54 protein-coding genes, 1 pseudogene and 1 riboswitch (2 of these 56 cut by a window edge) are annotated in these 57,671 nt (G+C 51.1%); of the genes and pseudogenes, 14 read left to right on the forward strand and 41 right to left on the reverse strand.

Annotated elements, in window-relative coordinates; translation table 11 throughout:
• A protein-coding gene (locus DCC85_RS18700; protein ID WP_108466921.1) for a cytochrome d ubiquinol oxidase subunit II crosses the window boundary here: on the reverse strand, positions 1-23 show its 5' end (the start). 1,012 nt of this gene lie to the left of the window's left edge; 23 of the gene's 1,035 nt are visible here — the first part of the coding sequence; its start codon is at positions 21-23; its stop codon lies off the left edge, out of view.
• Positions 20-1,375, reverse strand: coding sequence for a cytochrome ubiquinol oxidase subunit I (locus DCC85_RS18705; RefSeq protein ID WP_108466922.1), 1,356 nt, complete (start codon positions 1,373-1,375; stop codon positions 20-22). Before DCC85_RS18705 ends, DCC85_RS18700 begins: the two co-directional genes overlap by 4 nt.
• Positions 1,376-1,563: 188 nt before the next feature.
• On the opposite strand from DCC85_RS18705, the gene DCC85_RS18710 reads away from it, so the two are divergent.
• The 3 genes and pseudogenes from DCC85_RS18710 (at position 1,564) to DCC85_RS18720 (ending at position 5,332) form a co-directional block, all read left to right on the forward strand.
• Positions 1,564-2,700, forward strand: coding sequence for a conserved virulence factor C family protein (locus DCC85_RS18710; protein WP_108466923.1), 1,137 nt, complete (start codon positions 1,564-1,566; stop codon positions 2,698-2,700).
• Between the two features lie 148 nt (positions 2,701-2,848).
• A riboswitch (Lysine riboswitch) is annotated at positions 2,849-3,049 on the forward strand.
• A gap of 123 nt (positions 3,050-3,172) precedes the next feature.
• The gene (locus DCC85_RS18715; protein WP_108466924.1) at positions 3,173-4,639 is read left to right on the forward strand and encodes an amino acid permease; all 1,467 of its coding nucleotides are present in this window, start codon (positions 3,173-3,175) and stop codon (positions 4,637-4,639) included.
• Between the two features lie 164 nt (positions 4,640-4,803).
• Positions 4,804-5,332: pseudogene (locus tag DCC85_RS18720) on the forward strand (nucleotidyltransferase family protein).
• A gap of 122 nt (positions 5,333-5,454) precedes the next feature.
• Here the strand turns inward: DCC85_RS18720 and DCC85_RS18725 are convergent.
• From DCC85_RS18725 to DCC85_RS18780, 12 genes are all read right to left on the reverse strand, one after another.
• Positions 5,455-6,579, reverse strand: coding sequence for a transglutaminase domain-containing protein (locus DCC85_RS18725; RefSeq protein ID WP_108466925.1), 1,125 nt, complete (start codon positions 6,577-6,579; stop codon positions 5,455-5,457).
• Between the two features lie 226 nt (positions 6,580-6,805).
• Positions 6,806-7,042 carry a glutaredoxin family protein gene (locus tag DCC85_RS18730; RefSeq protein ID WP_108466926.1) on the reverse strand — a complete coding sequence of 79 codons (237 nt, stop codon included), beginning with the start codon at positions 7,040-7,042 and terminating at the stop codon, positions 6,806-6,808.
• Between the two features lie 50 nt (positions 7,043-7,092).
• Positions 7,093-8,034: a thioredoxin-disulfide reductase gene (gene trxB / locus DCC85_RS18735; RefSeq protein WP_108466927.1), complete on the reverse strand. Its 942-nt coding sequence runs from the start codon at positions 8,032-8,034 to the stop codon at positions 7,093-7,095.
• Positions 8,035-8,247: 213 nt separating this feature from the next.
• Positions 8,248-10,200, reverse strand: a complete 1,953-nt coding sequence (locus DCC85_RS18740) for a heavy metal translocating P-type ATPase (RefSeq protein WP_108466928.1) — start codon at positions 10,198-10,200, stop codon at positions 8,248-8,250.
• 279 nt (positions 10,201-10,479) lie between these two features.
• Positions 10,480-11,775: a homocysteine synthase gene (locus DCC85_RS18745; protein WP_108466929.1), complete on the reverse strand. Its 1,296-nt coding sequence runs from the start codon at positions 11,773-11,775 to the stop codon at positions 10,480-10,482.
• 174 nt (positions 11,776-11,949) lie between these two features.
• The gene (locus DCC85_RS18750; protein ID WP_108466930.1) at positions 11,950-12,813 is read right to left on the reverse strand and encodes an ATP-binding cassette domain-containing protein; all 864 of its coding nucleotides are present in this window, start codon (positions 12,811-12,813) and stop codon (positions 11,950-11,952) included.
• Positions 12,800-13,660: a hypothetical protein gene (locus tag DCC85_RS18755; RefSeq protein ID WP_108466931.1), complete on the reverse strand. Its 861-nt coding sequence runs from the start codon at positions 13,658-13,660 to the stop codon at positions 12,800-12,802. The genes DCC85_RS18750 and DCC85_RS18755 overlap by 14 nt, the downstream gene beginning before the upstream one ends.
• Positions 13,641-14,273, reverse strand: a complete 633-nt coding sequence (locus DCC85_RS18760; RefSeq protein ID WP_108466932.1) for an RNA polymerase sigma factor — start codon at positions 14,271-14,273, stop codon at positions 13,641-13,643. The genes DCC85_RS18755 and DCC85_RS18760 overlap by 20 nt, the downstream gene beginning before the upstream one ends.
• 73 nt (positions 14,274-14,346) lie before the next feature.
• Positions 14,347-15,066 (reverse strand): hypothetical protein, encoded by a 720-nt coding sequence (locus tag DCC85_RS18765; RefSeq protein WP_108466933.1) that lies wholly within the window; start codon positions 15,064-15,066, stop codon positions 14,347-14,349.
• Positions 15,059-17,245 carry an ABC transporter permease gene (locus DCC85_RS18770; protein WP_108466934.1) on the reverse strand — a complete coding sequence of 729 codons (2,187 nt, stop codon included), beginning with the start codon at positions 17,243-17,245 and terminating at the stop codon, positions 15,059-15,061. The genes DCC85_RS18765 and DCC85_RS18770 overlap by 8 nt, the downstream gene beginning before the upstream one ends.
• A complete protein-coding gene (locus tag DCC85_RS18775) occupies positions 17,238-18,128 on the reverse strand; it encodes an ABC transporter ATP-binding protein (RefSeq protein WP_108466935.1) in 891 nt (296 codons plus the stop codon). The genes DCC85_RS18770 and DCC85_RS18775 overlap by 8 nt, the downstream gene beginning before the upstream one ends.
• 234 nt (positions 18,129-18,362) lie before the next feature.
• The gene (locus tag DCC85_RS18780; protein ID WP_108466936.1) at positions 18,363-19,871 is read right to left on the reverse strand and encodes an ArnT family glycosyltransferase; all 1,509 of its coding nucleotides are present in this window, start codon (positions 19,869-19,871) and stop codon (positions 18,363-18,365) included.
• 234 nt (positions 19,872-20,105) lie between these two features.
• On the opposite strand from DCC85_RS18780, the gene DCC85_RS18785 reads away from it, so the two are divergent.
• Genes DCC85_RS18785 through DCC85_RS18800 form a run of 4 tightly spaced genes read left to right on the forward strand, consistent with a single transcriptional unit; the run spans position 20,106 to position 23,490 of the window.
• Positions 20,106-21,002, forward strand: coding sequence for an ABC transporter ATP-binding protein (locus DCC85_RS18785; protein ID WP_108466937.1), 897 nt, complete (start codon positions 20,106-20,108; stop codon positions 21,000-21,002).
• Positions 20,999-21,742, forward strand: coding sequence for an ABC transporter permease (locus DCC85_RS18790; RefSeq protein ID WP_108466938.1), 744 nt, complete (start codon positions 20,999-21,001; stop codon positions 21,740-21,742). Before DCC85_RS18785 ends, DCC85_RS18790 begins: the two co-directional genes overlap by 4 nt.
• A gap of 60 nt (positions 21,743-21,802) precedes the next feature.
• Complete coding sequence (locus DCC85_RS18795; RefSeq protein ID WP_234414486.1) at positions 21,803-22,885, forward strand: sensor histidine kinase; 1,083 nt, start codon at positions 21,803-21,805, stop codon at positions 22,883-22,885.
• A gap of 2 nt (positions 22,886-22,887) precedes the next feature.
• Positions 22,888-23,490 (forward strand): response regulator transcription factor, encoded by a 603-nt coding sequence (locus DCC85_RS18800; protein WP_108466940.1) that lies wholly within the window; start codon positions 22,888-22,890, stop codon positions 23,488-23,490.
• A gap of 91 nt (positions 23,491-23,581) precedes the next feature.
• On the opposite strand, the gene def is transcribed toward DCC85_RS18800, so the two are convergent.
• The gene (gene def, locus DCC85_RS18805; protein WP_108466941.1) at positions 23,582-24,163 is read right to left on the reverse strand and encodes a peptide deformylase; all 582 of its coding nucleotides are present in this window, start codon (positions 24,161-24,163) and stop codon (positions 23,582-23,584) included.
• 219 nt (positions 24,164-24,382) lie between these two features.
• On the opposite strand from def, the gene DCC85_RS18810 reads away from it, so the two are divergent.
• Entirely contained in the window at positions 24,383-25,006 is a 624-nt protein-coding gene (locus DCC85_RS18810) for a LysE family transporter (RefSeq protein WP_108467959.1), read from the forward strand.
• On the opposite strand, the gene DCC85_RS18815 is transcribed toward DCC85_RS18810, so the two are convergent.
• The gene (locus tag DCC85_RS18815) at positions 25,003-26,415 is read right to left on the reverse strand and encodes an amino acid permease (protein ID WP_108466942.1); all 1,413 of its coding nucleotides are present in this window, start codon (positions 26,413-26,415) and stop codon (positions 25,003-25,005) included. The two genes, DCC85_RS18810 and DCC85_RS18815, sit on opposite strands and share 4 nt — an antisense overlap.
• A 305-nt stretch (positions 26,416-26,720) precedes the next feature.
• On the opposite strand from DCC85_RS18815, the gene DCC85_RS18820 reads away from it, so the two are divergent.
• On the forward strand, positions 26,721-27,281 hold the full coding sequence (locus DCC85_RS18820; RefSeq protein WP_108466943.1) for a type II toxin-antitoxin system PemK/MazF family toxin: 561 nt from the start codon (positions 26,721-26,723) through the stop codon (positions 27,279-27,281).
• 453 nt (positions 27,282-27,734) lie between these two features.
• Here the strand turns inward: DCC85_RS18820 and DCC85_RS18825 are convergent, their stop codons facing one another.
• The 13 genes from DCC85_RS18825 to DCC85_RS18885 form a co-directional block, all read right to left on the reverse strand.
• Positions 27,735-28,319 carry a TetR/AcrR family transcriptional regulator gene (locus DCC85_RS18825; protein WP_108466944.1) on the reverse strand — a complete coding sequence of 195 codons (585 nt, stop codon included), beginning with the start codon at positions 28,317-28,319 and terminating at the stop codon, positions 27,735-27,737.
• Positions 28,312-29,052: an MBL fold metallo-hydrolase gene (locus DCC85_RS18830; RefSeq protein WP_108466945.1), complete on the reverse strand. Its 741-nt coding sequence runs from the start codon at positions 29,050-29,052 to the stop codon at positions 28,312-28,314. Before DCC85_RS18830 ends, DCC85_RS18825 begins: the two co-directional genes overlap by 8 nt.
• A gap of 81 nt (positions 29,053-29,133) precedes the next feature.
• Positions 29,134-30,138 (reverse strand): GGDEF domain-containing protein, encoded by a 1,005-nt coding sequence (locus DCC85_RS18835; RefSeq protein ID WP_108466946.1) that lies wholly within the window; start codon positions 30,136-30,138, stop codon positions 29,134-29,136.
• A 230-nt stretch (positions 30,139-30,368) separates the two neighbouring features.
• A complete protein-coding gene (locus tag DCC85_RS18840) occupies positions 30,369-31,004 on the reverse strand; it encodes an NAD(P)-dependent oxidoreductase (protein ID WP_108466947.1) in 636 nt (211 codons plus the stop codon).
• A gap of 95 nt (positions 31,005-31,099) precedes the next feature.
• Positions 31,100-31,855, reverse strand: a complete 756-nt coding sequence (locus tag DCC85_RS18845; protein WP_108466948.1) for a MerR family transcriptional regulator — start codon at positions 31,853-31,855, stop codon at positions 31,100-31,102.
• Between the two features lie 149 nt (positions 31,856-32,004).
• Positions 32,005-32,262: a YqkE family protein gene (locus DCC85_RS18850; RefSeq protein WP_108466949.1), complete on the reverse strand. Its 258-nt coding sequence runs from the start codon at positions 32,260-32,262 to the stop codon at positions 32,005-32,007.
• A 26-nt stretch (positions 32,263-32,288) separates the two neighbouring features.
• The gene (locus tag DCC85_RS18855; RefSeq protein ID WP_108466950.1) at positions 32,289-33,527 is read right to left on the reverse strand and encodes an MFS transporter; all 1,239 of its coding nucleotides are present in this window, start codon (positions 33,525-33,527) and stop codon (positions 32,289-32,291) included.
• Positions 33,528-33,744: 217 nt separating this feature from the next.
• Entirely contained in the window at positions 33,745-34,977 is a 1,233-nt protein-coding gene (locus DCC85_RS18860; RefSeq protein ID WP_234414236.1) for an MFS transporter, read from the reverse strand.
• On the reverse strand, positions 34,974-35,423 hold the full coding sequence (locus tag DCC85_RS18865) for a MarR family winged helix-turn-helix transcriptional regulator (protein ID WP_234414237.1): 450 nt from the start codon (positions 35,421-35,423) through the stop codon (positions 34,974-34,976). The genes DCC85_RS18860 and DCC85_RS18865 overlap by 4 nt, the downstream gene beginning before the upstream one ends.
• A gap of 122 nt (positions 35,424-35,545) precedes the next feature.
• Positions 35,546-37,780 (reverse strand): PAS domain S-box protein, encoded by a 2,235-nt coding sequence (locus DCC85_RS18870; RefSeq protein ID WP_108466952.1) that lies wholly within the window; start codon positions 37,778-37,780, stop codon positions 35,546-35,548.
• Between the two features lie 167 nt (positions 37,781-37,947).
• Positions 37,948-38,880 carry a manganese-dependent inorganic pyrophosphatase gene (locus DCC85_RS18875; RefSeq protein ID WP_108466953.1) on the reverse strand — a complete coding sequence of 311 codons (933 nt, stop codon included), beginning with the start codon at positions 38,878-38,880 and terminating at the stop codon, positions 37,948-37,950.
• 111 nt (positions 38,881-38,991) lie between these two features.
• Entirely contained in the window at positions 38,992-39,387 is a 396-nt protein-coding gene (locus DCC85_RS18880) for a DoxX family protein (RefSeq protein ID WP_199909941.1), read from the reverse strand.
• 8 nt (positions 39,388-39,395) lie between these two features.
• On the reverse strand, positions 39,396-40,241 hold the full coding sequence (locus DCC85_RS18885; protein ID WP_108467961.1) for a VOC family protein: 846 nt from the start codon (positions 40,239-40,241) through the stop codon (positions 39,396-39,398).
• Between the two features lie 166 nt (positions 40,242-40,407).
• Between DCC85_RS18885 and DCC85_RS18890 the strand changes: the two genes are divergently transcribed.
• From DCC85_RS18890 to DCC85_RS18900, 3 genes are all read left to right on the forward strand, one after another.
• A complete protein-coding gene (locus tag DCC85_RS18890; RefSeq protein ID WP_108466955.1) occupies positions 40,408-40,728 on the forward strand; it encodes a winged helix-turn-helix transcriptional regulator in 321 nt (106 codons plus the stop codon).
• 168 nt (positions 40,729-40,896) lie between these two features.
• Positions 40,897-41,811, forward strand: a complete 915-nt coding sequence (locus DCC85_RS18895; RefSeq protein ID WP_108466956.1) for an NAD-dependent epimerase/dehydratase family protein — start codon at positions 40,897-40,899, stop codon at positions 41,809-41,811.
• Positions 41,812-41,905: 94 nt separating this feature from the next.
• Complete coding sequence (locus tag DCC85_RS18900) at positions 41,906-42,580, forward strand: class I SAM-dependent methyltransferase (protein ID WP_108466957.1); 675 nt, start codon at positions 41,906-41,908, stop codon at positions 42,578-42,580.
• Positions 42,581-42,641: 61 nt separating this feature from the next.
• Here DCC85_RS18900 and DCC85_RS18905 read toward each other — a convergent pair whose 3' ends face one another.
• From DCC85_RS18905 to DCC85_RS18925, 5 genes are all read right to left on the reverse strand, one after another.
• On the reverse strand, positions 42,642-43,298 hold the full coding sequence (locus DCC85_RS18905; protein ID WP_108466958.1) for a response regulator transcription factor: 657 nt from the start codon (positions 43,296-43,298) through the stop codon (positions 42,642-42,644).
• Positions 43,273-45,330 (reverse strand): sensor histidine kinase, encoded by a 2,058-nt coding sequence (locus DCC85_RS18910; RefSeq protein ID WP_108466959.1) that lies wholly within the window; start codon positions 45,328-45,330, stop codon positions 43,273-43,275. The genes DCC85_RS18905 and DCC85_RS18910 overlap by 26 nt, the downstream gene beginning before the upstream one ends.
• A gap of 99 nt (positions 45,331-45,429) precedes the next feature.
• Entirely contained in the window at positions 45,430-46,359 is a 930-nt protein-coding gene (locus DCC85_RS18915; RefSeq protein ID WP_108466960.1) for a sensor domain-containing diguanylate cyclase, read from the reverse strand.
• 76 nt (positions 46,360-46,435) lie between these two features.
• A complete protein-coding gene (locus tag DCC85_RS18920; RefSeq protein WP_159081927.1) occupies positions 46,436-47,563 on the reverse strand; it encodes an EAL domain-containing protein in 1,128 nt (375 codons plus the stop codon).
• A gap of 287 nt (positions 47,564-47,850) precedes the next feature.
• Positions 47,851-48,807 (reverse strand): DUF4261 domain-containing protein, encoded by a 957-nt coding sequence (locus DCC85_RS18925; RefSeq protein ID WP_234414238.1) that lies wholly within the window; start codon positions 48,805-48,807, stop codon positions 47,851-47,853.
• 159 nt (positions 48,808-48,966) lie between these two features.
• Here DCC85_RS18925 and lspA point away from each other — a divergent pair, with 159 nt between their 5' ends.
• Positions 48,967-49,434 (forward strand): signal peptidase II, encoded by a 468-nt coding sequence (gene lspA / locus DCC85_RS18930; RefSeq protein WP_234414239.1) that lies wholly within the window; start codon positions 48,967-48,969, stop codon positions 49,432-49,434.
• Positions 49,435-49,466: 32 nt separating this feature from the next.
• Here lspA and DCC85_RS18935 read toward each other — a convergent pair whose 3' ends face one another.
• From DCC85_RS18935 to DCC85_RS18950, 4 genes are all read right to left on the reverse strand, one after another.
• A complete protein-coding gene (locus DCC85_RS18935) occupies positions 49,467-49,667 on the reverse strand; it encodes a hypothetical protein (protein WP_108466963.1) in 201 nt (66 codons plus the stop codon).
• On the reverse strand, positions 49,664-50,671 hold the full coding sequence (locus DCC85_RS18940) for a TIR domain-containing protein (protein ID WP_108466964.1): 1,008 nt from the start codon (positions 50,669-50,671) through the stop codon (positions 49,664-49,666). The genes DCC85_RS18935 and DCC85_RS18940 overlap by 4 nt, the downstream gene beginning before the upstream one ends.
• A gap of 105 nt (positions 50,672-50,776) precedes the next feature.
• Positions 50,777-52,831, reverse strand: a complete 2,055-nt coding sequence (locus DCC85_RS18945) for a methyl-accepting chemotaxis protein (RefSeq protein WP_108466965.1) — start codon at positions 52,829-52,831, stop codon at positions 50,777-50,779.
• A gap of 171 nt (positions 52,832-53,002) precedes the next feature.
• Positions 53,003-53,371 carry a winged helix-turn-helix transcriptional regulator gene (locus DCC85_RS18950; protein ID WP_199909943.1) on the reverse strand — a complete coding sequence of 123 codons (369 nt, stop codon included), beginning with the start codon at positions 53,369-53,371 and terminating at the stop codon, positions 53,003-53,005.
• A gap of 136 nt (positions 53,372-53,507) precedes the next feature.
• Between DCC85_RS18950 and DCC85_RS18955 the strand changes: the two genes are divergently transcribed.
• A complete protein-coding gene (locus DCC85_RS18955; RefSeq protein ID WP_108466966.1) occupies positions 53,508-54,695 on the forward strand; it encodes an MFS transporter in 1,188 nt (395 codons plus the stop codon).
• 72 nt (positions 54,696-54,767) lie between these two features.
• Here DCC85_RS18955 and DCC85_RS18960 read toward each other — a convergent pair whose 3' ends face one another.
• The 3 genes in view from DCC85_RS18960 to DCC85_RS18970 are tightly spaced (at most 60 nt apart) and all read right to left on the reverse strand, a layout consistent with a single transcriptional unit that may run on beyond the window.
• Positions 54,768-56,060, reverse strand: a complete 1,293-nt coding sequence (locus DCC85_RS18960) for an ABC transporter substrate-binding protein (RefSeq protein WP_108467964.1) — start codon at positions 56,058-56,060, stop codon at positions 54,768-54,770.
• Between the two features lie 60 nt (positions 56,061-56,120).
• Positions 56,121-56,954, reverse strand: coding sequence for a carbohydrate ABC transporter permease (locus tag DCC85_RS18965; protein ID WP_108466967.1), 834 nt, complete (start codon positions 56,952-56,954; stop codon positions 56,121-56,123).
• Positions 56,954-57,671, reverse strand: the 3' portion of a protein-coding gene (locus tag DCC85_RS18970) for a carbohydrate ABC transporter permease (RefSeq protein ID WP_108466968.1). It continues 164 nt past the right edge of the window; 718 of the gene's 882 nt are visible here — the last part of the coding sequence; its start codon lies off the right edge, out of view — the gene reads right to left on this strand; it ends in the stop codon at positions 56,954-56,956. The genes DCC85_RS18965 and DCC85_RS18970 overlap by 1 nt, the downstream gene beginning before the upstream one ends.

Raw genomic sequence — 57,671 nt, forward strand, 5'->3', positions numbered from 1 at the left:
ATTCCAATCACCTGATAGCTCATCTCCATCCCCCTTCCGCAGCTGCCATCTCTTGCAGCTCTTCCTCCGCACTCTTATTCTTAAACATCTTGTGCAGCACTCTTAGACAGGAATAACAGAGCACGAGGTACAAAATTACGAATAGCACCAGCATCCAGCCAACACTATGTGAGGTCGTTGCCGCCTCCGATACTCTCATATAGCCGCGGACAATCCACGGCTGTCTACCGACCTCTGCAAAGAACCAGCCTAGCTCTATGGCAACGAAGGCTAGCGGAACCAAGGCTACGATGGCGACGAGAAGCCATTTGGGCAGCCCCTTGATCTTAAATCGTCCGGGCAGCCTCCCCCGCACAAGGTATAGGAAAGGAATCAGCACGAGCAGCACCCCGTTGGTGACCTTCAGATCAAACATATAGTGAATGCTGAGGGGTGGTACATTCTCTTTAGGGATCTCATCCAGCCCCATCACCTTTGCATTCGGATTGCTTCCGGCCAGGATACTAAGCGCATAAGGGATGCGAATTGCGTACTTCACCTGGTTATTCTCATCCAGAATCCCGCCATAGATCAGCGGGGCCCGCTCCATCGTCTCAAAATGCCACTCCGCTGCAGCCAGCTTCTCCGGCTGATACCGTGCCAGATATTTACCGGAGAAGTCGCCGATAATCGCCGTGGACACGGCAAATACAAAGGCAGCAGTCACCGTAAGCTTCAGCGCCTTTTTGTAATAATCATGCTTCCGGCCCCGGAGCAGACTGAAGGCTGCGATGCCCGCCAGAAGCCCGGCGCTTGCCGTATAAGAAGCTGCCAGCACATGAGACACCTTCGTGGGTGTCGCAGGATTGAACATGGCGGACCAAGGATCCACATCCGTAAAGACACCGTTCTTCAGGGTAAAGCCTTGTGGGTTGTTCATAAAGGCATTCATAGACGTAATGAAGAACGTAGAAGCCGTCGCCCCGATCGCGATGGGGATTAGCAGCAGCAGATGATAGTACCGATTCTTGAAGCGGTCCCAGGTATACAGATATAGTCCCATGAAGATCGCTTCAATGAAGAAGGCAAAGGTCTCCATGAACATCGGCAAAGCCACAGCCTGTCCTGCAACCCGGATAAATGTCGGCCACAGCAGGCTGAGCTGCAAACTGATGGCCGTCCCTGTTACAACGCCTACGGCGACAGAAATAACGAATCCCCTTGCCCAGCGACGAGCCATCAGAATATATTGAAGATCATTGCGCCGGACCCCTCTCCATTCGGCGAGGGCGATCATCAGCGGCACACCTACCCCGATAGTTGCAAAATTGACATGTACAAACAAGGTCAGCCCTGTCAGGAGCCGGCTCATCAGCACGGGATCAAGGTTAGACACGTCATGGTTCAGCTCCTTTGGCCATAAGGCCCTATAGTCTAGGTCAGCACTCTCATTGCTACATTTTCCCTCCGAATTCTCCTTTTTATTCCTTTATATTCCGAGAAATGTAGACATCCGCTTAGTTCAGTTTGGGAAAGGGAATGCAATTGTTGTAAAATAGACACGAAAGGAGCTGTGCATGATCCATGAAAATTGTCTTTATTGAACCGACGCCGAGCCCGAACACCATGAAGCTCCATTTGGATGAGTCGCTGGCTCCTGGCGTCCGCAGAACATATACTACCGAGAATGAACGGTCAGCCCCGGAATGGATTGCGAAGATGCTTCACATTCCGGGAGTGAAGAGCGTGTTCCATACGGCCGACTTTGTCGCTCTGGACCGCAAGGGAAATGCCGATTGGTCGGCCGTCCTCTCCGCCGTGCAGGAGCAATTCGGACAGGAGCAGGTTGCCTCCTCCTGGAGTCCCGAAGACCAAAGCGCTGCCGGCCATTTCGGCGAAGCTCAGGTCTTCGTACAGTTCTTCCGCGGCATTCCGATGCAAATCCGCGTGAAGGCAGGCGGTCAGGAGGAACGCATCTCCCTCTCCGACCGGTTCGTGAACGCCGTAACTGAAGTGGCGAGCGCCACCCTGATCAAGGAGCGCAAGCTTACGGATTACGGCGTCAGATATGGTGAGCTGCCGGAGATCGCACGCGAAGTCGAGCAGGAGCTCGAAGCGGCCTATCCGGCAGACCGGCTGGCCAGCATCGTAAGTCAGGCCATCGCCCATGGCCGAAGCGAGCAGGAGTTCACCGAGGAGCGCCGGACCTATCGTCCGGAAGAGGTGCGGGAACTCCTGAAGAGCGAGGACTGGCGCACGCGCTATGCCGCGCTGGAAGGGCTGCCGCCGGAGCAAGCGGATATTCCGCTGCTTGCCGAAGCTCTGCGCGATCCTCAGATGCAGGTCCGCCGCCTGGCCGTCGTCTATCTCGGCGACATCCGTACGCCGGAGGCCATGGACCTGCTCTATGCCGCGCTGAAGGACAGCTCGGCCGCCGTGCGCCGCACCGCCGGCGATACCTTGTCCGACATCGGCGATCCGGCAGCCACCGGGCCGATGATCGAAGCGCTGCGCGACCGCAGCAAGCTCGTTCGCTGGCGCGCGGCCCGCTTCCTCTATGAAGTCGGCGGCGAAGAAGCCAAGGATGCGCTGCAGGAAGCGGCCGAGGACCCGGAATTCGAAGTTGGCCTGCAGGCCCGTATGGCTCTGGAGCGGATCGAATCCGGAGAAGAAGCTGCCGGCACGGTATGGCAGCAGATGGCCAAACGCAACGAAGGCTAGAAGCGCCAGCGGCCGAACCTTAGGGCGCATGAAGATTTGATGAGAATTCTCCGGCTAACATAAAATACCGTTGCCGGATACGTTTATATGTTTTATACTTTGATAGTTGTTTTTACCCGAACAATTGAATAGCAGCCTCATCACAGATAGATGAGGTAGAGGTCGCGGTTATGAAGAGTATACCGGAGGAGGCGCATGGAAGCCGCCAATGAACCCGGTAGAAAGGCATCGCCGCCGAAGTGCGAATCCTATGCTTCCCTTTCAAGGATTCGTGCTGGGACTGTATCCGAAAGGAGCAGGACTGTCACGGTCATTCATCATGGAATGATCGTGTTGAGCTATCTTCATGTTAATATGATGCGGCGGCACAGACGTATATACGTACAGACCGCTGAAGGATTCAGCGGTCTTTTTGCGCATCTTTTCGCATGATATGGGACATGATCAAGAACGATAAGGAGTGTGCTTATTCATGAGTAAGACCCAACAAAACAGCGCCACGCTGAAGCAAGGCCTAAAGGCCCGGCACATGACGATGATCGCGCTCGGCGGCTCGATTGGGACCGGGCTCTTCCTGGCCAGCGGCGGTGCAATTTCGGCAGCCGGACCTGGGGGGGCGATCCTCGCCTATGCGGCAGTTGGTATTATGGTTTACTTCCTGATGACCAGCTTGGGAGAGCTGGCAACCTACATGCCGGACTCAGGCTCATTTGGAACCTATGCCACCCGATTTGTAGATCCGGCCCTGGGCTTTGCGCTCGGCTGGAACTTCTGGTACAACTGGGCGGTTACCATTGCCGCCGAGCTTTCGGCAGCAACCTTGATTATTAAATACTGGTTCCCGGACAGCTCATCTTTCTTATGGAGCTTCCTGTTCCTGGCGGTCATTGTAGCCCTGAACATCTTGTCCGTTAAAGGATACGGAGAATCGGAATACTGGTTCGCTATTATTAAAGTCGCTACGGTTATTATTTTCCTGGTAGTAGGCGTGCTGATGATCTTTGGTATTCTGGGCGGCGAGGCGGTAGGCTTCAAGAATCTCACGGTCGGAGATGCTCCATTCCATGGCGGATTCTTCGCTGTGCTTGGTGTATTCATGGCCGCCGGCTTCTCCTTCCAAGGAACCGAACTGATCGGCGTAGCTGCCGGAGAGAGCAAGGATCCGCGGAAGAGCGTGCCGCGGGCCATTCGCCAGGTGTTCTGGCGGATTCTGATCTTCTATATTTTAGCTATTCTCGTTATCGGCCTCCTGATTCCTTATACGAATCCGAACCTGCTGAAAGGCGATCTGGAGAACATCGGCGTCAGCCCGTTCACACTTGTCTTTGAGAAGGCTGGCCTGGCCTTTGCGGCCTCTGTAATGAATGCCGTCATCCTCTCCTCCGTACTGTCCGCCGGCAACTCCGGCATGTACGCTTCTTCCCGGGTGCTGTACGGTCTGGCCAAGGAGGGCAAAGCCCCTAAATTCCTGGCTAAAGTCAACCACCGCGGGATTCCGATGAACGCGCTGCTGCTGACGACGGTCGTAGGCATGCTGGCGTTCCTGGCCTCCACCTTTGGAGACGGCGTGGTGTATAACTGGCTGCTGAATGCCTCAGGTATGTGCGGATTTATTACCTGGCTCGGAATTGCCGTCTGCCATTACCGGTTCCGTAAAGCCTACTTGGCACAAGGTAAGGATCTGAAGGCACTTCCTTTCAAGGCGCGCTGGTTCCCGTTCGGACCGATCTTCGCTTTCGTGCTTTGTTTCATCGTAATCGTCGGGCAAAGCTCCTCAGCTATCTCCGATGGGCACATTGACTGGATGGGACTCGTAGCTTCCTACTTAAGCGTTCCGCTGGTGCTGCTGCTCTGGCTCGGATACAAATGGATCAAGCGTACCAAGGTTGTCCCTTTGAAGGAATGTGATCTGGAGACCGGGACGCATCCCGAAGTGTAAAAGTTATAGCTTAAAGAATCCTAGGAACCCTTTGCAGGGTTCCTTTTTGTTAGGGCCAAGCTTTATAGTTACTGTATAGCCTCAAAAGACTGGGTCGAAAAAGGAGCGATTATGTGATAAACAACGAACAGGACCTTATCGAGCTTGTGAAGCAAGACTCTTATATGATGGATATTCTCCTTACCGCAAGGTCGCTGAACCTGCCGGACTCATGGGTCTGTGCCGGCTTCGTCCGCTCAAAAATATGGGATACTCTTCACGGCTTCACGGAAAGAACGCCTCTGCCGGACATTGACGTCATTTATTTTGATGAAGATCGTGCTGACGAGAGGACAGAGAAAGAACTGGAACAGAAGCTTAAGATGATGTCCCCCGGCATTCCCTGGTCGGTCAAGAACCAGGCGAGGATGCATGTGGTCAATAACCTGCCTCCCTATAAGTCAGCGGAAGATGCCGTATCCAGGTTCCCGCAAGACGGCAACCGCCCTAGGGCTCAGATTGGATGAGCATCAGCAGCTTGTGCTCCTTGCGCCTTGGGGCATTGAAGACGCCGTCCGGCTGACGGTAAGACCGACTCTATATTTTGCAGCAGACCCGAACCTATCCCTCATTTACGAGAAGCGTATTCTACAGAAGAATTGGAAGAGCATATGGCCGAAAATTGAGATTATACATACGCATATCCGAGGATAACTGGATTTGAAGGAAGCCTGCCCCTCCACTCCCGGTTTGTCTCCAAATACGAAGAAGCCAGCAATAATCTGCTGGCTTCCCGCATATAAAATGAAATATATCATTCCCAGAAACTTAATTTCCTACTTCCACTCAATCCTCACCTTAATATCATTCGTGTTATCAAGGGTTTCCGTATAATACATAATATCATCAATATCGAGATCATAAAGACTGGTTAAGTCCTCCACCAAAGCACGATCCGTCCCGTTATAGCGCACTGTTACGCTCTGACTGCCTGCTTTAATAGCCTGCTTAACCTTATTCTGAAGGCCGGCTGCGCTGTGAACCACCTGATCCGACTGATAGAGATCATACCCGACTTCCTGTTCCAATTGATTGTAGAAAGCCAATCTTGAGGTATCGGATTTCTTCAGCGCGGCCACCGTATTGCGGTAAGACGTGCTGGCTGCTGGATAGCTCTTGGTCCAGAAATGATCCCGGCCAATCTGGCTGTCCGTCAACAAGTAATAGGAATAGCTGACTTGTCCGGCTTGATCGGGAACCGGATCATCCCAGGTCGTGTCCAGATGGTACCATCGCCCATCCAGCTTGACCAGATTCCAGGCGTGCAGCACATCCCCTGCGGTTCCCTCCACAATCTTGTTATTGATCCCAGCCCCCTGGAGCAGCTTATACGTGAGAAGCGCATAGCCCTGACAGACGGCTTCTCCTGTAGTTAATCCTTCATAAGCGGTATATTTCTTAAGACGAGTATCATACTTCAAATCTAGAACGACCCAATCGTGAATAGCTTTGACCTTCTGGTGGTCATTCATGCTGGGCTTAATAATCTTCTTCAAAATTTGCTTTACGTGTGAATTTACGTAAGCCGTCTGGGATGGCGTCTCCCTATATTTGAAGGTTACCGTTACCTGCACCGCTGACGAGGTTCCCCGCCACTTATACGTATAGCGGTCAATAATATAGCGAATATACGGGTCACTGTCCAGTGCGGCGAGCACCGCCTGATCTAGCATGGATTCAAGCCGGCTCACATTCCCTTTATATTTAAAGGTCACGCTACCCGCCTGTCCCTTAACGGCGCTGGTCAGCCTCTGCTGCACCTGATAGATCGAGGTTAAGGAGGCTTCCGCCTTCGCTGCTATCGTATTCGCTTGATCTCCTACCGCTCCTGCCGTAGTTGCACCGAGCAGCATTGAACTCGCGAGTGCAACCTGAACGGCTGCAAACCGGAGACGCTTCATCGTATCTCCTCCTCTGTGGTATGTCCGTGTAGGCCATTCACTGGCTCATCCTTGCTGGAAATCTGTTAATAAGATTGTAACACAGCTTCTCCCCTGCCGGTTGTTCTAGTTTTGTCGAGCAGAGGCGAATCCCAAGGTTGATTTCATCTTATAGCAAAAAAGGAGGAACAGCCCTCACCTAAAGGTCCGTTCCTCCCTCCCGCTTTTTTTGCGACTTCCACTTTATTTAGGCCTGCGCTGTCAGAACCTTCTCGAATTGCGTCTTATTCATCCCTAAGATGTGATGCTCACCGATCAATGTGAGAGGTACGGCACGGACGCCCATCTCCCATACTTGTTCTGCATAGGCTTCATTCTGTTCAATGTTGCGCTCTTCGTAAGCAACGCCTTTCTCGGACAGATAACTCTTCACTTGACGGCAATGTGGACAGTTCGTGCTGGTGTAAACAATGACATTCTCCATGAATAAATCTCTCCTTAAATGGTGTTGGGACAGCTATAGCTTCATACCATTTACTTCAAAACCGCAGCATGCTCCAAGCTCTCCATGTACTTCTCACAATCAATCGCTGCCATGCAGCCGCTGCCTGCAGCCGTGATCGCTTGACGGTAACGGGTATCCTGTACGTCTCCACAAGCGAAGACACCTGGAATATTGGTCTCGGAAGTGCCTGGGTTCACTACAATATAACCATTCTCATCGGTTGTAATCTGACCCTTCAAGAAGCCCGTGTTCGGATGATGGCCAATAGCGACAAATACACCGCTTGCTTCAATGACTTCTTCCTCACCCGTCGCATTGTTAAGGACTTTGATTCCCGTAACTCCAACTTCGTTCGTAACCACTTCCAGCGGGGTACGATTCAGGGCAAACTCTACCTTATCATTGGTCCGGGCGCGATCCTGCATGATCTTCGAGGCCCGAAGTTCCTGACGACGATGTACCAGAGTCACCTTGGAAGCAAAGCGAGTCAGGAAGTTTGCTTCCTCAAGGGCGGAATCTCCGCCACCAACCACAACAATTTCCTTACCGCGGAAGAAAAATCCGTCGCAGGTTGCGCAGGTGCTAACCCCGCGGCCAACATTATCCTGCTCGCCCGGAATGCCAAGATATTTAGCCGTAGCACCCGTGGACAGAATCAGAGTTTCGGTAACCAGCTCGCCGAGCCCCTCTACCTGCAGCTTGAACGGGCGGTTGCTAAGATCTACACTATTCACCCAGCCGGTACGGAATTCTGCGCCAAAGCGCTCTGCCTGCTGACGCATATTATCCATCAATTCAGGCCCCATAATTCCCTCTGGGAAGCCCGGAAAGTTCTCAACCTCTGTCGTAGTCGTCAGCTGCCCGCCTGGCTGTGGCCCCTCAATCACCAAGGGATTCATATTCGCACGTGCCAAATAGATCGCTGCCGTTAGTCCGGCAGGTCCTGTTCCAATAATAATTGATTTATACATCCATCATTCCCCCTATAATCTAACGGTTCTAGCGTTTTACTGAACGTAAATGCTAGAAGCCCGCTCTCATCCAAATCCCATGTAAGTGTTCTTGTATTCATTATGTTTCAGCTCCCAAATTCAGTCAATATACCTACCGGGAGTATAAGATGAAGGTTAAATGAAGGAATGATGAAGATACTTGGAATCTAATAAATGCACAACATCAAGGCTTTAGTAACCTGGCCGCAGAAGGCGCAGACCATTCAATATGACAAGGATCGTGCTTCCTTCATGGCCAATAACCCCGAGTGGCAGCGGAATGCTAAGGCCAAAATTCCCGGCAACCAGCAGGGTGATCACAGAGACGGCGAAGATGATGTTCTGCTTGACAATGCGCTGTCCGCGCCGGGCGAGAGCGATCGCGCCGGCAATGCGCTCAATATTGTCATTCATCAGCACAACATCTGCGACTTCCAGCGCTGTGGCGCTTCCCGCGCTGCCCATGGCGATGCCTACGCTGGCTCCTGCAAGAGCAGGCGCATCGTTCACACCATCGCCGACCATGACGACGCTGCCGAACTGCTCGCGCAGCGCCTTCACATGGGTGACCTTATCCTGCGGCAGCAGATCGCTGAACACAAGATCAACGCCTGCCTCACGCGCAATCGCCTGTGCCGTTGCCTCATGGTCACCCGTCAGCATCGCCGCCTTGACGCCCAGCTTATGCAGGCGTTCAATGGCTGCCTTCGCCTGCGGCCGGATCTCGTCTCTAAGACCGATCAGGCCGACCGGCTTTCCTTCCCGGATCACGAGCGAGACGGTCTTGCCCTCCATCTCCAGCTTCTGAACGCCTTCCTCAGCCCACTTCTGAAGCTCCCCGGATGGGCGCTTGGCCTTGCCGATGCTCCAGCTGCTGCCGTCAATCTCTGCTTCAATCCCCAATCCGGCTGTCGCCTTCATATGAGAGGCTTCCTTAAGCTGGAGTCCGCGGTTCTGAGCCTCCGTTACAATAGCGCGGGCCAGCGGGTGGCTTGACAGCTGCTCTGCAGAAGCGGCCATTCGCAGAATCTCATCCGCTTGCTCATCTTCAGAAACCAAGAGATCCGTCACCTTAGGACTTCCGGCTGTCAAGGTTCCTGTCTTGTCAAAAGCCACTACCGCCGCAGCGGCCAGGTTCTCCATATGAACGCTACCCTTGAACAGCAATCCGCGGCGGGCACTGCTTGACATCGCTGACAGCATAGCTGGCATGATGGAAGAGACGAGCGCACACGGAGAAGCAACCACCAGGAACACCATGGCTTTATAGAAGGAAGTTCCCCAGGACCAGCCGAATACGACCGGTGAGAGAACAATCAGCAGCAGGGTTAGTCCGACCACCCCCCGCGCGTAAAGACCTTCAAACCGCTGGATGAACCGCTGCGAGGCAGGAACCTCTGATTGGGCCTGTTCCACGAGCATGATAATCTTGGAGAACAGCGAGCTCTCCGCTTGGCTGGTAACCTCTACATACAGGGCACCCTCGCCATTCAAGGTTCCCGCATACACCTCATCTCCTGTAAGTTTGTCAACCGGGATGGACTCACCTGTGATGGATGCCTGGTTGACGGCCGAGCTTCCGCTCTCTACTCTCCCGTCTGCCGGGATGATTTCACCCGGCTTAACAAGCAGCAGGTCTCCGACCTTCAGCTCTTCCACCGCGACCAGCTGCACGCCGTCCTTCTCCAGCCGAAGAGCTGTCTCCGGCTTCAGTGCAGCCAGGGACGAGATATCCTTCCGGCTGCGCTCACTTGCGAACGATTCCAGCGCCCCGCTCATTGCGAAGATAAAGATCAGCAGAGCTCCTTCATTCCAGTATCCGATGGAGGCTGCCCCCATGGCTGCTGCGATCATCAGCAGGTTCACGTCGAGATCGCGCTCCTTAATCAAGGTTTCAACGCCTTCCTTAGCCTTATTCCAGCCGCCCACAGCATAAGCAGCAACATACAGAATGACCGATAATACATGCGACCAGCTGCCCGCCCCCCAGCCTGCCAGCATCAAGGCTCCGCTGCCCAGTGCCTGAAGCATCTCCCCGTGCCGGAGCAGGGCTTGCAGAGAAGATTTACGTTTACGGTGCGGCTGCTTGCCGCTGGCGCCCGCCGCCTGGCTCGCTGGCAGCAAAGTTTTTGTAGAAGTTTGCATATGATTCACGTTCCTTTCTCGGATTGATATCGATTAATGAGAATGAGAAGCATTGTTAATCCCCTGAAAATGGCACATGCTGCATCGGGATAATCCCGATGCAGCATGTGAATGAGAATGATAATCATTTTTGTACTGGTACAATAATATTGGTTTAATGCAACTTTTCTACAATTATTATATACCCCCTAATTCAGCTTGTAAACGGTATGGACATAAAAAAACGCTCCCTCCTATACAGGAAAGAACGTTCGCGTATAACCATATGAGAGCACGCTTTTATAAGCGGCTGGCCTGAATAGCAGATTCCAGATCATTCAGAATATCCGTAACGGACTCTGTCCCAATAGACAGGCGAATAAGCCCCGGTGTTACTCCTGCTGCCAACTGTTCTTGCTCAGATAACTGCTGATGTGTCGTACTGGCCGGATGAATAATCAGCGATTTCGAATCCCCTACGTTGGCCAAATGCGAGAAGAGCTTGACCTTCTCGATCAAACGCCGTCCGCGCTCGATACCGCCCTTGATTTCAAAAGTCAGGATAGCTCCCTGCCCCTTCGGCAAATACTTCTTAGCCAGTTCAAAGGACTCATGGCTTGGCAGCCCCGCATAGCTGACCCACTCCACTTCATTATGCGCCTCCAGATACTTAGCCACATAGAGAGCGTTCTCACTGTGCCGCTCCATCCGCAGATGTAGTGTCTCCAAGCCTTGAAGAAGCAGCCAGGCATTAAACGGCGACAACGGAGCCCCAAGATCACGCTGAAGCTGTACCCTTGCTTTGATAATATAAGCGATAGGTCCAACAGCCTCTGTATACACCACGCCATGATAACTCGGGTCCGGCTCGGTAAGTCCCGGGAATTTGCCGCTTGAAGTCCAGTCGAATTTGCCGCTGTCCACAATCACGCCCCCAATCGAGGTGCCGTGCCCTCCGATGAACTTCGTCGCCGAATGAACAACAATATCGGCGCCGAATTCAATCGGGCGCAGCAGATATGGGCTTGGGAACGTATTATCCACAATAAGCGGAATGCCATTCTCATGCGCAATAGCCGCCACAGCTTCAATATCCAGAATATCTCCCTTTGGGTTCCCCAGTGTCTCGGCATAAATTGCCTTCGTCTTCTCTGTGATCGCAGCACGAAAGTTCTCTGGATTGGATGCGTCGACAAATCGGACATGGATCCCCAGCTTAGGTAGCATCGTGGAGAACAGATTATAAGTCCCGCCGTACAGTGTAGATGATGAGACGATCTCATCCCCGGCTCCGGCAATATTCAGCAGGGAGAACGTAATGGCCGCTTGTCCGGACGCAGTGGCGAGCGCTCCTGCGCCGCCTTCCAGTGCAGCGATCCGCTGTTCAAAAACATCCGTTGTCGGATTCATCAAGCGAGTATAAATGTTGCCGAACTCTTTCAAACCGAACAAGTTCGCTGCATGCTCAGTATCTCTAAAACCATAGGAAGTCGTCTGGTATAACGGAACTGCTCTGGATAAAGTCGCAGGATCAAGCTCCTGCCCGGCATGCACGGCTAATGTCTCAAAAGCCCACTGACGCGTATTCTCTGACATGATGAACCCTCCCATAAATTTAAATTTTCAATATTCTCTCATAAAATCTGCCATTTGAATAGTATATTCCGATAAATTTAATGAGAAATAAAAAATGACAGCAAAAAAGCCCGCATACCACCCTCAGGGGGAGGTAAGCAGGCCTTTCTCGTCTATGTCCTACGTTCGCTGCAATTAATTACCCGCTAACATCTGGCCATGTACCCGCCGGATAAAGTAAGCGTCCTCCATAGTCGGCGATGCCTCCAGCATGCCGGGAACAGGCGGCGTATCCGCTACAATTCTGACATAGAATCCGTCTTCTTCCGCCCGAAAATGAATGAGCTGACTGGGCGGAATTGATTCGAACTGGCTCCTGCCGGCCTGCCCTTCCCACACCGATAAAGGCAAGTTGCTCCTCCAGGAAGATCCGCTGCCCAAGAAGCGAATTCTCCCCTGCTCGATCCAGAGCACCTGGTCGCAGACGCCCTCCCATTCATTCAGCTCATGCACACAGGCGGCTATGACTCTTCCGGGTGCATAGCTTACCAGCCTTGCGATAATTCGCTTGCGCTCCTCTGTGTCGAGCCCGTTCAGCGGCTCATCCAGAAACAAGAAGCGCGGGAAAGCCAGCATCGACTGGGCAACAGCTACACGGCGCTGCTGGCCCTGAGACAAGCGCTTAATCTTAGTTCTGCGCAGCGGAGCAAGCTGAAATTCCGCAATGACCCTCTGTACATTTGCGGGGTCGATGACCCCTTTGAGCTCAGCCAAATAAGACAGCAGCTTATAGATGCTCATCTCGCCATAGAGCTCAATCTCGGAAGGGACATAGCCGATCTGGCTGCGAATCAGTGGAAGATGATCTGCTGTGCTCATCTGCTGATAAAGAATCTGCCCCTTGCGCGGCAGCCGAACCGTGGAAAGCAGCTCTAGCAAGGTGGTCTTGCCTGCTCCGTTGGCACCCACGATCAAGGTTATGCCGGGCAGAAGCTCCGCACTGGGAACACAGAGAGAGAAATCCCCCAAATGCTGCTCCAACTGATTAATACGAATCATGGTTCTCTCCTTGTACGAATGCCTGTAAATGCAAAATCTTGATGTAAGAGACCAGGATGAGAGCACTTCCCAAGATCAGCAGACTTAAGTCTACGCCGCCACGAGCCTCCAAAGTGATCCGTCCCGGCATATAATTCTGATAGCAGAGCCATCCGACAAACAACAGGGTGGAGCAAGCGGCGGCCAGCTTCATACCCTTATGAAATAGGATAAACATGACTACGCCCCCGGTAAATAGGGTAATACCCAGCCATTCTGCCAGAAAAAGCAGAAACTCACTCATGCTTAAAGTATGATCTGCCGCATAATTCACACCAATGACCGCCGAGCTGATTCCCGCCCAGCCGATCACCACTGCCATAACGATCAGCATCCGGCTATACAGCACTAAAGCTGGCGGATATGGGGTGACGCCTTCCACCGCCCGCATGCCCGCATCCCAGGTGCGGCTGCCGAACAATAGCGAGGCGATCAGCAGCAGCGGGGTGATTAGCGGGAACATGATGTCTGGTGACAGCGAGAACTGTCCCGTGAATGAGAACACATTCATCTCATTCATGAACAGAATAAGCATGATGAACACGGCTGCCGCTGAGAAGAACAGCGCCTTATGATTAAGGCGGAACTGGCTGCGCAGCAGCCTCCGCAGAGACGGCGGATCGACCTGCGGGTTAAAGCCCAGCGGTACGAACCCGTCCCCCTTGCGCAGGTGATCGAATTCTCCCTGCAGCGCACGGATCAGTTCTGCCGTCTCTTCAGGTGTCGGAGGCGGCTGAACGGATTCCGCGAGAGGCCCCCTTAGCTCCTGTTCCAAACGGCGGAGCTCATTATCGATGGAATGACTCATGGAGCTTCACCTCGCTCTCCTTGTCTAGTGATTTTCGGCCGTTTCTCTCACGTACCTTGGGGTGAGCATCCGGCCCATGCGGCTGTACAATCTTCTTCAGCTTGCGCAGCCCCCCATACAGGTGGGACTTTACCGTGCTTAGGGGAAGGACAAGCAGATCCGCGATCTCCTGGAGCTTCAGATCGTGGAAAAACCGCAGACGGATAATATCTCCTTGCGGCTCCGGCAGAGCCTCAAGGCTGGCAGCGAGCTCCCCCGCCGTCTCCCAGCGCTCAAGCTCCGCTTCGGTACTCAAGGATGGATCGGCCTGCTCCGGAAGCTCGCCGCCGGCCATTGTCTCCGCCCGGAATGCTGCGCTGCGCCAATAATCGCGGCACAGATTGAGAATAACCCGGTACAGCCAAGGACGAACATGCTCAAGACCTCCCTGCTGCCGCAAATGCCTGAGGAGACGGATGAAGGTCTCCTGAACGATATCCTTGGCCTTCTCCCGATCCCCCAGGCGCTGTGCGGCATAGCTGAGCAAGGGACCGTGATAGCGGGTTACCAGCATCTCGAAGGCTTCCTGGTCCCCTTCTGCCATTCGCCTTATCAATTCATCATCCGTGATCATGCCGTCCCCCCTTTCACCCGCTTTTAGTAAAGTTCATTAGTTGCAATCCATGGCAAGCCACTTCTTGATAAGACTATTCTTCCTCTTCTTTGGATAGCCAGCGGGACCTTCTTCCAGCCAGTACCACTGCTATGACAAGCAGAAAGATACAGCCAACCATCAGGCCTACACGATTGGCCGTATAAGAAGCCCTAGGCGGCAGATAGGTAGCATAGAGCGTCCATCGAGCCATGATCAATCCGCTGGTCAGCGTCTCAAGTATCCAGATGCCGAAGGAGATCAGCAGCCCGACATACACACGATGCACCAACAGAATACAGCAGGTGGTGAGCGCCATCAGAAACAGATAAGCCGGTGTAATCTGCTGCAGCAGCTGCAGCGGACTCACTAGGCTGACAGAAGGCTCGCCTCCGCTCCAAGAATACAGCTTGGCACGGATCCCACCATACTTCCAGAGATAGGTCCCCATCCAACCGACGTGGGCCAGCAGCACGAGCATGACAGAAAGCAGCCATTTGCGCAAAGTCATAAGCCCCAGAGAAACCGGATAGCTAGCGAGCACCTCCGTCCCGCCTGAGAGCTCCCGCTGAAAGAGCGCTCCCGTAATAATGATGGACAGCGGGAACATACCGAGCTCGGAGTAATAATAAACCGTTCGTGGCTTATCCGGATCACCAGAGAGAATGCTAAGAAGATAAGCAGCATAGATGGCAAGGCAGAGCCATACCGCAGGCTGCTTATATATTTTAAGATCGATAACCATCTTGGAAACTGTCAGCTTCAGCCTATTCATCTCCCATCACCCGTTTCCACTCTATCTGCCAATCTTCATAAGAGATAGGGCGCGAGACGGCCGAAGGATACTTGCTGGTATTAGGAATTTCTATGCCGCGCTTGTACAACGCAGCCAGCACTTCCTTGACCTGCTGCGCCTTGCCCTGATCCAGTGCCTCATCGACCTGTTTCTTCAGCTTTTGCCCAATATTCGGTGCACCCTCCTTACCGCGGTACAGTTCACCCAGCATCAGCACGCTCCGCTGGGTCTGTTCTACCTTAGCCGGGCTCAAGCCCTCTCCATCACGGTAATATACATACCAGAACAATGCCCTTAATGGCAGGCGAATGTCCTTGCGAGTATCTGTAATCATGTAACTCCCGCTTCGCGTCCCGAGCAGCAGTTCATTCATCCAGAATTCAGCCCGCCAGGAATTGTCCAGATCGCTACTGGAAATTAAGCCCAGATCAATATAAGACTCCGAATTCATCTCATCCTCGCGATAGCTCAAATAATCCCCGTTATACTTAAAATCAATAATCTGCTTCACACGATGCTTCAAATCCGGCAGCCAGGATGCAAAATAAGCATATCGCTGCTCCAGAGCCTTAAGCAGCTCCTGGTCCTCTTTCTTATTATAGTAAGAAGTAACGATGGTGAGCGGCAGCTTGGAACTCTTGATCTCTGTCAATTCTCCCCCGAACAGACTCAGTTCGGTAACCTGGTCTCCTTCAAACTCTTGAGTTCCTTTCTGATACGACTTCTCAAGAACCGAAGCGTACAGCTTCTTGCTGAAGCCCGCCACCTCAAGTCTGAAGTGAGCTGGTAAGAAACTTGGGCCCACAATCACCATGCCTGGCTGAACCCGCCCGGGGTCCTTCACATAGAGCGGCTGCTGTCCCGGCAGCGGGTACCATGCCATATAGGAGGGCAGCAGCACCTCGTCCCCCCGCGCAAAGGCATAATAGGTTTCGGACTGGGTCTCCCTGGCCGCAAAGTCCATAATCCGCCCGCTGTATTGAAGGGTGCATTCCAGCACATCCTCAGAGGACTCAGGCAGGCTTAGCGTCACATAGTCCCCTTCGCGGTCAGCCTTGACTGCATTGCCATTCCAAGCCGCGGATTTCAAGTCAAAGGCCCGATTCAGTGTGAACTTGATCTCTGATCGTCCCTCCACCGACTTCGGCGCAATCCGCATCGCTACCGTTATATCCAGTTGGTCTCCTCGCTGCCGCTTAAGCTTAAGGTCATAATCCGCCACTTGAAATAACCCTAGAATGTCAGGCTTCATATCTGCAGAGCCTGCAATGCTCTCATCTCTATACTTGCTGTTAAGGTCGCCATACCGGGTCGCCCACAGACTCCCGTAAGGCACGATGGCTGCCAGCGTTAAGACGAGAACCAGGCCGGACACCATCCAGGTGGTGCGCGCTTTGGCACTAGGGCGCAGGCGATTAACGAGCAGTACACATATCACAAGCAGCAGAAGGGTGAAACTTAGCACAAACAGCTTAGAGTATACATTCTCGTCCATTGTTAGACGGTATCCCCACAGCTCGTTCTCAACACTTGCGCTGTTCTGGACAAACAGCTGATTCAAATGAAAGGTCTTCAAGAAATACCAGCTGTTCTGGTCAATGATGAAAGCCTCCATGAAGAAGGTGCCGAACATCCAGGCACAGAACCCGATCAGATATACGACCCGGTTCGGGATGGCCAGCGCAAGCAGCATGGCCAGCGCAAGGGTCACCATGTAGGAAACTTCATACATTCCGGCAAAGTGCAGACAATGGGCCAAATATTCGGCAGCCGGCACGCCTTCAAGCGCAGAATACAATCCGAATAGACCTATCGTGATCAAGGTATAAAGCGTTAAGTACAGCATGCCGGAAGCAAACTTGGCGGAAATCACTTTACCCGTAGACACAGGCAGACTACGGCCCCATTCAAAAGCAGGCCTAAGCAAGTCTCGGCGAATCATCAGGATACCGAGCAGGATAGCAGGACCCAGCGTCAGCGTCTGACCGACACTGCTAAGCAGGAACATTCTACGGTACAAATTGGTGGATATTGTGGAAATCCCATGGTAGAGCAAAAAGCCGACCACTCCGGAGAATAGCAGAAAAATCAGTGCAAAGAGCGGGTTGCTCCACAGCAGCCGCTGCTCCAGCCGGAATTGTCTCATCCATCTAGACATGAAGCGATGCCCCTTCCCGTCTCCCTTGGTGCAGAAGCGCTAGATAGCCGTCCTCCAGCGTCGGCGCCGCCTTCTTCACCTGAATCCCTGACGGCGGATCTTCACCGATGATTCGGCACCATATGCCTTCATCCGTGCGCCGGGTCGAGACGATTGACATCGGGTCAATCCTCGCAAACTCACGCTCACCCAGCAGCACCTCCCACACCTTGCCTTGGCCATAAGCCGCAAGATCGGCCTGCTCTCCAGACAGCCGCAGACCGCCCTTATCCAGAACAGCAATCTGCCGACAGTTGCTCTCGATATCACCGACAATATGTGTGGACAGCAGAACCACCCGGCCAAGACTGAAGCGGGTCAGAAGATTGCGAAACCGTACACGCTCTTCCGGATCGAGCCCGGCTGTCGGTTCGTCCACAATCAGCACTCTAGGCGAGCCAAGCATCGCTTGGGCGATGCCCAGCCTGCGCCTCATCCCGCCCGAATACGTTCTGACCTTGCGCCCTGCCTTCGACTGCAAGTTCACTTCTTCCACAAGCCGTTCGATCTCCTTTTTCCGCTGTACGCGGTCTGTCATCCCCTTCATGACGCCTACATAATCCAGATACTCCAGCCCGGTCAGCTGCGGATATACTTGAAACTGCTGCGGCAAATACCCGATCATCTGGCGAATTTGCTCCGACTGCCCCAGATCTATCCCTCCAACCGTGACATGACCTGAAGTCGGCTGGATCAGCGTCGCCAATATGCGCATCAGGGTCGTCTTCCCGGCCCCATTGGGGCCCAATAGCCCGACCATTCCTTCATTCAGCGTTAGTGTCACCTCGTGCAGTGCATAGGCACCTCCGTGGTACTTTTTAGTTAACTGTTCAATATTAATCATGGTAATCCTCTTTCTAAATGGAAATGGGCACATGCCGTGACCCCGCGCGGTTTTCATATCTGGAACGAGGAACTGCGAAATAAAGTTTGCCTGTTTCTCAAAAAAATTTTGTGAATACAGTGAAGCAAGGACAAGCAAGGACATAAGAAAAGGCCCCGCCATGCCAGCGGGACCAAAAAAATAAATCAAGCCTGTGCAGCCGGGTTGCTGCGGCTAATGGACTTAAAAATTAAGCTACATCCCTGCTTCGACCTGTCCTTGATGAGACGGCGTCCGGGTCTTTCGGCGGGTGTAGGCAAGTGTAGACAGCCCAAGTCCGGAGAAGACGAAGAACAGCGGCAGCATATCCAGCCGGTAACGCGGCTGAACCTCAATGAGCAGGTGGATTCCGGCATAACCCAGCAGGAGCAAGGCAAGAAGGGGAAATCCCAGGCTTTGGGAGGTCTCGACCTCCACTAGGGCAGCATGCTCCTGCTTCTGGTCTCTTCGGGCTCTCAAGGCCAGCCGGATGCAGCCAAAGCAGCCTAGACCTGAAGCCAATAAATAAAACACCCGTTCAATGCGGGTCAGCGGGATGTCCAGGCCCGCCTGCCTCGTTCCGGTCAGTGACCAGTACGTTGCTGAGTCCTGCACGCCCCACATGTGGTCAAATTTGGCGCCCAAGAGATGAAGCAGTCCCGCCTTGTCTTCCAGCCGTTCACCGATCTTGGACAACTCCGCCCGGTCCCGCTCTTCCCCAAGCGGGTAGCTTCTCGCATAAGCGTCATCGTCAGCCGACCATGCGCCGGTGGTCTGCGGGTTGAGACCGGCCATCACCTTCCAATAGGGCTCGCGGTCGCCAAGCGGGCGGTCCGCGGCCCCTAAGATAGACCAGCTGTAGGACCACAGCTGACCAACTGCTATGAAGATGATAAGCACGCCGGCCACCCGCTTCAGCGGCGGCCAAAGTCTAGAGAGATTGAAGCCGTGATTACGCCAACCCGCTATAATCTGTAGCGCCGCGATCAGCACAAAGATACCGAGATATACCGGGCCGACCGGGCGGATCAGCTGCCCAGCGCCTAAGCATAGACCGATGATAGGCCAATGCTTGAAGGCGGTAGACGTGCGCAGCGCCGAATATACGGCAAGCGTGAATAAGAACATCGACAAATGCTGGTTCGTCAACACCGAGCAATAGAGAATGGCAGGCGGATATAGACCATATAGCAGCCCCGCTGCCCTGCCACTATTCTCACCAAACAAACGTGCAGCAAGTAAATAGACAAGGACTACGGTTCCGGTGCTGAACAAGACATTCAGGAGCTTAAGCGGAAATACGGCTTGCCCAAACAGCGCTAGCGGCAGCGACTCATAGACCGTAAACCCCAGCTGATGATTCCACCGCAGGAAGTACTCCGTTCGCGCAAAAGAGAAATCTCCCGCAGCCGCCTGCTTCGCCGCATCCAGCATCGTGAGAAAATCAGACGAAGGCGGGGTATCCACCCACAGAATCCAGCCAAGCCGCAAGGCCAAGACAACGCCAGCCAGCAGCAGGAGAAAAAGCCTCTTACTGCAGCAGGCAGCCCCCCAGATCAGCAGCAAAATCACTGCCAGACCCGCAAATATCGTGAGGGCCAAAGCCGGAAGAGAATAATAATTCAGGCTGTTGTTGAAAGCCGTTATAAATACAGGACAAAAAAACAATAAGCCCATCACCGCAGGAAGCAGGGCTCTAATAGGGACTCTTCTAAACATATGCATAGGTTGGTTATGACTCCTCTAGTCTAATTCGAATGATCTGTTCGGTACTTGGTTTCTTTCATTTCCCCATCCAACCAAAATAGTACAGCCCCTTGCTATATGTCAACTAGAGTCTCCTAACAGCTACAAGTAAAACATGACAATTGTCATCCTCAAGTCATGACATTTAGGAATACTCCCACTCTGCCAGGTCAGGTACGATGAAGACATCAAACAAACGAGGTGGCTAAGCTTATGCAATCCGCGATCACAATGGAGCATGTATATAAAGAATACAAAGGCGTTCGAGCGGTGAGCGATCTGTCGCTTGACATTGGTCAAGGGAGCGTCACCGCCCTGCTCGGCCCGAACGGGGCCGGCAAGACGACCGCGATCTCCCTGATGCTGGGTCTGGCCCAGCCGACACAGGGGCGTATTCGCGTTCTGGGAGCCAGTCCCCTGGACCGGGGCGTTCACCAGCACCTGGGAGCGATGCTGCAGGATATCAGCGTCGTTGACCGTCTAAAGGTCGGGGAGACGATTGATCTGTTCCGCAGCTATTACGCACAGCCCCTGCCGCTAGAGCAGCTGCTTGTCCTGTCCGGCCTGCAGGATGTCAAAGCCAAGTATGCCTCTTCCTTGTCCGGCGGGCAAAAGCGCAGACTGGACTTTGCGCTCGCCTTGGCGGGTGACCCCAAGCTGCTTTTTCTGGATGAACCCACAGTAGGTATGGATATTACCTCCCGGGAGCTGTTCTGGGATACAATTCGCCAGCTGAAAAAAGAAGGCCGGACCATCGTACTGACAACACACTATCTGGAGGAAGCCGACCAGCTGGCCGACCGAATTCTTGTCATTAATCAAGGGCGGCTGATCGCTGATGGATCACCGGCAGAGATCAAGGCTTCTCAAGGAAGCAGAGCCGTATCCTTTACAGCTGGACCGGACGTGGATGCCGAGTCACTAGAGGAGTTGCCGGGTGTACTGCATGCAGAGTGGGACGGACGCCGGGTCAGTCTGTTCAGCCAGGATACCGACCGGCTGATCTATGCATTGGTTCGAAGCGAGCTAGATATTCGCGATATAGACATTCAAAGCGGTGGACTTGCGGGCGCCTTCCGCAGCCTCATTCAAGGAGATGACAGACCATGATGAACTCTATCAAAGCTCAATGTAAAGCTGAAATACTGCGTACACTGCGCAATCGCCGCTTCATCATCTTTTCCATGCTGATGCCGATTATCTTCTACTTCATCTTCACCAGTACGGTAGGCGATAATATGCAGGTGCAGGGAATCGAATGGAAAGCCTACTATCTCATGTCCATGACAGCCTTCGGCATTATCGGCACCAATCTGATTACGATGGGGGTTAGGTTCGCTCAGGAGCGCGCGCAGGGCTGGACCCGTCTGCTTCGGATTGCCCCGCTGCGCAGCAGCGTCTACCTGCTGTCCAAGATGATATCTCAATCAATCCTCAATTTAGGTACCATTGTCATCATGTTTACAGTTGGGGGACTTGCCAAAGGTATCGAGCTGACGCCGGCCCAGTGGCTGCTGTGCGGTCTATGGCTGTGGATCGGCGCCCTCCCCTTCATGGTTCTAGGCACGCTGATTGGCACTCTCAAGTCCGCAGAGGTCGTGCAAGTCATTGCCAACATCCTCTATATGGGACTTGCCGTGCTTGGGGGCTTGTGGATGCCTATAACCATCATGCCATCCTTCATCCAGCAGTTGGCTAAATTCCTTCCCTCCTACCGCTACGCGCAGGGAGCCTGGAATATTCTCAGCGGCCATGCTGTGAGCTGGGCCGGCTTCGCCATTCTGGCTGCGTATATTCTTCTCTTTATGTTATTATCAACATATATTTTGAGAAGACAGGAAGCGATCTAACTGAATCCTAAACCTTGGAACGAATTTAAAACCTTCAAGCTGATCCCGCTTCTCTTCTTGGTGTACTTGGGTTCGCCTCTGTACCTGATCATTCAGAAGCCGGTCTTTCTGGCTGAAAAAATGATCGGACTTAGCTTGCTTGCCTTGTTCGCCTTCTGTTATGTACATGGCTTTTGGTACCGCAGGTACCGAGTGCCCTTTGCCCTGCTCCTTATTCTGATCATCGCTTACTTTAGTCTGATGCTTGATCCGAACCTGCTGATGCTCGGCTTCTTCTCTGCCGCCCTGTTAGGCATGCTGGAGAACAGACGCCATTTCCTCATTGGCATAAGCGGGCAGCTGCTTCTATTCGCTGTCATCCTCCTCTTGAATATGGGAAGAATGCAGCCAAGTGACTGGCTCAGCCTGCTTCCGCCAACCCTCATTATCTCTGTCTTCCCCTGGATCATGCGGATGATCAGACATTCGAATGAGCTGAAGCGGCAGCTGTCCTCTGCCAATGAGGAAATTGCCCGGCTTAGCAAAATCGAGGAACGGCAGCGCATCTCGCGGGATCTGCACGATACGCTGGGCCATACGCTATCCCTGATTACGCTCAAGAGCGAGCTCGCCGAGAAGCTTCTCACCAAGAAGCCCGAGCGGGCGGCCGCAGAGATCAAGGATATCCAGACCACTTCACGCTCGGCACTACAGCAGGTCCGGGATCTTGTATCGGGGATGAATTCCCTGTCGATCAAGGAAGAGCTCCTTCAGGCCCGGAGCATTCTTAGTGCCGCCGGGGTCAGAATGCAGCTTGAAGGCGGTGCGGACAAGCTTGATGCCCCGCCGCTCACCCAGAATATTCTTGGCCTCTGTCTAAGAGAAGCCGTGAATAACGTGGTGAAGCACAGCTTGGCCCAGGTTTGCGTCATCAAGATCGAGGATACTCCCGGGCTGCTGTCATTAACGATCAGTGATAACGGAACAGGAGCACCGCCCCGCAGGTCTATAACATCTACAACAGGACGGGGACTCCTCGGGATGAAGGAAAGGCTGGAGCTGGTTCAAGGCAGACTGGAATTTCGTCAGGAACCAGGCACAGGAGCTGTTCTGACCATTCAAATTCCTAAAATCCTCAAGACGCCGTCAAAGGAGGACTTCTAAATATGAGAGTGATCATCGCGGAAGATCAGGCTATGCTGCGCGGCGCACTATCGGCCTTGCTGGATCTGGAGAATGATATCGAGGTTGTGGGCCAAGCGGAGAACGGCCGCCAAGCGGTGCAGCTCATCCAGGAATATTCGCCGGACATCTGTATTCTTGACATTGAGATGCCTGAGATGACAGGACTTGAAGTGGCCGAATATCTTCAAGACGAGCAGTACTCCTGCCGCGCCGTCATTCTAACCACCTTCTCAAGAGCTGGCTACTTCCAGCGCGCAATGCGGGCTGGTGCCTATGGCTACCTGCTGAAGGACTCTCCGATTGATGAGCTCAGCCGCGCGCTCCGCCGGGTCCAGTCGGGCGGTCGGGCCATTAGTCCCGAGCTGTCCATGGCTTTCTGGGAGCCGAAGAATCCACTTACCGAGCGGGAGCGCGAGGTGCTCGGACTGCTGGCCACCGGGCTCAGCGTTAAAGAAATCGCCGTCCAGCTCTTCTTGTCTTACGGGACGGTCCGCAACTATGTGTCTGAGCTGATCCAGAAGCTGGAGGCGAAGAACCGAATCGATGCCATCAGCATTGCGGAGAAGATGGGCTGGCTTGAATAGAGCCTCCCCCCTCGAACAGCATCCAGGTCTAAACAACAAAACAGCAAAAAGCGGCCGATTGGGCCGCTTTTTGCTGTTTTGTTGTTTTACATTAATATAAACTTGAAATTTGCACCCCAGTAGGCAGCTTGTACGGATTCTCCTTTGAAATATGGTCATAGAACATAATGCCGTTCAAATGATCCAGCTCATGCTGCATCACGATAGCAGCGAATCCGCGGAAGCGCAGCTTCACGGGCTCGCCCTCACGGTTAAAGGCTCCGATCTGAATGCGCTCGTAGCGCGGCACAAACCCTTGAACAGACCTGTCCACAGACAGGCAACCTTCACTTTCAGGAAGATAAATCATCGCCTCCGAATGACTGATAATCTTCGGATTAAATAATGCATACTCCCGCATGACCCCTTTGTCATCGCTGAAATAAGCGGCAAACATCCGTTTGTTCAAGCCGATCTGATTGGCGGACAGCCCCACTCCGGCCCGAAGCTTATACTTCTTCGCCAGCTCCTCGTCCTGGCTGTTCTTCAGAAACAGCATCATGGCATCCATCTCGCCAAGCGTCTCCTCATCTAGAGGCAGACTGACTGGCTCGGTCACCGTCCTGAGAATGGGGTCTCCCTCACGTACGATATCATCCATCGTAATTATATAATTGCTAGCAAATTTGCTCATATCCGTAATCGTCTTCCTTTATGTGCTATTTGCTTCTAAGGTAGCACTTTCGCCTTAGGCTTGTCAAAACCCGCCGATTGCTGTCGTCTCTCTTAAGTGCAGCAACCCTTTTTATCATCTGCAAGTATGTCATCTGCAAGATTCCCATTCAGCAGATTCTATTTGAAGCCCTGTCCGAATAAGCTGTACAAGTATATTGCCAAATGTGTAGGGGGAGTGCTGATGGTTCTGTTAAGCTATGTGCTGCTCGGTCTTTCCTTGTCAGCTCCAATCGGCCCGATCAATGCCGCTCAGCTCGACAAAGGAATCCGGGGTGGCTTCATGCCCGCTTGGCTCGTCGGATTGGGCGCTGTGATGGGCGACATCATCTATATGATCCTGGTATATTTGGGAGTGGTCCATTTCCTGGACACCCCCTTCATGAAGTCCTTCCTGTGGTCCTTTGGTTTTTTTATCCTGATTTATATCGGAGTGGAGAGCCTCTGGTCTGCCCGCAAAATTACACTTAAAGAAACGCGCAGCAGCGAGCCGCTATCTAAGTCCTTCTTCGCCGGCCTGTTTATGTCCCTGTCCAATCCCATGTCCATTCTATTCTGGCTGGGTATTTACGGCTCCGTACTCGCCCAGACGGCGACGACCCACGATACTCCCGAGCTCATTCTCTTCAGCTGTGCTATTATTTCAGGCGTCATTCTCTGGGATGTAACCATGGCAACCTTCGCCAGCGCCTTCCGCCGCTTCCTGACCGTAAGAGCTCTAAAGATCATTTCAGCAGGTTCAGGCCTCTCGCTGATCGGCTTTGGCCTTTACTTCGGATATCAAGCCGCTCTCCTGCTCTTCTAGTGGGCAGGGCGCTTATTGGATCTGATCGCTACCCGCCTCTTCGGTACGGTCTTGTCCGGCTTCTTCTTCTTCCAAACTGTAAACTGAAGCAGAACAGTAATCCCGCCGATTAGTAGAACAAAAATCAGGCTGCCCCATAGTCCGGGGCGGCTTGTTCCATGAAACAGTGTTCCCGCAACCGCGAGCAGAATCAGTGCCATCCCGGTAAATCTCATGATTTGGCCGAGGAGTTTCAGCTCAAGCAGCTTACCAGCCGTAAACAAGATAAACAGCCAGTTATACAGCAGCATTAATCCGGCTGCGGTGGTTACATATTCGTAGATTTTTCCTGGCATAGCCAGCGCCAGCACGATCGAGGCGATAAGGCCGACAGCTGTAAGGCCGATGGCAAGCAGGGGCAGCTCTTTCTTCGTTACCTTCTTAGCGAACACCGGTGGGGCATCGCTGTCCTCTGCTAAAGTAACCAGCATGGTCGTTACAGCATATAGCGAGGCCACCATCGTAGAGAAGCCGGCAATAATAAGAACTCCATTGAAGACATGTGGAATAAATGGAAGCGCATAGCTGCCCAGCGCCGTAATGAACGGGCTCTTCTTCGGATCAAAAGCGCTATAGGCAACCATGGTTACGGCTAACCCCAAGGACAACACGTACAGAATGGTAAGTGTGATGAGCATGATGAGCATGATTTTACCCGCCATCGGCGCCTGCTCCGGCTTCTTTAGCCGCAGTGACATGAGTCCAAGCACCTCAATGCCGCCATACGCATAGAAAGCATAAATAAAAGCGGCCCACAAGCCGGTAAAACCATGCGGCAGCAGCGCACCTGCTGTATGCGGAAATTCCGGCCGGTGCCCTCCGCCGCGAATCCAGCCGAACAGGGCTGCAGCGGCGATCACGATAAACATTAGAATCGCTGCAATCTTGATCACCGATAAAACATTTTCAATGGAATCGAACAGCTTATTTCCCACCAGAATAACAATCAATCCCAAGACAGCGTACCCTGCGGCAAATATCCACATCGGAATCCCCGGGAACCAGAACCTCGAGAAGATGGATAAAGCCGTAAGCTGGCTGCCCATAATCAGAAGCTCCGAGGCCCAGTAAACCCAGCCGCTGCTGAAGCCGGCCCATCTTCCAAAAGCCCGTTTGGCATAAGACCGGAAGGAACCCTTCTCCGGGTGATCAGCTGTCATTTTGGATAGAACATCAAACACCGTATAAGTTCCGAGCGCTGCAAGCACAAATCCCGCTAAAATAGCTGGGCCTCCGATATGAATAGCAAGGGCCGACCCGAGAAAGTACCCCGTTCCGATTGTACATGCTACTCCCAAGAGTGACAGCTGCCACCACTTCAAATCCCCTTTTGTCTCCTGAGTCCCCGAACTCCCGCATTGACTGGACATACCCCAATCTCCTTTCTTGCTGCTTGTAAGAGGTAAAATCTATACATACATGGTTCAGACATCTCTAGTGTTGGGGCTTTTTCGGTTTTTTTATGTGCCTGGTACCTCGTTAGGGTATATTTAACAATTTTGCCTGTCGGCTCCGTATGTTTTATGATAGAACTAAGCATACTAATTTTTTTCTCCCTATTTGTTTAACAGGCCTGCTATATAGTGTAAAAATGAAATATGTTTGTTATTACTGCACATGTATATTCACCATATTCCTAGAGAAACGGTAAAGAGTTGCCTTCGGGGAGGATACAATGAACGATAAACAACATCAAACAAACACAAGTCGCCCACCCGTTCGCCGGGATCGTTTGACACAGCAGAAGAAGCTGAAGGAAGAGCAAATATTAGCCTGGAAACCTGTCAAAATTCAGCTGGCCCACCAGTGGATCGATAACGAAAAAACACAAATGGGTCGGAAAATGGTAAGGGGTGCGGTTCATTTTTGCAATTTTGGGGAAAATATCGGTTGTGAACAGAATGAGGAACGTCCGGTGGTCATCATTTCTAACAATACAGTCAATTCAACCTCAGGCAATGTGTTGGTGATCCCGCTGACCAAGAATTTAAAATCCAAGACGAACTTCAAAACCGGCCAAGCCGTTGTTACTCGTGAAGGGCTGCCCGTTCCCCGCTTTCAGAGCCATTATTTTCTGTTCAAACACAAATACGACTTTCTGGCCTATGATTCCGCAGCAAAAACGGAAGAAACGACGTCTGTCAGCAAAATCCGGCTGAAGGAGCACCTTGGAAATTTAGACGAGGAAGACATAAATCGGCTTGAAAATCGGGTGAAATGGACCTTTGGCCTTTAAAAAAAATCACAAAATATCCTTGACAATAACTTACGAAAAGGTTACTATTATGCCAAGAGTTATTACGTGATTTGCTAATTATGTCATCCACCTCGTCGTGGATAAAGTCACACGTTATACGTGTCTTGAGTCTGAAGAAGGAGCCTAGCGCTCCTTTTTCCTGTTTATTACTGTATTTTTATTGTTATATAGATTGAACTAAAGTTTACATTGATCTTTCTATATTTAACTGCCTAATACGGCCCTGTAACATTCATTTCTTTAGTTCATTCTATATATTAGGAATAATATTTAATTTTTCACGATAGGATTATAATATGTCGCTCACCGAGGTCGTGAGCAAAGTCACCCCGCCATGCTAGCCTGACGGGGATTATTTGTGTCCGGACCTTCATCCTCTTACAAAACTTCCACTTGTTTTTCTTTTACCCCTCTGAATATTTCTTAATCACGTTATTCTTGCTTGTCCGATAGAAGACTGGCTTGGCGAAGCCCTCCCAGGTAGGCCCGCAGCGAGAAGCGCAGGCTCTCCAGCAGGTCAAGCGGAATGCCAAAGCCCCCTTTCCCCTCCAGTGTGGCAAATCCGTGCAGCAGGCTGCGGAAGCCGCGAACCGCATGAATGGAAGCTTCACCGGTAAGGCCTGTATCCTGCAGCACGCGCAGCGTCAGCTCCAGAATCCGGTCTGCGGCCTGCTCTAAGTCCGTGTCCTGCGCATCGGGTGCCCGCAGGGTGGCCTCATACAGCCCGGGGCGCTGACTGGCGAAGCTGAAATAGGCTTCGGCCAGCGCAAAGGCCGCATGCTCCGGCGTGCTGGCCGAAGCGGCCTCATCCATCCGCGAATACAGCTGCTCTAGACCGTGGACGGCCAGCTTCCGGCGCAGCCCGCTTAGCCCGTCCACATGGTTGTAGAGCGAAGGAGAGCGGATGCCCAGCTTCTGGGCGACGAGCGCCAGCGTAAGCGCGTCTATGCCATGCTCGTCGGCAAGCTCCGCCGCCGCCTGCAGCACGGCCGTCTGATCCAGGCCGGCCCTAGGCATGGGAGCCGCCTTCCTTCGCGGCGGCCGCCTGCAGCTTCCGCTCGGCAGCTGCGATGGCCCTGTCCATCGCCGCGAGCGGATCAGGCAGCAGCCGGCCGTGGCCGACGGCCAGCACGGACGGCTTCAGCGCGCGGAGCCTGCGCGCCGAGCTCAGCGCGGCCTGCTTGCTCCACGTAGCCATCGCCGGGAACGGGAACAGCGGCCGCAGCTGGCCGCTGACGGCGATGCCGCCGCGCAGCTGGAAAGCGTCGCCCGCGATGAGCGCCCCGCTGCGGGTGTCCAGCAGCGCCATGGAGCCCGGGGTATGCCCGGGCGCGAGAATCGCCTGCAGAGAGCCGATGCGGTCACCGTCCGAGAGCAGCCGATCCGGACGGCTCTGTATCCCCTTCGGCACGCTTCCGCGGATAGGCACCTGCTCTTCTTGCGGGTCCAGCGAGCTGTCCCCGGCGAGCAATCTCGCATCCCGGGCAGAAATCGCAAGCTGAATATCCGGGTGTGCAGCCTTCAAGGCATCAAGCGCCCCTACATGATCACCATGAGCATGGGTCAGGACGATGCGGGTTAGAGGCTTGCCTAGCTGGCTTGCGTAGTTCAGAATCGGAGCCGCACTGAAGGGCATAGCGGCATCGATTAAGGTAAGACCGTCCTCTTCCTCGACAATATAGCAATTCACAGGAAATAAGCGCGGCATAAAAGCTAGTTGATGAAGCTTGGAATAACAGGTTACCTTCATAAATTAAGCCTCCTCGGCAAAAAAACTAATGTGGTTAGTTTTGATTATAACTAATCACATTAGTTTTTGTAAAGCCTCTTGTTATCTGACATCATCACCATCCACCGCCGCCGCTGTGAGCGCTTGAAGTTGAACCTCCTTCTTACTGCTCTTCTGGCGGTACATTTCCTGATCCGCTTCCAGAAAGAGCTCTTCCATCCTCCCTATAGATTGCGTGGTCCAAGCGCAGCCCACCGACATATCCATGGAGAAGCCAATTTCCTCGGAAGGATAAGCGGCAATCCTTTGGCGAATGGAACGGATCAAGCTCTCGGCCTGTGCTTGAGTTCCGTCCAGAACAAGAACAGAGAACTCATCTCCTCCTATCCGGCTGATGATCACATTCTCCGCTGCGAACTCTTTCAGTAAACGGGCTGCCTCCTGAATGTATAGGTCCCCGCGCTGGTGTCCATAGGTATCATTCACTCTCTTCAGATTATCCATGTCGCATAGAATAAGAGCGAGCGGCAGGCATTCCTCCTCGTTGTATCTCTTCACCAGTTCTTCATAATGTTCCCTGTTATGTAAGCCTGTCATTCCATCGTGAGAAACCCTATACTGCATGCGCGTCTGCTCCAGAATACGCTCATGCACATTCCGCAATATGCCCTGAACTGCATACAGCTCCCCTTGATGATAAACAGGGGTCCTATATTCCTCATACCAAACATAACAACCTTCATGATTACGAATACGATAAATTAAAGGTTGGTTGAAATCAAAGCTGTGAGCATCAATCCCTGCAATTCTCCCCCGATCTTCAGGGTGCAGCAGAGAGAGAAACAAGCCTGCATCATCAAGCTTCTCGGTGCAGGGCTGATCTCCCAGCAGTCTATCTAACGGTGGACAGGCATAGCGAAGCCGAGGAGTTGGCTGCAGCTCAAGAAAATATAGCATATCCCGTTCACTGGCCACCCACCCAGCTATTAATTGTTGTGATTTTCTGAAGCTCTGAAGCGGTTTGACCGGAACCTGTCTTCTAAGCTGAGCCAATCCAAAACCTGCTCCAACGGCCGCAAGTCCAAGCAAAAACTCCCATACCAGCATGATCGTCACCCTCTGGATATTAATCCATTCTTATAATCAGCTCATCTTTACTTATTCGAGCAAGCAGCAAAAAGTCCTTGTTTCTACATTAAAAAAATAAGAAAAAAGTCCTACGAAAAAAGTCGAAAAAAAGACGATAGCGTTGCTTAGGAAACCATGAATTCAAAAAGAGCAGCCCCCAAGTCATCATATTGATGACACGAGAACTGCCCCTTTTAGAACCTATTTTATTATTTCTCAGACACGACGGTGAACCGTTCACCGATATGCTGCGGATTCTCAATCTCATCAACGACTGCGACAGCATAATCTTCGTAGCTCACATAGCTTTGCCCCTGCGAATTCACGAGAAGCTGATCCTTACCGCTCTGATATTTCCCCGTTCTCCGGCCCAGAGCAAATTCGGCTGAAGGACTCAAGAATGTCCATTTCAGTCCAGTCGTGCCCTGCAAAATTTCCAAATTCTTAGCTTGATTGGAGGCTGTCGGCTTGAACATATCCGGGAAATCAGGCGTATCGATCACCCGCGTTGTCTTCGCCTCGTCTACATAAAGACTGCCGGCGCCGCCTACCACAATCAGCCTAACTTCCGTTCCTGTTAGTGCCTTGATCAACACATTTCCTGCATCCACATGCAAGTATTCCTTCCCCGCAGGTGCGCCGAAAGCATTAATGACAACATCGAACGAACGCAAATCGTTCTCGGTGAGGTCAAATAGATCCTTCTCCAGCACCGAAGCTTTAATACCAGCAACTTTAGAGGCGTCCCTAACAATCGCTGTCACCTCATGCCCTCGGTTCAAAGCCTCCTGAACAATATTCTTTCCTGCCTTCCCGCTTGCTCCAATCACTGCAATGTTTGCCATCGTATGATTCCTCCTCATGATTTGAACGTAGGAGGCAATTGCTATGCCACCACCTGTAATCATTATAGTTACAGGTGGTGGCATATGTCAACCTCTTACAAGCGGTCGCAGTAAATATGCATAGCTTCTCTTAAGAAAGCAGCCAGTCCCGTCTTATGCCGATCTATGTTCCGGGTAAACCGCTCGTCTTGTACATAGAGATCGCCAAGTCCGCGAAAGATCTCCGGCGTACAATCGTAGAAGTTGCTTGTGATCTGCTCTCTGAGCTCTCTAACCGCTTCCTGCACTTCAGGGTCAGCCGGTCCCCTGTCCATTGCCGCAATAACACGCTGATACAGCCGCTCAGTCTCTAAAGTCAGTCTCTCCCAATCCCCCGGTGTATAAGCACCGGTACGCTTCTCTACCTCATCCATCATCTTGCCGCCATATTTCCTGCGCGCTTCCTCCGCATATTTGCGTTTATGCTCTTCAATAACGGTCATATCAAAGCCGTCAAACATTTCTTCACTCTTCATCAGGGTTTCTCCTTTCATAGAACGGAGGGTCTTATCGACGGTCGCAATTAGCTGTTCGAGCCGCTCCTTCTTCCTAACAAGCAGCTGTCTGTGATTCTGTAGAGCAAACTTGCGGTCAAAGCTTGAGCTGTCCAGCATCTCCTTAATCTCTGCCAGCGGGAAGCCGAGCTCCCGGTAGAAGAGAACCTGCTGCAACTTTTCCAGGTCTGCCGCTGAGTAATACCGGTATCCCGCAGGGCTCACCTGCTCAGGACGGAACAAGCCGATCTCGTCATAATGATGCAAGGTGCGGATCGTTATTCCGACCATCTTCGCTACTTCCTTTACTCTGTACATCCTTACTCCCCTCCTGCTATTCCATCCTAAACTCTAACGCTGCGTTAGAGTCAATCTTTTCTTATTGTCCCTCTCCAAATAAAAAACTGCCTCTTAGTTATCAAGCCTTTTGGCTGTTAAGAGACAGTTTTTTATGTAACAAAGAATGGTTATTTAAACTTCTTCCAATCTTGAGTGCTGTTGTTCAGCAGATGTTCGAAGTCGTTCTCCAGCCGCTTTTGTTCTGCCTTCCTGGCCTCTTCTTCGGCCTTATGTTTCTCTTCCTGCTTGCGCAGTTCCTCCTGCTTCAGCCCTGCTGCCTGCTGCTTAAGCTTCTCTAGCACCTCAGGGTTCAGCATGTCCTTCAGAGTAGCCGGCTTGTCCGCAGCCTTCTGGCTTACTTGAGGAGCCCCTTTTTTCTTAGCCATCCTCTTCCCCTCCTTCACAATTTCCATTATAAAGCTTGATTTAGGTCCTCGTCCTCGAGTTCAAGCCCCCGGGTCTCACGACCCAATAGCAGCACTGCAGCTGCACCGATCAGAATAACGATAAAGAACATGGTAAAAATCTGAGCAATTGGCATACCTCTGCCAATCAGAACACCTACCAATAAAGGCGCTATAACCCCGCCAATCCGGCCAAATGAAGTGGCAAGACCTACTCCCGTAGAGCGGGCCTTGGTCGGATACAGCTCAGGAGTGTATGCGTACATCCCGCCCCATGCCCCCAAATTGAAGAAGGACAGGCAGATCCCCGCCCCGATCAGCGAAGCTGCTGATGTGGCACTGCCAAACCAGAGCGCACTAACGGCGGTAAGCACCAGGTAGACAACCATCACAAACTTGCGGCCCAGCTTCTCAATGAAATAGGCCGCAGTAAAATAGCCCGGAAGCTGTGCCAGCGTCATGATAAGCACGTATTCGAAGCTGCGTACCAGACTAAAGCCCTTGCTAACCATAACAGACGGCAGCCACAAGAACATGCCGTAGTAAGAAAAGACCACGGTAAACCAAAGAATCCACAGCATGATGGTTGACTTGCGGTGTTCTTTAGACCAGAGCAATGCAATCCGCTGGCCGAGCGGCGACTTCTGCACCGCCTTACGCTTCAAATAGCGCGGTGAATCCTCGATCGCCTTACGCAAATAAATTGCATATAGCGCTGGTACAGCGCCGATAATAAATGCCGCCTGCCAGCCGTAATCTGGAATGATAAAGTAGGCGATCAGCGCCGACGCGATCCAGCCTACAGCCCAGAAGCTCTCTAGCAGCACAACCGCCCTTCCCCGCTGGCTTTGCGGCATCGACTCGGACACCAAGGTAGAAGCGACCGGAAGCTCGCCGCCAAGTCCGATGCCTGCGATGAACCGCAAGGTACACAACACTGCAAAGCTGGCTGCTAGGGCAGATAATCCGCTGGCTGCCGAGAATATTATAAGCGTCCAGAGCAGAACGGCCTTCCGTCCAAACCTGTCTGCCAAAATCCCGGCCAATGCCGCCCCTACTACCATGCCCACTGAGCTGATGCTATTCAAAAAACCTACCTGATACGAACTTAGCGCCCACTCTTTCGCTAATGCTGCAACGATGAAAGAAATCATTCCCACATCCATGGCGTCAAACAGCCAGCTGATGCCTGCGCTGAGCAGCAGCTTGCGCTGCTTGGGCTGTCTAAGTATGCTCTCCCTCTCCATATGACCCTCCTATGCCAAGCCTAAGCACCCCTAGAGTACCCGCTTGTTCCCTTATCGTAAGTGAGTATATTTTACTTCAGAACGCCTATAAACTCCATGATAATGTGATATTTTTCTCTAGTGCTGATAGTCACTATATTTTTGCTTCAGCTTCGTATAAAAAAAGAAGCGGGCTATTTCTCCCGCTTCTTCCGCTTACGATTTACTGTAGCATTTATTATTGTTTGCCTACTTCAATATTCTGCAGCTCGACCGAGCGAACTTTGCCTTTTCTTGAACCCAATCGTCCAACCATAAAAATGACAAGGAAGATCAGCATGACTCCCGAAGCCCAGCGATACATGATAGCATAGCTGGAATGGGAGGCGATGATTCCAAGGAGCATCGAGCCCACAGCCACACCAAAATCAATTGAGTTATAGAACAAGCTGTTCGCCGCACCGTGATGCTCCGGAGTAGTCTCCCGCAGCATCCAAGCCTGGGTCGTCGGCTGAATAGCTCCAAATCCCAGCCCATACAGCAAGGCAGCTGCAATCATGACCGGCATCGTGTGCATAAACGACAGCAGCAGCAGGCTGGCGAATACAATGAAACCTGCCGGAATAAGGACTGCCGCCGGACCTCTGCTATCAAAAATCCGGCCTGACAGAGGGCGGATAATCAGTACGGTAACGGCATTGAATAGGAAGAACAGACCGATCTGATCGAGATGAATCTCCTTGCCGTAAAGGGCTAGAAAGCCCAGCAATCCGCCATAAGTAATAGACAGCATCGCATTCAACAGCGCGGGCAGCACTACCCGCTTGTTGAAGAACTTCGATGAAGCGGCGGATGCTCCGTGCTTCTGTGGCTGCTTCACCGGCTGCGGTGGAATGCTCCGGCTCGCCAGCAGCAGAGGGAAAATAATCACGACTGCAGCGGTGCCCAGCATCGTTAACGTGGTAAAGCCAAAGCCGTCCAGTACAGACAGGCCAATCATAGGTCCTATGGACATGGCAAGGCTGGTGGACAGGCCAAAATAGCCGATTCCTTCACCAAGTCTTTGCTTAGGAATAATCTGCGTAACCAAGGTTGGCATCACCGTGCTAGCCAGTCCAAAGCCGATACCGAATAAGACACGCAGAGCAAGCAGCCATACAATGGATGTAGCATATGAGTATAGAACTGTAGCCAAACCGGCTAGGATCAAACCGCAGAAAAGCACCGTATTCCGGTGAAATTTGCGCATGATGGGCACGGCGGCAAAGCGGGTGATAATGGCCGCAATCGCAAATAAGCTGGTAACCAGGCTAATTGTAAAATCCCCCGGGTGGAACTTATCTTTGGCATAGGTAGGGAATGGGGAAAGCAGCATTTGCAAACATAAGAACAGCAGCAAATAACTGATTGTCAAAATAATAAATGATTTACTCCACAGCCTCTCCAATGTTTCCGTCTTGATGAAAATCACTCCTTCTCTTTATCTAGCAGGTAATCCGCGTTTTGGGCTACCTGGTTGAGCTGCTTCAACAAAAGCTCAAGCTCAGCCTGAGGAATTCCTTCCGTTACCTCCTCCATGACCTGATGCTCAATAGGCTCTGTCTTCTGCAGAACTTCCCGTCCTTTATCTGTAATGTAAATTAAAAATGAACGGCGGTCGGCTTCCCCGCCAATCTTGCGAATAAACCCCTTCTCTTCCAAAGCAATCAGCAGCCGGGTTGTAGTAGGTTTATCTTTGGCGGCGCGTTCGCCAATTTCCTTCTGAATCATCCCGTCCCTCTCACCGATACGAACAAGTACCGACCACTGCTCGGGAGTAATGTTATACTCCTTCAAGCGCTGAAGCAGCAGGTGGGATACCTTACGATACGTAAGTCCCAGGAAAAAACCTAGCGATTGATCCAGTTTATTTCTCAAAACAACACCGTCCCAAATTTTAGTTGTCTAAGCAACTATATATTTTTTTATTATTTTTGTCAATAATAAAGCATCCTCATGACCGTTTAAAACGAGAATGAGGATGCTCCGCTTCACCTAATTTAACCGCAATGTCTGGAGATCAGCTCCGCGAGCGCGGCGCTCTTAACGGGTTTGCTGAGATAATCATCTAACCCTGCTCTCAAGCACTTCTCCCGGTCACCCTTCAGCGCATTCGCCGTAACTGCAACCATGACTGGCACCTTCTCCGCCGGGAGCGTCTCCCGGATTAGCCTCGCTGCCTCCAACCCGTTCATCAGCGGCATTTGAATGTCCATCAGGATTAAATCAAATTGATGGTAGGCAATCTTCTGAAGAACCTCTGTACCATCTTCAGCAATCGTTACCTGATGCCCCAGCTTCTCTAGCATTCGCTGCATCACAAGCTGGTTAATATCGTTGTCCTCCGCCACAAGAATATGAAGTGATTTGGAGGCTCGCGCCTGCTCTGATCCATTCTCACCCTTTAAATTCTGCTCCAAATTCTGCCCGGGTTCCTTCTTAAAAGTTACGGTAAACATAAATCGACTTCCTCCCCCATTACGAGGTTCTACCCAAATATGGCCGCCTAGAAGACCTACGAGTTTCTTGGTTATCGCTAGACCCAATCCAGTGCCTTCACTCTTCCGGCTCATAAAGTGATCTATGCGTTGAAAAGGCTCAAACAGATAGGGCACTTTGTCATCAGGAATTCCAATCCCTGTGTCCTCTACTTCGATCTCAAGAGCCGCAGAATTCAAATCCTCACTCCGCAGCTCAACTAAGACCTTCACGCTGCCCGTAAACGTAAATTTAACCGCATTGCCCACCAGGTTGACCAGAATCTGCTTCAGCTTATCAGGATCACCTATCAACCTGTCCGGCACAGATGGGCTCACAGAAGACATCAACTGCAGCCCCTTCTCTTCCGCCTGTGCGAAGAGCATATCCATCGTCTCCAGCAGACAGTTCCTTAAGCTAAAGCTCTCTTCCAGCACCGTAGTTCTGCCGGATTCAATTCTAGAGAAGTCCAGAATATCATTGATAATATTCAGCAGAGTATCTCCGCTCTTGCGAATAATCTGTACATATTCCTGCTGCTGCAGATTCAGCTCCGTCGTCTCCAGCAGCAGATCAGTCATACCAATCACCCCGTTCATCGGAGTTCTAATCTCATGGCTCATCATCGCCAGGAATTCGCTCTTCGCCCGGTTCATATTCTCGGCAGCTTCTTTAGCGTTCAACAGCTTTTTCTGCTCCGAAATGTCTTTAGCGATTATATAGACGCCCACCTTCTCATTGGCGATAATAATCGGCGCAATACTGGTCAGAACCTCGGTTGAATATCCGTCTTTATGAAGAATCTGATCGATAACCTGTTCTTCCTCAGACTCGTATGGATCTGTTATAATGCAGCGCCAATGTTCATTGCCTACATAATGCGACAGGCTTGTCCCCGACATCTGCTTCGCCGTATAGCCGGTCAATCTTTCAGCCACTTTGTTTGTATTAATAATGTTGCCCTGAAGATCCAGCGAAAAAATGGCGTCATGATTGTATTTCTTCAGAGAAGTATAGCGTTCCACAGTTTCCTTCAGCTGATGCTCTACCTTCTTGCGCTCGGTCACATCCTGAATAGTTCCATTCATGCATATCGGATTCTGCTGCTCATCCACCGAGATAATTCCCCGGATATGAAGAAACCTGATTTCGCGGCTGACATGAATATAGCGAATGACAGTATCCAGCTGCTCAAGCTGCTGCAGTGCTTCCTCAATCTGCTGGATGAACCGCTCCCGGTCCTCCGGAACAATCACGGGCAGCAGAAGCAGCGGGTCCACATGCTCATCGCTCAAATTTAGACCGCATATTTGATTAATTTGGTGAGAGATCCAGATCTGCTTCTTCTGAATATTCCACTCCCAGCTTCCCACCTTGGAAATATCCAGCGCTTCCTCCATCACCTCTTCACGTTTCTTGTGGTCTGTAACTTCCCGGAAAAATGCAAACCATTCCTGCCTGTCCTCTGTCCAATGAAGCGAGGCTTCAAACCACAGATAATGGCCGTCCTTATGGCGCACACGGAATTTGGCCAGATTTCCCGCTTCTTGATCTATCCCTTCATGAAAACGCTCTATATCATTTGGATGGCAGTAATCGGTATTTGGTCTGCCTATGATCTCCTGAGGAGAATACCCCAGCACTTCTTCAACCGATGGGGTCACATATAAGCACATGCCATCGGCTTTGCAGTAATACCCAATATCCCGTCCGTGCTTAAGTAAATCTAGAAGTAAGAAATTCTGTTTGTTTATCATCCTTAAGCCTCCGTTTTTGCCAAAATGATAGTTGTTCTAAATTTGTCACATAATTAAAGGTTTTGTCTAAATTATTAACAAACTCAACTGGCAAGTCAATTGCAAATAACAAAAAACCGCCGATCAGAAATCGGCGGCCTCTAGCTTTGTTCAGCTGATAATATAAATTACATCTTGTTGAACGTATCTGTTAAAATAGGTACAATTTGCGATTTGCGGGATACTACGCCTTTAAGAAGGGCTTTGTTGTTTTGAAGGGACACATTATAAGCCTTCTCCACTGCAGTGGATTTCTCACCCATAGCGATCCCTACAGAATCATTATTCAGAATGTCTGTGATGACAAACAGGAACAAATCCAGTCCCTTGCTGGAGATGATTGCCGACAACGCAGTTTCCAGCTCCTCCTGGCGGCTGAGCACATCGTTCACATCCACTGCATTTACCTGTGCGATCTCAACCTTGCTTGAGCCCATTTGGAACTCTTTCGCGTCAAGTGCCACCAGCTCTGCAATCGACTTCTTGCTCAGGTCTGCACCGGCCTTCAGCATGTCCAGTCCATAGCTATCCGCATCCACGCCAGCAATCTCCGCAAGCTCACGCGCAGCCTTGACATCCTCTTCCGTGCAGGTTGGCGACTTAAACAGCAAGGAATCCGAAATGATGGCAGACAGCATTAATCCAGCGATAGATGCAGGAATTTCTACATCGTGCTCCTTGTAGAGCTTCTTCAGGATCGTAGCTGTGCAGCCGACAGGCTCGGCGCGGTAATAGAGCGGTCCGCTAGTCTCAAAGTTGGCGATACGATGGTGGTCAATAACCTCAATAACGCGCACCTGGTCGATATCGTTCGCACTCTGCTGACGTTCATTATGATCGACAAGAATAACTTCCTTCACTTCGTTTGCTACCGTATCAACCAGCCGAGGTGCTGGGGTCTTAAAGCGGTCAAGAGCAAACTGAGTTTCCCCGTTGACGTTGCCAAGGCGAACTGCCTCTACCTGCATGCCGAGCTGTGTCTTCAGATGTGCATAGGCAATCGCGGAACAAATTGTATCCGTGTCTGGATTCTTATGGCCGAAAATTAGAACTTTTTCCATTCCTTACTCCCTCACTTGGTCATATTTTGGCGAGACAAGTATATCGTATGCGCCGGTTTCCAAGCAAGATTATACCCCAAAAACAGGATGAATCCCACTGACCAAACGGTCTTACTCTTCAGAGGAAGAAGATTTAAACAGCCGATCCGCCGCCACCCACGGGCTGCCTGTAATCAGGAGCGCCACTGACAACACTAGCAGGGTCAGCTCAAATTCATAGCCGCCGACAAAGCCGGCCGCAAGTCGGGCAGTCACGATTGCCCCGACCATAATGACAGCAAACAACGCTGCAACGATGCGGGTCCCAAGCCCCAAAATCATAGCTACGCCGCCAATCACTTCAATTAAAGCGGTCGCATAGGCCACAAAGCCGGGAACCCCGAGGCTGTCAAAGAAAGCTACAGTATTCTCAATTCCATTCTGAAATTTGGTAATGCCATGTGCCAGAAATACTGCACCCAGAACTAATCTTAACAGCAAGAGCCCAATTCCATAATTTCTATTCACAAGCACGCTCATCCTTTCCCTTGTTTAATCCGAATTTCAATATTCCAAGGATCTCGAACGACCCAAGCATCTTCCTGCTTCTTTGGAGCATAGCTAGCTTCGTTTAGTCTTTCAATCAAAGCCTCAATTTCACGCGAATCAGGCAGCAGAATCGTGAAATTCTTGATCCCCACCGCATGATCTGCAGGCGGCTTAGCTCCTTCTCCAGCCCAAACATTTAAGCCAAGGTGGTGATGATAGCCTCCGGCCGCTACAAACAGCACGCGCATATCAGGGTAGCTTCCCGCAATGTCGAGCCCAAGTACATCGCAATAGAAGCGTTTAGCCTCAGCCAGATTCCCCACATGAAAGTGCAAATGCCCAATCCGTGTCCCCTCAGGCAGCCCTGACCAAACTAATCCCTCAGCCTCCTGCAGCACGTCCTCTAAATCGACCGCTTCCGTTGTCATCACTGCAGTTCCATCTGCATGGCGCTCCCAAGCTTCCCGAGGACGGTCCGCGTAAATCTCAATCCCGTTCTCATCCGGATCATTTAAATAGAGAGCTTCACTGACCTTGTGATCCCCGTGTCCGAAATAGACTTGGCGGTCCAGCAGATGACGGGTTACCAGACCCAGATCCGCCCTTGTCGGCAGCAGAATGGCAAAGTGGTACAAGCCTGAGGCCGATCTGCGCGGAACGCTTACCGCATTCTCCACCTCTTCGAGAATCAGCAGAGGCCCCTCGGCCCCGGCGGCGGCAAGCTCGGCTGTACTACCTTCCCTTCTCAACAGCTTAAGTCCAATGACATCTTCATAAAAGGCAACTGAGCGAACTAAACTGCTTATCTTCAGCTTGACAGGTCCTAGTTTCATATCAGAATGCAATGTAAGCACCTCCTCTTTATAATCTAAATAACTTTTTGTTAGTTAGTTTAATAACAGTATTAAATTATGTCAAGTAACTAAATTAATATATATTATTTGATAACATTTCATGCAATTAATCTGGTATAATGAATGAGTACAGAGGTGAATAACGATGGATCAAACTCAAATATGCCCCCGATTCGAGAAGGGGATTCAAATTGCCAGCAAACGCTGGGCTTGTCTTATCATTTATCAGCTGCTCGAAGGCCCAAAACGATTCTGTGCTATGGAAACTGCACTCAACATAAGCGGACGCCTTCTCTCTGAGAGACTGAAGGAGCTGGAAACCGAAGGAATCGTCAAACGGATCGTCTATCCTGAGACCCCTGTCCGCATCGAGTACTCCCTTACACAGAAAGGCCTTGCCTTTGAATCCATTCTGAGCGCGATCCAGACATGGTCACAAACCTGGATTGAACCGGATTCGATCTAACTTTAATATTTCCGGTAACGGGCTAAGCATCCCCCTGCAGCTAATGGCAAGGGGATTTTTTCTTTGCTTCCCCGCTTCCTTTTCTTTCCTTTCCCCTCGCAATTTGATACATTCTACTTGGAAAGTAGTAGGGCTGCAGCCGAAGAAATCAATAAAAGGAGGCTAAACATGAAGGTACTGGTACTTGGTGGAACAGGATTTTTTGGCAAGAGGCTTGTTCAGCGTCTGATTGATGCGGGAGATGAGGTCACCGTAGCTACGCGCGGACAAGCGGCCGACCCATTCGGGGATTCCGTGGAGCGCATCAAGGCCGATCGACAGAAACGGGAAGACCTGGAGCACTTAGCCGAAGGGCGGGCCTGGGATGTAATTTACGACAATATCGGCTTTGCCTCCCAGGATGCTCTTGATGCAGCAGAGGTATTTGCGGGCAAAACCAAGCATTATGTTCTCACCTCCTCCCTCTCGGTCTATGAATTCGGGAGCGCCGAGCGAAGCGAGGAGGAAGTGGACACGCTTCACTATCCTGTCACTATCGGAACCTACAAAGAATTTGACTACAGCGAGGGCAAACGTCAGGCTGAAGCGGTTCTGCTTCAGCAAGCCTCCTTCCCCGTAAGCGCAGTCAGATTCCCCTTCGTCATCGGAATAGATGACTATACAGAGCGGCTGCTCTTTCATATCAGAAATGCCATGGAAGGGAAAGCCATTCAAGCGATTGATCCGGATGCCCAAATCTCGTTCATCTCTTCGGAAGAAGCGGCCGAATTCCTGTTCTGGTTAGGGCGCCACGACTCTCTCGGTGCAGTAAATGCCTGTGCGGCAGGTACGGTGTCTTTACGGGAGTTGATGAAGCTAATCGAAGTGCGCACCGGCAAATCGGCTGTCATCGAAACCGTAACCGAGGAAGCCGCCGGGCAGGCCAACAATCTGTCGCCCTATGCGGTTAGCGCCTCGTTCGGGATGACCACCCGCAAGGCAGCAGAAGCAGGTTTCCATTTCTCAGATCTTAAGGAATGGCTTCCAGGGCTTATTACACAATTGGCAAGCTCCATTTCCAATCACTTGAAAACTACGTCATAGTTATTACCTATTAAGTTCATCCATATTATGTATTTCCCATTTGCGCAACTTCTCCCTTAAAATGTCTGCAAAGACCTAAAGGAGCGATGAGCAAATGAAATCCTCGGTAAAGCAGCTGTTTGATAGGGTAGCAGAGGACTATGATATGCAGCGAAGACAGCTTATTCCATGCTTCGATGACTTTTATGGAATGGCCTTGAATTTAATGGAGAGCCCTGCCGCTTCCCCGCGCATTCTTGATTTAGGTGCCGGCACGGGGCTGCTGTCTGGGATGGTGCTGCAGAAGTATCCGGCGGCGCGGCTTACGCTCATGGACTTGAGCGAGAAGATGCTCGAAGGAGCACGCAGAAGATTTGCAGGCTCTGACCAAGTGGAATATGTGGTTGGCGACTATACGAAGCACCCTTTCACCGATTCCTACGACATGGTCATTTCCTCTCTCTCCATTCACCATTTGAGCCATGCAGAGAAGAAGGAGCTGTTCCGCACTGTATACCAGCTGCTCGAACCCGGCGGCACCTTCATTAACGCCGACCAGGTTCAGGGACGATACGCCGAGTCGGATGCGTATTACCGCCGCTGCTGGCTGGAGGCAATCCGGCAAAGCGGACTATCCGACGAGGCCATCTCGGCCTCAATTGAGCGGCGTAAGGTAGATATCAACGCTCCTGTAGAGGACCAGCTGGTGTGGCTGGAGGAGGCCGGCTTTAGCATTGCAGACTGCATGTATAAATATTTGGACTTTGCCGTGTTCTACGCGCAAAAATAACAACAAGACCGGTTCATGCAACTAGCTGCATGAACCGGTCTTGTTCTAATGTTATTTAGGCTTAACGCAGCAAGCCCAAATCTTTGGCTTTGCTTACAGCCTCAATCCGTGATTTTACGCCAAGTTTCTGAAAAATATGAGTCAAGCTGTACTCCAGCGATCGCTGGGATACGCACATCTGCTCTGCAATTTGGCGATTGCCTTTGCCCATCGCAATCTGGTTCAACATCTCCAGATCCCTCTCCTGCAGTACAGGCTTCGCCATTTTGCCTGATGCGTCCGCGACTGAAGAGATATGTCCGTCCCTGCCCGTCTGCTGACTTAATGTTCTGAACACCTCAATCGGGAGCACAACCTCTTTACGGATTGCACAGCGTATAGCGTTTACCAGCTGTTCCCGTGTAGAAGTTTTGGAGACATAGCCTGATATACCCGTGCTGATCAGCCGGTTCATATGAGGACTGATGTCAAACCCCGTGTAGATCAAAATCACGGCATCCGGTTGAACTTCAAGCACCTGAGCGGCAAGGTCAATGCCGTTAATAGACGGCATGAACAGATCAAACAGCATGACCGCATACTGCTCGGTCTGTACTCGGTGCAGCAGCCGCTCGATCTGGGTTTCAATCGTCACCGCGAACTCCCCGTCTTTTTCCAAAATCAGCTTGGTCCCCTCTGTAACTGCCGGATGGTCATCGACCACTAGTATATTCAACATAAATCTCACCTGCATCTGTATTGTTCAGTCTAAACAAGGATTCATCCGTCATAAACCGAGGAAGGTAAATCCGAACGGAGAGTCCTTCTCCTGGCGTCGATTGCATCCGAATTTCCCCTTCAAGGCTCCTTACCCGTTCATGAATGCCCAGCAGCCCAAGCGATCTAAGCGAGCCCTGCAGCTGGCCAGCTGTAAGACCGATGCCATTGTCCGTATAGACCAGCAGGACCCCCTCTTCCTCATCTGACAGTGTAATATTCACCTGGGTAGCTTGAGAGTGCTTATAAGCATTAGACAACAGCTCCTGAGTGATTCGATAAATGGCGATGAGATGATCATCCGAGAGGACAGTATGAAACGACGCATGTTGAAAAGCTATGGCGAAGTCCGCACGCAGCTGAATCCTGCTGAACAGATCTTCCAACGCCTGTATGATCCCCCATTCCTTAAGGAATGGAGGGCGAAGCTCATGACAGGTTACTCGGATCTGGTGGATAACATCAAGCAGCCCTTCGGTAATTTGCTGCAGATCCCCCCTTGCTTCTTCCGGAAAACTAGACTGGGAGCTCAGCATCTCCAGCCTCCGGTACCAGATGATCTGTTCCTGCAAGGCTGAATCATGCAGCTCCTGAGACAGTCGCATACGCTCCTGCTCTGTTAATTTATAGATCATTCTCATGAACCAGGCTGGAATTTGCCGGCTGCGAATAGAGTGCTCCAGCTCTGCCGTCAGGTCCTGAATTTTCAGCTGGTTGTCGATAAATACACTTGCATAACGGGACAAAGTCTTCACCCAAATTCGAACCGGAGCCTCGCTGAGCTTCTCGGCCGGCTCACCGTCAAGCCAAACCAGCAAGGTTCTTCCTCTAGCTTCCCCCACCAAAAAAAACAGGCCGAAAGCCGTCTCGATCATTTCTCCCAAGGGAAGCCTTACTCCCCGGTAGGCTGCTATCGCATGCAGCGCTTCTTCCCCCGGCCTGCTACCCGCCGCAGCTATGAATGTTGAGAACCCCTCTGTCTCCAGTAATGAAACCTGGGGAGTTCCTAGCACCTCCCGAAGCTCGCGGACCAGCCGCTGCTCCAGTTCGGCCCTGTGGTTCAGGGAAGATGCATCCTTAGAGAAAGCGTCCAGGCTGGACTGAAGGCTTAAATACAGCTCTTCATTCTGCTTCAGCCTTTGTTCAGCCCGCTTTCGTCCCGAGATATTGCGGAGCACGATCACGATGCGGTCCACCCGGCCATCCTCTGCGAGCACCGCCGTAGATACGGACTCCAGCCATATAGGGCTGCCATCTGCATGGTAGAGTAGAAAGGAGAACCTGGTGCTGTGTTTGTTCGCCAGCAAATATTGAAAGCTTGCCTCCATCTCAGCTGCAACGTCACTTTCGAAGTATATAAAGACCGGACGGCGGTATAGGCTATCCACAATAGAATATCCTGTTAGCTTCGTGAAGGATGGCGATATATAGCTTGGAACCCCGCTCGTATCGCATACGATCACGATATCTGTCATGCTCTCGGCGATCAATCGGTAGGAGTGCTCCTGTTCAGCAAGCTGTGCCTCCAGCTTCTTCTCTGCGGTTCGGTTAATTCCGATGCCAAATACACCTGCAACCCTATTTCTTATAACAATAGGAAGGAAGGTAACATCCCAGCATGTGGGTTCATTTATAATGGCAACTGTATAGAGCTGAAGTCCGGAAGAGCAGCCGCTGACAGCTGCCAAATAAGCACTTTTTGCCTGCTCCCGGCAATCCTCACGTATTAATTCCGAGAAAGAATTGTTCCGAAGCCGTTCCATAGACAAGACTCTCATTTGTTCTGCTTGCGGATTCATGCCTAAGATCCGGCCCTTTAAATCAAGCTCCACAATGACATCCTTGTTGTGCTCATACAAGGACCTATAATGATATTGGCCGTCCTCCAGCTCATGTATTCGCTCACGTGCACGCAGTCTGTACCGGTAAAACCATAGCCCCACAAACAGGCCACCGATCGTAAGGCCAAGCATAAACAGCCCAAGCAGCCCCATTGTTGAATGTATACCCACAGCTATAGATCACTGTCCTTCCTTATGAAGTAAACACCGTTAGCAAGACAGCTCCTTTAGCCTGAGTTTTCCTGGATGAGGTCAGTAGGCAATATCGTTCTTCATCCCCTGCTTCACCCACATCATTCGGCTGTTCGCACGCTGCAGCAGCCCATAAATTCCCTCGGTCCTCCGCTCGGAGATCGCGATGCCGATACTGCCTGTAAGCCAAGCTTCCTTCGAAGGAAGCTTGATCTTACGAAGGGCTGCGAGCAGCGCCTGTGCCCTGTTAATTAACCCCTGGAGCGTAGGGCTCGGAAATATGACTGCAAAGCTGTCCCCTTCCATGCGCAGAACGGCAGCTTCATCCCCGCAGAGCCACTCCGTTCTCCTCGCAACCTGCATTAACAGCAGATCGCCATAGGAACGCCCAAAATACTGGTTAACCGCTTTAAAATCATCCAGTCCCATATATATGACCCCAAGCGGGTACTTCTCTAAATCACAGTTTTGATAAAATACATCTAAATAATAGGGAGTAAACAAGCCTGTAAGCTTGTCCCTGAGCAAATTATATTCCAGCTGTACCACATCTGTCAGCAGGCCGGCAACGGATGAGAACAAAGAAATCTCCCATCTCTGATAGGCGTTAGGCACTGGACTTATAGCACACAAGGTTCCAAATGTAAGCCCGCCCTCCAGCTTGAACGGAATTCCTAGAAATGAGCCACCCCTGAGCCGCTGGGGGAGGGAGAGTCTAGCAGTTAGCGGGTCTTTCTCCAAATCAGGAATATGTATCATCATACGGCCATTGGCACATACCAAATTGCACAACATTTCCTCAAGCTCTGTTCCCTGCTCCTGGTATTCTTCCAGTTCTAACGGGTTATGTCTTTTAAGAACCATGCTTGTCTTACGGTCATTCACAGTGATGAATAGCTTACTGGCGCTCATCACCTGCTTTAAAACTTCAATTACATTATGCGAGGTCTGGTTGAACGGTTTTCCAAATAATATACGGTCTATGAGCATGTCGATCTCCTTAGTCAGAGATATTCGGATCCCAATTCTGCGTAAAGAAATACTAGACCCCTTATCCGGTCAAAAATTATAAATAGTTTCGCTCCAGTTCTTCGAGTGATGACGGCTTGCTAAAATAAAAGCCCTGAGCTTCCTTACAGGCTGTCCCGGTCAAGAAATCAAGCTGCTCCCGACATTCCACACCCTTCGCTACAACGGAAACTTCCAGCTCATTGGCTGCGGCAATAATCGACTTGACCATGGATTGATGCTTCCGGTCTTGCTCCAGATTGACAAGCAGCGATTTATCAATCTTCACAAGATCAATCGGCAGCCGCTGGATATAGTTAATGGAGCTGTAGCCGGTCCCGAAGTTATCCAAAGCCATCCCTGTGCCTAGCTCCTTGAGTGCATACAGAATTTGAAGCACCCGTTCCGAATAGATCGTAATAGATTCCGTGATTTCAAAGTTCACATAAGATGAGTCCAGACAGGATTCCTTCAGGATCTGCTTCACTCGGCTGATAAAATCCTCGCTTAAGAGCTGACCTGCGGAGAGATTAATACTGAGCCTGGATGGCGCTGTTCCGCGGTCCACCAAGGTTTTGAAATGGCGGAAGGCTGTCCGCATTACCCAGTCCCCAATCGGATGAATCATTCCGCTCTGTTCAGCAGCCACCATAAAGTCGGCAGCGGTCAGTACAAGGCCGGATCGGTCTCTCCATCTAACAAAAGCCTCGACGCCTGTGACTTGCCCGTTCTTGAGATCGATCTGAGGCTGATAGTCAAGGTAGAACTCTTCCCGGCGCAGCGCCTCCTCCAGCCGGTCCAGCAAGCCTTCGCGTTTTCTGCCCATAGGGTTCAAGGGAGCCTTCACTCGCTGTGTCAATCGCATAGGCTGCTGCTGCAGCGGATCACGGTAGCCCAGTACCAGAATTTCGCAGAGCCTGCGTTGAAGCAAGTGCGGAACAAATAAAACCTGAACCTGCATTTCTCCCCATACTGTCTTAAGACGAAGCACATGGCTTATGCTGTGCCCGCGGGATAAATGCGGTAGCATCCTTGCCTGCAGTCTGCCCTCCTTATCCTCAGTACTTACCGTACTGAGCGCATCGGTTAAGGGGCGTCCAACCAGGTCCCCCAACAGATGATAGGCGGCCTCATCCAGCGATTTGATGTCCATGCGATAATCGAGCAGCAGTTTGAAGGTCCCCATGGTCATTCCTCCGTTAATCAATTTCTTGGCCAATTCGTATTTTATAAGTAATAAGACCTACTGCACTTGTATGAATTATGTCTAATATCAAGATACCAACCCCCATATGACATGTAAAATGCCAAATAATTACTTGATCATTATAACTTTTGACCCAGATTCTCAAAACGAAAAGTTACTGGTGAATCACGCAGGCCGTTTTGCGTGACCACGCAAAAAAAGAAAAACCACACAAAAAAGCCCCTTTGACGATATTCATCGGGGCTTCGCTTCGTTTATTCCCATCCTTAAGTTCTTGGCCCACCTGCATAATAGCCTTCCCCAGGATTCAAATCCAGAACGACCCGGCGGGGCGAAGCGAGAGAATACTGGTGCTCGCAGACCCAGCGCTGAGACTCATCCGCTCCAACCGTCTCTCCATCCGATATAATATCCCCCTGGTTATACAGATAATAAGCAATATCCATCAGAAGCCCTGCCACGCTGTTGGGGTTCATATTATAAAAGTGACACTGAACATCAGGAATCCCCAACGCTGCAAGCCCGCAGCTGTCCATGACCATCTCCTGGCGTTCTTCCTCCTGTGAAGGCACATTATACAGCCGAATACTCAAGGCCCCATACAAGGTCTGACCTTCTTCCAAAGCCTGGAGCAGGGCCGCCGGCTCTACAAGCTTGTCACTGGAGCGCCAATAAATGGCTTCACAAGGTGCTGTCTCTACCAATGCTCGGAGCACGCCCATAAAGAGCTCCAAACGCTCTTGATAAGGCAGCCCTCCTGCACATAAATCAGTAAGAATCAGGGAGCTCTCGCACTGTTCAAGCACCGTTTGCGCCTCAGGCCAATGCCATGCCTGCTGAAGAGCTGCTGCATATTGAGCAGGGTCGGGCCTGCGGGAAGCGGGCATGATAGAGGTTTGCGCAGGCAGCTCCCCTTCCTCATATTGAACCCTATGGTTCAGATGGAAGAAATGCATAAGGCCGGATGCTTCCTCTTCTTCCTCATTCGGCGTCCATACCGCCGTATTTGCCACCGGCTCGGCAGCTCCCCCTTCATGGTCTTCAAGATCGGCCGCCGTTTGCGTCCGTCCGGTATATTGCTCGATCTTGGCGAACAGCTCTGTATAATCGATCTCCGGTTTCTGCTTGTACATCAGCTCGGCTATATAGACCGGCGCGAATCCATAATCTTCGGCCTCTTTAGCGCACTGCTCCATTTGGCTATTTTCAAACTCTTCATGCATATTCTTGCCCTCCTTAATCACACGTCCCATATTTTAGCATAAGGTACTCCTTCAAAGCCTGAGGCTGTGTGCACAGTTTGACGGTTATGACTGATTCAATTATTATACTTTTAGTAAGTAAGTAATTATTCTATACCCAAGTGCAAAGTAATTATCCTCATGAAGGAGACATCGCTATCCATGCTATTCTATATTCTTACTCTGCTGGTCATCGCGATAGATCAGCTTGCCAAGCTGTGGGTCCGTCTTCATTTGGAGATTGGGGAATCTATCCCGATATGGGACGGTGTCCTTGATTTTACCCGGTATGAGAATCGGGGGATTGCCTTCAGTCTTCTTCAAGGCTACGGGCGGTTGTTCGTGCCGGTGGCCATCGCGGTAATCGCGGCGTTGATCTATTGCCGAAGACAGGGCATGCTCCATTCTCTGCTCGGCCAGATCGGTGCAGCGCTGCTGGCGGGAGGAGCTGCCGGGAATGCCCTGGACCGGCTGCTCTTTAGCCAGGTTACCGACTTTATTTCCTTTCGCTCCTCCAGCGGAATTCTGAATCTTGCCGATTACTTCATCCATGCAGGACTTCTGCTTCTGATCGTTCACCTGTTCCTCCCTGAAAAAAAAAGAACCTGACATATTCGTCAGGTTCTTCGCTAAGCGGACATTTATGCAAATGATGGCTTGGTGTGATCTACCTTGCCGCTAAGGATCTTTCTATATTCTGCATCCCCGCCCTCTAAAGATGGGCCGATATAAATTCGAGAAGTCCGCTCTCCAGCGGGTCTCGATACAACCAAGGGGACTATTCCTGATGGGCCTGATCGGTGAACGGCGCCCCGTTCCTTCTTACTTCTTCTGCTGCTCATGCTGTATCCCCTCCTACTAAATGATTAATAGTCCGAAGCAGATCGCTGTTAAATGCAACGACTTCCTTAAGGTTCTGAGGGGTCAACCCGTCATTCCCCGAAAAATGCACAGAAAGTACGTGCTCATCCCCTAAAGGATAGCACAGGATATACACCTGCGCAACTTCCATTCGCTGATAAAAATTCCATTCACTTGTCAGGTAAGCCTCGACCACGCTTGGACGGTTTCCTTCCTCCTCTGCCGCTGCAAAGGAATAGAACCGGCCGCGGCCGACGTTTCCTCCAACCTGAGCAAGCCCTTCAGAACCTTGCACCTGCCAAAATGCCGCGCCAATCACATGGCACTGCTCTGGAGGCTGAAAAGAAATTCGCACTGCTTCGCTCAAAGCGTTATATTCTTGAGGACCATTCCCAAGGGCATTGATGCGGGTATACTGCCAGAAGAAGTGAAGCACGCTCTGCTTTTTACGCAGCTCCAGCTTCACGTTCTCCAGCTCTTTAGCAGGATCAGGGAAGAAGCCCTGCTCCCGGATGATCTCCAGCAACTTGCTGCAAGCAAGATCTACTGCAGCCGTCATGTTATCATGAGATGCCTCATAGTTCAGCTGAGTGAGCCCGTGAAGGTCCGACATCAGATGATATTCATCTAGGGTCTGACCCAATTCCACATTGGCATGCTCTTCAACCGTATCCGGCAGCAGACAAAACACCCGCTTTCTGCGCAGCTTTCCCCAGAACAGGCCAAGCTCAAATTGAGTATTATCCCGGGTAACATAATAATATTTACCACGAATCTGCGCAACATCATCAGGAGAAAATATAAAAACGGCAAAATCGCTCTCGTCCAAATTGCGTTCCAAAGCTTCCATCGTATATTCATTCGCATGAAAGGCATTGGCATACCAGGGAGTGATCTGCGCTTCCCATTTCAATTGCTCATGTACGCCTCGTGCATATTTAATAGCTTCTCTCGACGATCCAATAAATAGCTTTGGTTTTCTCACGGCTTTACTCCTTTTACCATTTTTGCCATTACCTCTATTATACAAACTGCTGATAGGTATGAATAGAAGCACATAGCACTAAAAGGAGTGAGCCTATTAGTGTCCTTACTCTATTTTAAACTTAGCTGCCGTCTCCGCCAGATCTTTGGTCAGCTGGTCGATGGTCTGGACCATTTCGGCCAGCTGCTGCACCATATGGGATTGCTCATGCATCGTTGCCGTCACTTCTTCTACAGAGGCAGATACTTCTTCACCAGAAGCCGACAAATTCTGTGCAGCGTCCAGCATATCGTCTTTATCATGCTTCATTTGTGAGATTTCCTCCGCCATTCCCGCAATTTGGTCGGTGATCTCCAGGACATGCTCATGGATCGCCTGGAATGCTTCACGGGTGCGGCTTACGTATTCATCCTGCTGGATAGAAATCTCCCGGATCTCTTGAACGCTATGATAGTTCTCTTCAACATAGGTCAGATTCTGCTGAATAATCTCATGAATCTTATTGGACTGGGCAGCGCTTTGCTCTGCCAGCTTGCGAATTTCTGAAGCGACCACTGCAAATCCGCGGCCATGCTCTCCAGCTCTGGCAGCTTCAATAGAAGCATTCAAAGCCAGCAAATTCGTTTGGTTGGAGATTCCGTTGATCGCCTCTGTGATCAGACCGATATTGTCGGAGCTTTCCTGCAGCTTATGTGTGATGGAGGATATCTTTTGAACTTCCTCTTCGTTCTTCTCTTTATTTCGAATCAGTTCCTCCACAACCTCATTCCCGGTATGGAAAACCTCAACAATTCCATCAGCCCGCTCCTTAGCCGAGTGAGCCTTATCGCTCATGGATACAAATTTATCGCCAAAGCTCGAAAATTTATCCACAATATGCTCGGTATCCCGAGCTTGCGATTCCATTGCCTTGGCAATTTCTGAAGAGGTTGCCGTTGTCTCCGATACGGACTGCGCCGTCTGTTTGGAGGATTCGTCCAAGCTCTTCGTGCTGGCATTTAGAACAGAGATAGAGTCATTCATGTTGGAAATCAGCTCTTTATTTTGCTTGACCATCATATTGAAACTGTCCGCCAAATCCTTAAATTCGCTCTTATACTTGCCCTCTGAAACAACCGTCAAATCTCCGGAAGCCAGCTGTTTGAACAGCTTATTCAGCCTGATGACCGGGGTAGTAATAGAACGTGAGAGGAAAAAGCCGACAACGATAGCCAAGAGAATGGCAAGGACCGTAATGACAATCAGCTGATTGAGCAAACTTACAATGGGTTTCTTAATGTCCTTATAGGAGTCCTGAATGGAAACCGTCCATTCCGAGCCCGGAATCTTGTTATATCTTAATAGGGTATCTCCCTGAGTAATATTATCTGATAGAATCTTGTCCTGAACCTTAATACTAACCAGAGATTTTGCCCCGTCCGGTATGGTTCCCACCTTGCTTGGATTCATGGAGTTGTAGAGGACGGTACCGCCGCGGCTAATGATTTCAATGGTTCCTTCATCATTGATATGGATATTATTTAGCTTATCAATAAAGAACTTGGAATCCACAGTTGAAGCATAAACTCCGATCGTTTTACCGCTTTGGTCCTTAACAGGCTGGGAAAAGACGATCAGTAATGCCCCCGTACTCTTAGATTGGATAGCATCACTGATAAAGGCTTCGCCTTTCATAGACTTCTGAAAATATTCCCGGTCCGCACGGGAATCTCCCAAGCTGTCCTTATTGCTTCCAGCCACAATCACGCCCTTCGTATCCAGAAGCAGCAGAGACTGGTTCCCTTGTGTCTGTTCCAGCACCTGTGCCAGCTTATCATTCGCGGCATCAAAATAAGGATTCTTGCTGGAGAAAAATTCATCATCCGTCAGCTTACCGGACTCACGCAGCTCCAATGTTTGCCGAAATAATGTCTCCGACGAGATGATATACGACGCCTGCTTCTGAAGCTGCGCCGCTGTCCATAGCCCCTCACCAATGCGGTCTGTATTGGCTGCGATCTCATCTTTACTTTTCTTAAGCAAAAGATTGGACCCTATCTGATAAGTAGTGACAGACATAGCCAATAACACAACAACTACCAGCATAGAAACCAGTAAAGGCAGCTTTATCTTAAGCGACAAATTTCTAAGCCGATTCCCCATAATTTTCACCTGGCTCATATATTCAACCCCCTCATAGATGTCGATACTACCTATGTTGTATATCGGGTTGACGGATTCAATTTATAAGTGGTATTTCGATCCATTGTCATCATTTGGCCAATCTCATGCTCTACAGAGATCCATTTTTTAACAAGAATACCTTGACAGGGAAAATTGAGGCTGCATGACTTATTTGTTATTCAGGATGTTATCCTCCAGAACCAAGCGCTTGTCCCCGTACTCTTTAATAATATGCTGCTCTCCCCAAGTACATAAGCCATCCAGCAAAGGCTGCAGCGTCCAGCCGTATTCTGTAAGCTCATACTCTACCTTGGGAGGCACCTGGTTGTAGCTGATTCGGTTGACAATTTGGTCCCTTTCAAGCTCTCTAAGCTGCTGGGTGAGCATTTTTTGCGTAATCGAGGGCATCAGCCTTTTCAGATCACTGGTTCTTTTCTTGCCATGGGTTAGGTGGCATAGGATTACACTTTTCCATTTGCCGCCGATCACTTCAAGTGTAGCTTCTATAGAGATATTATATTTCTTCTTTATTAACATCGTTCTTCCTCCAGATGTATGGGAACTTTTTAGTACCTATAGTACAAAAAAGTACGTACTATTTATTTTTGAAAGATAGACTCATAATAACATGTACCGGCCGGAGAATCACCATACTAGGAGTGAAGAACATAACATGTCGCTTTATACCCAACGAAATCAACTGGCGCTGCTAGCGTTAGCCATCAGTGCATTTGCCATAGGAACTACAGAATTTATCAGTGTCGGTCTTCTCCCCCTGATTGCAGATGATTTCCACATCTCAACTTCCCTTGCGGGGTTGACTGTCACCTTATATGCCCTCGGGGTTACCTTCGGGGCTCCTATCCTAACTTCGCTGACCTCAAGTGTTCCAAGAAAGACGCTGCTGCTTGGGATTATGCTGGTCTTCATCCTCGGCAACAGCCTTGCGGCTCTGTCTCACGGCATCGCCTTGCTGCTCACTGCGCGGGTGATCTCAGCCTTGTCACACGGCGTGTTCATGTCGATCGGCTCCACCATTGCCGCCGATCTCGTAGCTGAGGATCGCAGAGCGAGCGCGATCTCCATCATGTTCTCCGGGCTTACGATTGCCACGGTCACCGGGGTTCCGCTGGGCACCTTTATCGGCCAGCAGCTCGGATGGCGTGTAGCCTTCGGAGCCATTGCATTGATCGGCGTTCTGGCTCTGGCCGCCAATCTTGTTCTGGTTCCCGCCCATTTGCGCAAGGGGAATCGAACAAGTCTTGCGGACCAATGGAAGCTGGTTACCAATGGCCGGCTGCTGCTGGCTTTTCTGATCACCGCTTTAGGATATGGAGGCACCTTCGTTGTATTCACCTACCTGTCTCCTTTGCTGAATCAGGTAACAGGGTTCAAGCCGTCAACCACGGCCGTTATTCTGCTTCTGTACGGCATCGCGATCGCCATAGGGAACGTGATTGGAGGCAAGACAGCCAACCGGCAGCTCCTAAAGTCCCTGCTGTATATTTTCATCGTACAAGCTGCTGTACTGCTTATTCTGTCCTTCACCGCCCCTTATATGGCGGCTGGCCTGATTACCATTTTTGCCATGGGATTATTGGCATTTATGAGCGTTCCAGGCTTGCAGGTTTACGTAGTCATCCTGGCCGAACGTTATGCCCCGGGCGCCGTGGATGTCGCCTCGGCCGTTAACATCGCCGCCTTTAATGCCGGGATTGCACTGGGTGCTTATTTAGGCGGCATAGTCATGAATCAGCTCGGCGTCATTCATACCGGCTGGGTCGGCGCAGCCATGGTAGCGGTCGCCGCACTGCTGACCGGCTGGAGCCGAAAGCTGGAGAAGCAGCCTTCCGCGAGTTAATCATTAAAAAATGCTATCCCCTAGGATGAATCTCATTTTAGGGATAGCATTTTTTCTTTCAGCGTTAGCTTATTATTTCTTCAATTTGTCCCAAGCGTTCTGCATTTCTTGCTCCCAGCCCTTCACATCCAGCTTACCGGCGATGAATTGCTGAATCACGCTGGCAAATTCCTGAGTGACGCCGTCCGGGAATTTAGAGGATTGCAGACCGTATACTTTGTTATCTTTTACATAGCTCCACACATCTGCCCCCAGTGCCCCGATATCCTCTGGGGTGGCTGGAATCGTAGACAGGGAAGGAATGAACTTCCACTTCTTCACAATATACTCCTTGCCCATATCCGAAGTAACGAGCCAATTGAGGAAAGTCTTAGCTTCTTCCTTGGAGGAGGACTCCTTATTGACTACCAGGTTGGCAGGAATCCCAACGGTCAGCTTGTCATTCTTCTCCGCATTATCGTCGATTGGCATAGGGAACATGCCGATATTCATATTTGGCGTAATGTTGTCTACTAGCGTCTGCGCCCAGTTTCCTTCCTGCATCATCGCAGCTTCGCCCTTGGCGAACAGTGCCAAATGGGTGTTAGCATCTGTAGTTAGCGGGTTCTTCTGCCCGTATTTCAAGGTTAAGCTAAGCAGATTGCTCCATTTCTCGAAGCGTTCATTCCCGACAATAGAAGCGGTTCCGTCATTCAGCCCCTTGATAAAGGCATTCACATCGTCCTGCTGGGCAAAGGCAACACTGATCCCCTGGTTCCCCAGCAGCCACCATTCCTGATAGGCGTTCGCAAACGGTGTAACCCCGATCGCCTGCAGCTTCTTCGCCGCTTCCTCCAGCTCCGTAATTGTCTTCGGCGTTGAGGTAATGCCCGCCTTCTGGAACAGGTCCTTGTTATATACATAACCTATGCCTTCCAGATTCATCGGCAGGCCATATACTTTCCCATCCTTCGTCATCGGTTCAGCAGCGAGTGGAATCAGATCCTTCACCCAAGGCTGGTCCGACAAATCCTCCAGCTTATCGAACCACATTTCCATCTCGGCATATCCGCCGTTAGAGAAAATATCCGGCGCATCCCCGGAGGCGAACTTGGTCTTCAGGGCCGCACCATAGTCAGCGCCCCCGCCGACTGTCTGAATATCCAGCTTGATGTTCGGATGCTCCTTCTCGAATTGCACCTTGAGCTCATTTAGGCCTTCAACAATCTCTGTCTTGAACTGAAAGATCTTGACGGTCTTGACCCCGCCTTTGTCAGCGCTTCCACTTTTGCTGCTGTTAGACGCATTGTTTGACCCGCCGCATGCCGCCATCAGCATACTCATCACCAGCAGTACGGATAATACTAGAACCGAGCGTTTCTTCATCCCCATGACTTAAATCCCCCTTAACGAATAAATGATGTTTATGGAACGGCGGCCCGGTTATTAACCTTTGACCGAGCCAGCCGCGATTCCCTCAACAATATAGCGCTGCATTAGTAAGTAGAAAGCGATAATCGGCGCGATGCCGAGCACTAGTGCCGGAAGCGCCAAATCCCACTGCTTGGTGTACTGGCCGAAGAAGGAGAAGGTAGCCAGCGGAATGGTCCGCAAGTCTGGCGCCTGCAGAATCAGCGAAGGCAGCAGATAATCATTCCACACGCCAAGCGCATTCAGTACGATCGTGGTCATTAACATCGGCTTCAGGAGCGGAAGTACAATCCGGAAGAACACACGAATCGGATTACAGCCGTCCACCGTCGCCGCCTCTTCAATCTCCAGCGGAACTGATTTGATGAAACCATGGAATAGAAAGATGGCCATTGGAACATTGAGCCCCAGGTAAGCGATAATCAGACCCAGCATCGAATTGTTGATTCCGAGCAGGTTGACGATTTTTAAGAGCGGAATCATGATCGTCTGGAAGGGCACTACCATCGCGGCCACCATCAGCACGAACAGAAGCCGATTAGGCCGCGTGTTGGCCCGGACCATCCGGTAGGCTGCCATGGCGCTGAACAGCGAGATTAGAATGACACTGACGATGGTGATGATGGTCGAGTTCCAGAACGCCTCTGTAAAGCGGGCAAGCTTCCAGGTGTTGGCATAGTTGCTCCATTGAATCTGCTGCGGCCAGCTGGCCGCATTGCTCAGAATCTCCCCGAAGGATTTCACCGAGTTGGCCAGCAGGAAGTAGAACGGTGACAGGAACAATAATGCAATCAGCGCCATGATAATTTCTGTGCCGATATTCCATCTTTTCTTAGCTTGTTCTGTCATCAGGACTCAACCTCCTTGCTCTTCGTCACGCGCACCTGAATCAGGGTAATGAGCGCAACAATCAGGAAGAACAGAAGCGCTTTTGCCGTTCCCAGACCATAGCGGTTATTCAGAAATGCCTCATTATAGATGTTCATCGCTACGGATTCCGTAGATTTGAATGGCCCGCCCTTGGTGAGAGAGAGATTCAGGTCGAACATCTTGAAGGACCAAGAAATTGCCAGGAACAGACAAATCGTCACCGCCGGCATTATCAATGGCACGATAATCCTCCACAGCGTCTGCAGACGATTGGCCCCGTCAATTTCAGCCGCTTCGAGCACCTCTTTGGACACATTGCTTAAGGAGGCGATATAGATGACCATCAAATATCCGGAGGACTGCCAGATGAACACCAGTACGATGGCCCAGAATCCGGTTGTCGCATCCCCAAGCCAGGGCAGCTGGAAGAACGACCATCCCGTAAGGTCCCCCATCGTTGCAAAGCCCTTGATAAAGATAAACTGCCAGATAAATCCCAGCAACAGCCCGCCAATTACATTAGGCATGAAGAAAATGGTACGAAGGAAATTGCGGGACTTCAGCGGTTTGGTCAGGAAATACGCCAGGAAGAAGCCCACCACATTCGTAAGAACCACACCGAGCAGTGTGAATCTGAGTGTAAACCAGAAGGAAGCCCAGAAGTCCTTATCATTTGTAAAAATTCTGCTGAAATTG

Source organism: Paenibacillus sp. CAA11 (assembly GCF_003060825.1).
Classification (GTDB): domain Bacteria; phylum Bacillota; class Bacilli; order Paenibacillales; family Paenibacillaceae; genus Fontibacillus.

Coding starts and splice junctions, on each gene's coding strand:
- DCC85_RS18710 (WP_108466923.1), top strand. CDS start 1,564: ATGAAAATTGTCTTTATTGAACCGACGCCGAGCCCGAACACCATGAAG.
- DCC85_RS18715 (WP_108466924.1), top strand. CDS start 3,173: ATGAGTAAGACCCAACAAAACAGCGCCACGCTGAAGCAAGGCCTAAAG.
- DCC85_RS18725 (WP_108466925.1), bottom strand. CDS start 6,579: ATGAAGCGTCTCCGGTTTGCAGCCGTTCAGGTTGCACTCGCGAGTTCA.
- DCC85_RS18730 (WP_108466926.1), bottom strand. CDS start 7,042: ATGGAGAATGTCATTGTTTACACCAGCACGAACTGTCCACATTGCCGT.
- trxB (WP_108466927.1), bottom strand. CDS start 8,034: ATGTATAAATCAATTATTATTGGAACAGGACCTGCCGGACTAACGGCA.
- DCC85_RS18740 (WP_108466928.1), bottom strand. CDS start 10,200: ATGCAAACTTCTACAAAAACTTTGCTGCCAGCGAGCCAGGCGGCGGGC.
- DCC85_RS18745 (WP_108466929.1), bottom strand. CDS start 11,775: ATGTCAGAGAATACGCGTCAGTGGGCTTTTGAGACATTAGCCGTGCAT.
- DCC85_RS18750 (WP_108466930.1), bottom strand. CDS start 12,813: ATGATTCGTATTAATCAGTTGGAGCAGCATTTGGGGGATTTCTCTCTC.
- DCC85_RS18755 (WP_108466931.1), bottom strand. CDS start 13,660: ATGAGTCATTCCATCGATAATGAGCTCCGCCGTTTGGAACAGGAGCTA.
- DCC85_RS18760 (WP_108466932.1), bottom strand. CDS start 14,273: ATGATCACGGATGATGAATTGATAAGGCGAATGGCAGAAGGGGACCAG.
- DCC85_RS18765 (WP_108466933.1), bottom strand. CDS start 15,066: ATGAATAGGCTGAAGCTGACAGTTTCCAAGATGGTTATCGATCTTAAA.
- DCC85_RS18770 (WP_108466934.1), bottom strand. CDS start 17,245: ATGTCTAGATGGATGAGACAATTCCGGCTGGAGCAGCGGCTGCTGTGG.
- DCC85_RS18775 (WP_108466935.1), bottom strand. CDS start 18,128: ATGATTAATATTGAACAGTTAACTAAAAAGTACCACGGAGGTGCCTAT.
- DCC85_RS18780 (WP_108466936.1), bottom strand. CDS start 19,871: ATGCATATGTTTAGAAGAGTCCCTATTAGAGCCCTGCTTCCTGCGGTG.
- DCC85_RS18785 (WP_108466937.1), top strand. CDS start 20,106: ATGCAATCCGCGATCACAATGGAGCATGTATATAAAGAATACAAAGGC.
- DCC85_RS18790 (WP_108466938.1), top strand. CDS start 20,999: ATGATGAACTCTATCAAAGCTCAATGTAAAGCTGAAATACTGCGTACA.
- DCC85_RS18800 (WP_108466940.1), top strand. CDS start 22,888: ATGAGAGTGATCATCGCGGAAGATCAGGCTATGCTGCGCGGCGCACTA.
- def (WP_108466941.1), bottom strand. CDS start 24,163: ATGAGCAAATTTGCTAGCAATTATATAATTACGATGGATGATATCGTA.
- DCC85_RS18815 (WP_108466942.1), bottom strand. CDS start 26,415: ATGTCCAGTCAATGCGGGAGTTCGGGGACTCAGGAGACAAAAGGGGAT.
- DCC85_RS18820 (WP_108466943.1), top strand. CDS start 26,721: ATGAACGATAAACAACATCAAACAAACACAAGTCGCCCACCCGTTCGC.
- DCC85_RS18825 (WP_108466944.1), bottom strand. CDS start 28,319: ATGCCTAGGGCCGGCCTGGATCAGACGGCCGTGCTGCAGGCGGCGGCG.
- DCC85_RS18830 (WP_108466945.1), bottom strand. CDS start 29,052: ATGAAGGTAACCTGTTATTCCAAGCTTCATCAACTAGCTTTTATGCCG.
- DCC85_RS18835 (WP_108466946.1), bottom strand. CDS start 30,138: ATGCTGGTATGGGAGTTTTTGCTTGGACTTGCGGCCGTTGGAGCAGGT.
- DCC85_RS18840 (WP_108466947.1), bottom strand. CDS start 31,004: ATGGCAAACATTGCAGTGATTGGAGCAAGCGGGAAGGCAGGAAAGAAT.
- DCC85_RS18845 (WP_108466948.1), bottom strand. CDS start 31,855: ATGTACAGAGTAAAGGAAGTAGCGAAGATGGTCGGAATAACGATCCGC.
- DCC85_RS18850 (WP_108466949.1), bottom strand. CDS start 32,262: ATGGCTAAGAAAAAAGGGGCTCCTCAAGTAAGCCAGAAGGCTGCGGAC.
- DCC85_RS18855 (WP_108466950.1), bottom strand. CDS start 33,527: ATGGAGAGGGAGAGCATACTTAGACAGCCCAAGCAGCGCAAGCTGCTG.
- DCC85_RS18870 (WP_108466952.1), bottom strand. CDS start 37,780: ATGATAAACAAACAGAATTTCTTACTTCTAGATTTACTTAAGCACGGA.
- DCC85_RS18875 (WP_108466953.1), bottom strand. CDS start 38,880: ATGGAAAAAGTTCTAATTTTCGGCCATAAGAATCCAGACACGGATACA.
- DCC85_RS18885 (WP_108467961.1), bottom strand. CDS start 40,241: ATGAAACTAGGACCTGTCAAGCTGAAGATAAGCAGTTTAGTTCGCTCA.
- DCC85_RS18890 (WP_108466955.1), top strand. CDS start 40,408: ATGGATCAAACTCAAATATGCCCCCGATTCGAGAAGGGGATTCAAATT.
- DCC85_RS18895 (WP_108466956.1), top strand. CDS start 40,897: ATGAAGGTACTGGTACTTGGTGGAACAGGATTTTTTGGCAAGAGGCTT.
- DCC85_RS18900 (WP_108466957.1), top strand. CDS start 41,906: ATGAAATCCTCGGTAAAGCAGCTGTTTGATAGGGTAGCAGAGGACTAT.
- DCC85_RS18905 (WP_108466958.1), bottom strand. CDS start 43,298: ATGTTGAATATACTAGTGGTCGATGACCATCCGGCAGTTACAGAGGGG.
- DCC85_RS18910 (WP_108466959.1), bottom strand. CDS start 45,330: ATGGGGCTGCTTGGGCTGTTTATGCTTGGCCTTACGATCGGTGGCCTG.
- DCC85_RS18915 (WP_108466960.1), bottom strand. CDS start 46,359: ATGCTCATAGACCGTATATTATTTGGAAAACCGTTCAACCAGACCTCG.
- DCC85_RS18920 (WP_159081927.1), bottom strand. CDS start 47,563: ATGGGGACCTTCAAACTGCTGCTCGATTATCGCATGGACATCAAATCG.
- DCC85_RS18925 (WP_234414238.1), bottom strand. CDS start 48,807: ATGCATGAAGAGTTTGAAAATAGCCAAATGGAGCAGTGCGCTAAAGAG.
- lspA (WP_234414239.1), top strand. CDS start 48,967: ATGAAGGAGACATCGCTATCCATGCTATTCTATATTCTTACTCTGCTG.
- DCC85_RS18935 (WP_108466963.1), bottom strand. CDS start 49,667: ATGAGCAGCAGAAGAAGTAAGAAGGAACGGGGCGCCGTTCACCGATCA.
- DCC85_RS18945 (WP_108466965.1), bottom strand. CDS start 52,831: ATGAGCCAGGTGAAAATTATGGGGAATCGGCTTAGAAATTTGTCGCTT.
- DCC85_RS18950 (WP_199909943.1), bottom strand. CDS start 53,371: ATGTTAATAAAGAAGAAATATAATATCTCTATAGAAGCTACACTTGAA.
- DCC85_RS18955 (WP_108466966.1), top strand. CDS start 53,508: ATGTCGCTTTATACCCAACGAAATCAACTGGCGCTGCTAGCGTTAGCC.
- DCC85_RS18960 (WP_108467964.1), bottom strand. CDS start 56,060: ATGAAGAAACGCTCGGTTCTAGTATTATCCGTACTGCTGGTGATGAGT.
- DCC85_RS18965 (WP_108466967.1), bottom strand. CDS start 56,954: ATGACAGAACAAGCTAAGAAAAGATGGAATATCGGCACAGAAATTATC.